General features: G+C 69.3%; 56 protein-coding genes, 1 tRNA gene and 1 riboswitch (2 of these 58 running past the window's edge). Of the genes, 27 read left to right on the top strand and 30 right to left on the bottom strand.

Annotated features, from left to right (window positions below; all coding sequences use genetic code 11):
* Nucleotides 1-504, top strand: partial view of a ParA family partition ATPase gene (gene parA / locus Q5Y72_RS13080; RefSeq protein ID WP_305963863.1) — the 3' portion only. It extends 132 nt beyond the left edge of the window; 504 of the gene's 636 nt are visible here — the last part of the coding sequence; the start codon falls outside the window, past its left edge; its stop codon occupies nucleotides 502-504.
* A gap of 30 nt (nucleotides 505-534) precedes the next feature.
* Here parA and Q5Y72_RS13075 read toward each other — a convergent pair whose 3' ends face one another.
* The 8 genes from Q5Y72_RS13075 to Q5Y72_RS13040 form a co-directional block, all read right to left on the bottom strand.
* Nucleotides 535-1,275, bottom strand: a complete 741-nt coding sequence (locus Q5Y72_RS13075; protein ID WP_305963862.1) for an ABC transporter ATP-binding protein — start codon at nucleotides 1,273-1,275, stop codon at nucleotides 535-537.
* Complete coding sequence (locus Q5Y72_RS13070) at nucleotides 1,272-2,258, bottom strand: FecCD family ABC transporter permease (RefSeq protein ID WP_305963861.1); 987 nt, start codon at nucleotides 2,256-2,258, stop codon at nucleotides 1,272-1,274. The genes Q5Y72_RS13075 and Q5Y72_RS13070 overlap by 4 nt, the downstream gene beginning before the upstream one ends.
* Entirely contained in the window at nucleotides 2,255-3,031 is a 777-nt protein-coding gene (locus Q5Y72_RS13065; RefSeq protein WP_371930827.1) for an ABC transporter substrate-binding protein, read from the bottom strand. The genes Q5Y72_RS13070 and Q5Y72_RS13065 overlap by 4 nt, the downstream gene beginning before the upstream one ends.
* A gap of 43 nt (nucleotides 3,032-3,074) precedes the next feature.
* Entirely contained in the window at nucleotides 3,075-4,895 is a 1,821-nt protein-coding gene (locus Q5Y72_RS13060) for a TonB-dependent receptor plug domain-containing protein (RefSeq protein WP_305963859.1), read from the bottom strand.
* A gap of 126 nt (nucleotides 4,896-5,021) precedes the next feature.
* A riboswitch (cobalamin riboswitch) is annotated at nucleotides 5,022-5,215 on the bottom strand.
* 34 nt (nucleotides 5,216-5,249) lie between these two features.
* Nucleotides 5,250-6,356 (bottom strand): endonuclease/exonuclease/phosphatase family protein, encoded by a 1,107-nt coding sequence (locus tag Q5Y72_RS13055; RefSeq protein ID WP_305963858.1) that lies wholly within the window; start codon nucleotides 6,354-6,356, stop codon nucleotides 5,250-5,252.
* Nucleotides 6,357-6,448: 92 nt separating this feature from the next.
* A complete protein-coding gene (locus Q5Y72_RS13050; protein ID WP_305963857.1) occupies nucleotides 6,449-7,132 on the bottom strand; it encodes an NAD-dependent deacylase in 684 nt (227 codons plus the stop codon).
* A 5-nt stretch (nucleotides 7,133-7,137) separates the two neighbouring features.
* A complete protein-coding gene (locus tag Q5Y72_RS13045) occupies nucleotides 7,138-7,440 on the bottom strand; it encodes a hypothetical protein (RefSeq protein ID WP_305963856.1) in 303 nt (100 codons plus the stop codon).
* Between the two features lie 147 nt (nucleotides 7,441-7,587).
* A complete protein-coding gene (locus tag Q5Y72_RS13040; protein ID WP_305963855.1) occupies nucleotides 7,588-7,773 on the bottom strand; it encodes a heavy-metal-associated domain-containing protein in 186 nt (61 codons plus the stop codon).
* An 88-nt stretch (nucleotides 7,774-7,861) separates the two neighbouring features.
* Here Q5Y72_RS13040 and Q5Y72_RS13035 point away from each other — a divergent pair, with 88 nt between their 5' ends.
* Entirely contained in the window at nucleotides 7,862-8,836 is a 975-nt protein-coding gene (locus Q5Y72_RS13035) for a DMT family transporter (RefSeq protein WP_305963854.1), read from the top strand.
* A 166-nt stretch (nucleotides 8,837-9,002) separates the two neighbouring features.
* Here Q5Y72_RS13035 and Q5Y72_RS13030 read toward each other — a convergent pair whose 3' ends face one another.
* Both Q5Y72_RS13030 and ssb read right to left on the bottom strand, forming a co-directional pair.
* A complete protein-coding gene (locus Q5Y72_RS13030; protein ID WP_305963853.1) occupies nucleotides 9,003-10,049 on the bottom strand; it encodes a Leu/Phe/Val dehydrogenase in 1,047 nt (348 codons plus the stop codon).
* Between the two features lie 263 nt (nucleotides 10,050-10,312).
* Nucleotides 10,313-10,798 carry a single-stranded DNA-binding protein gene (gene ssb / locus Q5Y72_RS13025; protein ID WP_305963852.1) on the bottom strand — a complete coding sequence of 162 codons (486 nt, stop codon included), beginning with the start codon at nucleotides 10,796-10,798 and terminating at the stop codon, nucleotides 10,313-10,315.
* A 318-nt stretch (nucleotides 10,799-11,116) separates the two neighbouring features.
* Between ssb and Q5Y72_RS13020 the strand changes: the two genes are divergently transcribed.
* The 3 genes from Q5Y72_RS13020 to Q5Y72_RS13010 all read left to right on the top strand — a co-directional run bounded on the left by Q5Y72_RS13020 (nucleotide 11,117) and on the right by Q5Y72_RS13010 (nucleotide 14,111).
* Nucleotides 11,117-11,740, top strand: coding sequence for a lytic transglycosylase domain-containing protein (locus Q5Y72_RS13020; protein ID WP_371930825.1), 624 nt, complete (start codon nucleotides 11,117-11,119; stop codon nucleotides 11,738-11,740).
* A gap of 73 nt (nucleotides 11,741-11,813) precedes the next feature.
* Nucleotides 11,814-12,335 (top strand): hypothetical protein, encoded by a 522-nt coding sequence (locus Q5Y72_RS13015; protein WP_305963851.1) that lies wholly within the window; start codon nucleotides 11,814-11,816, stop codon nucleotides 12,333-12,335.
* 486 nt (nucleotides 12,336-12,821) lie between these two features.
* Complete coding sequence (locus tag Q5Y72_RS13010) at nucleotides 12,822-14,111, top strand: homoserine dehydrogenase (protein WP_305963850.1); 1,290 nt, start codon at nucleotides 12,822-12,824, stop codon at nucleotides 14,109-14,111.
* A gap of 129 nt (nucleotides 14,112-14,240) precedes the next feature.
* Here Q5Y72_RS13010 and scpA read toward each other — a convergent pair whose 3' ends face one another.
* Nucleotides 14,241-16,376, bottom strand: a complete 2,136-nt coding sequence (gene scpA, locus Q5Y72_RS13005; protein WP_305963849.1) for a methylmalonyl-CoA mutase — start codon at nucleotides 16,374-16,376, stop codon at nucleotides 14,241-14,243.
* 57 nt (nucleotides 16,377-16,433) lie between these two features.
* Here scpA and Q5Y72_RS13000 point away from each other — a divergent pair, with 57 nt between their 5' ends.
* A complete protein-coding gene (locus Q5Y72_RS13000) occupies nucleotides 16,434-16,958 on the top strand; it encodes a DUF4174 domain-containing protein (RefSeq protein WP_371930824.1) in 525 nt (174 codons plus the stop codon).
* 89 nt (nucleotides 16,959-17,047) lie between these two features.
* On the opposite strand, the gene Q5Y72_RS12995 is transcribed toward Q5Y72_RS13000, so the two are convergent.
* From Q5Y72_RS12995 to Q5Y72_RS12960, 8 genes are all read right to left on the bottom strand, one after another.
* Nucleotides 17,048-17,632, bottom strand: a complete 585-nt coding sequence (locus Q5Y72_RS12995; RefSeq protein WP_305963848.1) for a hypothetical protein — start codon at nucleotides 17,630-17,632, stop codon at nucleotides 17,048-17,050.
* Between the two features lie 70 nt (nucleotides 17,633-17,702).
* Entirely contained in the window at nucleotides 17,703-19,700 is a 1,998-nt protein-coding gene (locus Q5Y72_RS12990) for an acetyl-CoA carboxylase biotin carboxylase subunit (RefSeq protein WP_305963847.1), read from the bottom strand.
* A 105-nt stretch (nucleotides 19,701-19,805) separates the two neighbouring features.
* Nucleotides 19,806-20,027: a YMGG-like glycine zipper-containing protein gene (locus Q5Y72_RS12985; RefSeq protein WP_305963846.1), complete on the bottom strand. Its 222-nt coding sequence runs from the start codon at nucleotides 20,025-20,027 to the stop codon at nucleotides 19,806-19,808.
* Between the two features lie 102 nt (nucleotides 20,028-20,129).
* On the bottom strand, nucleotides 20,130-20,342 hold the full coding sequence (locus Q5Y72_RS12980) for a YMGG-like glycine zipper-containing protein (protein ID WP_305963845.1): 213 nt from the start codon (nucleotides 20,340-20,342) through the stop codon (nucleotides 20,130-20,132).
* A 78-nt stretch (nucleotides 20,343-20,420) separates the two neighbouring features.
* Entirely contained in the window at nucleotides 20,421-20,660 is a 240-nt protein-coding gene (locus Q5Y72_RS12975; RefSeq protein ID WP_305963844.1) for a YMGG-like glycine zipper-containing protein, read from the bottom strand.
* A 130-nt stretch (nucleotides 20,661-20,790) separates the two neighbouring features.
* On the bottom strand, nucleotides 20,791-21,210 hold the full coding sequence (locus tag Q5Y72_RS12970) for a hypothetical protein (RefSeq protein ID WP_305963843.1): 420 nt from the start codon (nucleotides 21,208-21,210) through the stop codon (nucleotides 20,791-20,793).
* 69 nt (nucleotides 21,211-21,279) lie between these two features.
* Complete coding sequence (locus tag Q5Y72_RS12965; RefSeq protein ID WP_305963842.1) at nucleotides 21,280-21,420, bottom strand: hypothetical protein; 141 nt, start codon at nucleotides 21,418-21,420, stop codon at nucleotides 21,280-21,282.
* A 204-nt stretch (nucleotides 21,421-21,624) separates the two neighbouring features.
* Nucleotides 21,625-23,157: an acyl-CoA carboxylase subunit beta gene (locus tag Q5Y72_RS12960; protein WP_305963841.1), complete on the bottom strand. Its 1,533-nt coding sequence runs from the start codon at nucleotides 23,155-23,157 to the stop codon at nucleotides 21,625-21,627.
* Nucleotides 23,158-23,344: 187 nt separating this feature from the next.
* On the opposite strand from Q5Y72_RS12960, the gene alr reads away from it, so the two are divergent.
* The 6 genes from alr (at nucleotide 23,345) to Q5Y72_RS12930 (ending at nucleotide 28,520) form a co-directional block, all read left to right on the top strand.
* Nucleotides 23,345-24,373 (top strand): alanine racemase, encoded by a 1,029-nt coding sequence (gene alr / locus Q5Y72_RS12955; protein WP_305963840.1) that lies wholly within the window; start codon nucleotides 23,345-23,347, stop codon nucleotides 24,371-24,373.
* 38 nt (nucleotides 24,374-24,411) lie between these two features.
* A complete protein-coding gene (locus Q5Y72_RS12950) occupies nucleotides 24,412-25,134 on the top strand; it encodes an MlaE family ABC transporter permease (RefSeq protein ID WP_371930826.1) in 723 nt (240 codons plus the stop codon).
* Nucleotides 25,131-25,841 carry an ABC transporter ATP-binding protein gene (locus tag Q5Y72_RS12945; protein WP_305963838.1) on the top strand — a complete coding sequence of 237 codons (711 nt, stop codon included), beginning with the start codon at nucleotides 25,131-25,133 and terminating at the stop codon, nucleotides 25,839-25,841. The genes Q5Y72_RS12950 and Q5Y72_RS12945 overlap by 4 nt, the downstream gene beginning before the upstream one ends.
* 156 nt (nucleotides 25,842-25,997) lie before the next feature.
* Nucleotides 25,998-27,074, top strand: a complete 1,077-nt coding sequence (locus tag Q5Y72_RS12940) for a PhoH family protein (protein ID WP_305963837.1) — start codon at nucleotides 25,998-26,000, stop codon at nucleotides 27,072-27,074.
* Complete coding sequence (gene ybeY / locus Q5Y72_RS12935; protein WP_305963836.1) at nucleotides 27,067-27,561, top strand: rRNA maturation RNase YbeY; 495 nt, start codon at nucleotides 27,067-27,069, stop codon at nucleotides 27,559-27,561. Before Q5Y72_RS12940 ends, ybeY begins: the two co-directional genes overlap by 8 nt.
* A complete protein-coding gene (locus tag Q5Y72_RS12930; RefSeq protein ID WP_305963835.1) occupies nucleotides 27,561-28,520 on the top strand; it encodes a hemolysin family protein in 960 nt (319 codons plus the stop codon). The genes ybeY and Q5Y72_RS12930 overlap by 1 nt, the downstream gene beginning before the upstream one ends.
* Before the next feature lie 22 nt (nucleotides 28,521-28,542).
* Here the strand turns inward: Q5Y72_RS12930 and Q5Y72_RS12925 are convergent, their stop codons facing one another.
* Together Q5Y72_RS12925 and Q5Y72_RS12920 are read right to left on the bottom strand one after the other, a co-directional pair.
* Nucleotides 28,543-29,484: an alpha/beta fold hydrolase gene (locus tag Q5Y72_RS12925; RefSeq protein WP_305963834.1), complete on the bottom strand. Its 942-nt coding sequence runs from the start codon at nucleotides 29,482-29,484 to the stop codon at nucleotides 28,543-28,545.
* Nucleotides 29,485-29,491: 7 nt separating this feature from the next.
* Nucleotides 29,492-29,776, bottom strand: coding sequence for an SCP2 sterol-binding domain-containing protein (locus Q5Y72_RS12920; protein WP_305963833.1), 285 nt, complete (start codon nucleotides 29,774-29,776; stop codon nucleotides 29,492-29,494).
* A 191-nt stretch (nucleotides 29,777-29,967) separates the two neighbouring features.
* On the opposite strand from Q5Y72_RS12920, the gene Q5Y72_RS12915 reads away from it, so the two are divergent.
* The 6 genes from Q5Y72_RS12915 (at nucleotide 29,968) to Q5Y72_RS12890 (ending at nucleotide 35,683) form a co-directional block, all read left to right on the top strand.
* Nucleotides 29,968-30,435, top strand: a complete 468-nt coding sequence (locus Q5Y72_RS12915) for a tetratricopeptide repeat protein (protein ID WP_305963832.1) — start codon at nucleotides 29,968-29,970, stop codon at nucleotides 30,433-30,435.
* Between the two features lie 10 nt (nucleotides 30,436-30,445).
* Nucleotides 30,446-33,379 (top strand): helicase-related protein, encoded by a 2,934-nt coding sequence (locus tag Q5Y72_RS12910; RefSeq protein ID WP_305963899.1) that lies wholly within the window; start codon nucleotides 30,446-30,448, stop codon nucleotides 33,377-33,379.
* Nucleotides 33,376-33,687: an RNA-binding S4 domain-containing protein gene (locus Q5Y72_RS12905; protein WP_305963831.1), complete on the top strand. Its 312-nt coding sequence runs from the start codon at nucleotides 33,376-33,378 to the stop codon at nucleotides 33,685-33,687. The genes Q5Y72_RS12910 and Q5Y72_RS12905 overlap by 4 nt, the downstream gene beginning before the upstream one ends.
* Nucleotides 33,688-33,840: 153 nt before the next feature.
* On the top strand, nucleotides 33,841-34,179 hold the full coding sequence (gene fdxA / locus Q5Y72_RS12900) for a ferredoxin FdxA (RefSeq protein ID WP_305963830.1): 339 nt from the start codon (nucleotides 33,841-33,843) through the stop codon (nucleotides 34,177-34,179).
* 328 nt (nucleotides 34,180-34,507) lie between these two features.
* Nucleotides 34,508-35,017 (top strand): CarD family transcriptional regulator, encoded by a 510-nt coding sequence (locus Q5Y72_RS12895; RefSeq protein WP_305963829.1) that lies wholly within the window; start codon nucleotides 34,508-34,510, stop codon nucleotides 35,015-35,017.
* Between the two features lie 207 nt (nucleotides 35,018-35,224).
* Nucleotides 35,225-35,683, top strand: coding sequence for a hypothetical protein (locus Q5Y72_RS12890; protein ID WP_305963828.1), 459 nt, complete (start codon nucleotides 35,225-35,227; stop codon nucleotides 35,681-35,683).
* 145 nt (nucleotides 35,684-35,828) lie between these two features.
* Here the strand turns inward: Q5Y72_RS12890 and Q5Y72_RS12885 are convergent, their stop codons facing one another.
* On the bottom strand, nucleotides 35,829-35,981 hold the full coding sequence (locus Q5Y72_RS12885; protein ID WP_305963827.1) for a hypothetical protein: 153 nt from the start codon (nucleotides 35,979-35,981) through the stop codon (nucleotides 35,829-35,831).
* 77 nt (nucleotides 35,982-36,058) lie between these two features.
* Here Q5Y72_RS12885 and Q5Y72_RS12880 point away from each other — a divergent pair, with 77 nt between their 5' ends.
* From Q5Y72_RS12880 to Q5Y72_RS12860, 5 genes are all read left to right on the top strand, one after another.
* Nucleotides 36,059-36,274, top strand: a complete 216-nt coding sequence (locus tag Q5Y72_RS12880; protein ID WP_305963826.1) for a peptidoglycan-binding domain-containing protein — start codon at nucleotides 36,059-36,061, stop codon at nucleotides 36,272-36,274.
* Between the two features lie 24 nt (nucleotides 36,275-36,298).
* Nucleotides 36,299-36,721 (top strand): hypothetical protein, encoded by a 423-nt coding sequence (locus Q5Y72_RS12875; RefSeq protein ID WP_305963825.1) that lies wholly within the window; start codon nucleotides 36,299-36,301, stop codon nucleotides 36,719-36,721.
* 238 nt (nucleotides 36,722-36,959) lie between these two features.
* Nucleotides 36,960-38,081: a hypothetical protein gene (locus Q5Y72_RS12870; RefSeq protein ID WP_305963824.1), complete on the top strand. Its 1,122-nt coding sequence runs from the start codon at nucleotides 36,960-36,962 to the stop codon at nucleotides 38,079-38,081.
* Nucleotides 38,082-38,255: 174 nt separating this feature from the next.
* Nucleotides 38,256-38,510 carry a hypothetical protein gene (locus tag Q5Y72_RS12865; RefSeq protein WP_305963823.1) on the top strand — a complete coding sequence of 85 codons (255 nt, stop codon included), beginning with the start codon at nucleotides 38,256-38,258 and terminating at the stop codon, nucleotides 38,508-38,510.
* Nucleotides 38,511-38,547: 37 nt separating this feature from the next.
* A complete protein-coding gene (locus tag Q5Y72_RS12860) occupies nucleotides 38,548-39,717 on the top strand; it encodes a hypothetical protein (protein ID WP_305963822.1) in 1,170 nt (389 codons plus the stop codon).
* Between the two features lie 1,048 nt (nucleotides 39,718-40,765).
* On the opposite strand, the gene Q5Y72_RS12855 is transcribed toward Q5Y72_RS12860, so the two are convergent.
* From Q5Y72_RS12855 to Q5Y72_RS12840, 4 genes are all read right to left on the bottom strand, one after another.
* Entirely contained in the window at nucleotides 40,766-40,993 is a 228-nt protein-coding gene (locus Q5Y72_RS12855; protein WP_305963821.1) for a hypothetical protein, read from the bottom strand.
* A gap of 373 nt (nucleotides 40,994-41,366) precedes the next feature.
* Nucleotides 41,367-41,807 carry a hypothetical protein gene (locus Q5Y72_RS12850; RefSeq protein ID WP_305963820.1) on the bottom strand — a complete coding sequence of 147 codons (441 nt, stop codon included), beginning with the start codon at nucleotides 41,805-41,807 and terminating at the stop codon, nucleotides 41,367-41,369.
* A 343-nt stretch (nucleotides 41,808-42,150) separates the two neighbouring features.
* Nucleotides 42,151-42,235, bottom strand: a tRNA-Leu gene (locus Q5Y72_RS12845).
* 48 nt (nucleotides 42,236-42,283) lie between these two features.
* Nucleotides 42,284-43,861 (bottom strand): NAD(P)H-hydrate dehydratase, encoded by a 1,578-nt coding sequence (locus Q5Y72_RS12840; RefSeq protein WP_305963819.1) that lies wholly within the window; start codon nucleotides 43,859-43,861, stop codon nucleotides 42,284-42,286.
* A gap of 167 nt (nucleotides 43,862-44,028) precedes the next feature.
* Between Q5Y72_RS12840 and Q5Y72_RS12835 the strand changes: the two genes are divergently transcribed.
* Together Q5Y72_RS12835 and glnA are read left to right on the top strand one after the other, a co-directional pair.
* Nucleotides 44,029-44,367 (top strand): P-II family nitrogen regulator, encoded by a 339-nt coding sequence (locus Q5Y72_RS12835; RefSeq protein ID WP_305963818.1) that lies wholly within the window; start codon nucleotides 44,029-44,031, stop codon nucleotides 44,365-44,367.
* Nucleotides 44,368-44,442: 75 nt separating this feature from the next.
* Complete coding sequence (glnA, locus tag Q5Y72_RS12830) at nucleotides 44,443-45,849, top strand: type I glutamate--ammonia ligase (RefSeq protein ID WP_305963817.1); 1,407 nt, start codon at nucleotides 44,443-44,445, stop codon at nucleotides 45,847-45,849.
* Nucleotides 45,850-45,924: 75 nt separating this feature from the next.
* Here glnA and Q5Y72_RS12825 read toward each other — a convergent pair whose 3' ends face one another.
* Nucleotides 45,925-46,992: an alkene reductase gene (locus Q5Y72_RS12825; protein ID WP_305963816.1), complete on the bottom strand. Its 1,068-nt coding sequence runs from the start codon at nucleotides 46,990-46,992 to the stop codon at nucleotides 45,925-45,927.
* Nucleotides 46,993-47,182: 190 nt separating this feature from the next.
* Between Q5Y72_RS12825 and Q5Y72_RS12820 the strand changes: the two genes are divergently transcribed.
* Together Q5Y72_RS12820 and Q5Y72_RS12815 are read left to right on the top strand one after the other, a co-directional pair.
* Nucleotides 47,183-49,702, top strand: a complete 2,520-nt coding sequence (locus Q5Y72_RS12820) for a cation:proton antiporter (RefSeq protein WP_305963815.1) — start codon at nucleotides 47,183-47,185, stop codon at nucleotides 49,700-49,702.
* 59 nt (nucleotides 49,703-49,761) lie between these two features.
* Nucleotides 49,762-52,077 (top strand): Tex family protein, encoded by a 2,316-nt coding sequence (locus Q5Y72_RS12815; RefSeq protein WP_305963814.1) that lies wholly within the window; start codon nucleotides 49,762-49,764, stop codon nucleotides 52,075-52,077.
* Between the two features lie 21 nt (nucleotides 52,078-52,098).
* On the opposite strand, the gene Q5Y72_RS12810 is transcribed toward Q5Y72_RS12815, so the two are convergent.
* The 3 genes in view from Q5Y72_RS12810 to glmU are tightly spaced (at most 24 nt apart) and all read right to left on the bottom strand, a layout consistent with a single transcriptional unit that may run on beyond the window.
* Entirely contained in the window at nucleotides 52,099-52,908 is an 810-nt protein-coding gene (locus Q5Y72_RS12810; RefSeq protein ID WP_305963813.1) for a GNAT family N-acetyltransferase, read from the bottom strand.
* Between the two features lie 24 nt (nucleotides 52,909-52,932).
* Nucleotides 52,933-54,750 (bottom strand): glutamine--fructose-6-phosphate transaminase (isomerizing), encoded by a 1,818-nt coding sequence (glmS, locus tag Q5Y72_RS12805; protein WP_305963812.1) that lies wholly within the window; start codon nucleotides 54,748-54,750, stop codon nucleotides 52,933-52,935.
* Nucleotides 54,750-54,890, bottom strand: the end of a protein-coding gene (gene glmU / locus Q5Y72_RS12800; protein WP_305963811.1) for a bifunctional UDP-N-acetylglucosamine diphosphorylase/glucosamine-1-phosphate N-acetyltransferase GlmU. Its footprint extends 1,203 nt past the window's final position; only the last 141 of its 1,344 coding nucleotides appear in the window; the start codon falls outside the window, past its right edge — the gene reads right to left on this strand; the stop codon is at nucleotides 54,750-54,752. The genes glmS and glmU overlap by 1 nt, the downstream gene beginning before the upstream one ends.

Below are 54,890 nucleotides of genomic sequence, written 5' to 3'. Positions count from 1 at the left end.
AGCATGGGGCGCTGGTTTCTCGAACGCCTCGGCGCACAGGGCGAGGACGAGGCGCTGGACTTCTCGACCTCGTCGGCCTGGGGCGCCAGCTACGAATCCGAAAAGCTGAAGCGGCGGTTCGATTTCGTCATCATCGACACGCCGCCCAAGATCGACAGCGACCTGCGGCCCTCGCTGCGGGCCGCCGATCTGGTGCTGGTGCCGGTGGCGGCAAGCCATGTCGACCTGTGGGCGACCGAGGGGGTGCTGGATCTGGCGCGGCGCGAGAAGGCGTCGGTGCTGGTGGTGCTGAACCGGGTGCGTCCGAACACCCGGCTGTCGGCCGAGGTGGGCGAGAAGGCGGCCGAACTGGGCGCCGCCGTGGCCGAGACGCAGGTCGCCAACCGCGTCGCCTATGCCGAAACCCTGGGCCAGGGGCTGGGCGCGGTCGAGCGCGTCCGCAGCGGCCCCGCCCGCGACGAGATTGCTGCGCTGACGGATGAGGTTCTTGCGGCAATGTCCTGACATTGAACGAAAAAGTATCGGAGCGATTTGTCAGACGGGGAGGATTGCCGGACCGTCCGGCGTGTCGATCCGCCGCGTGATGATGCCGAAGGCGCGGCGCATCAGCGCATCCTGCAAGACCTGATCGGGCGGGCCGTCCGCCAGCACCCGCCCCTCGGCCAGAAGCACCAGCCTTGTGCAGAAGCGCGCGGCAAGCCCCAGATCATGGATCGAGGCGAGGATGCCGTGGCCCTCGTCGGCGAGTGCGCGAAACAGCCGCAGGCAGGCCAGCTGCTGGGCCGGATCAAGGCCCGCCACCGGCTCGTCCGCGATCAGCAGGGGGGTCTGCTGCGCCAGCGCGCGGGCAATCAGCGCGCGGGCCTGTTCGCCCCCTGACAGGCGCAGCGCGGTGCGCCTGCGGAACCCCTCGAGCCCCATCCGGGCGATGGCCGCGTCGATGGCCGCGCGGTCGGCGGGGCTGCGCCCGCCGCCGGGCCAGGGAATGCGGCCAAGCGCCACCAGGTCCTCGACGCTGACGGGCCAGGCAATCTCGCGCGATTGCGGCAGATAGGCGGCCCTGCGGGCGCGGTGGCCGGGGTCCAGCGCCGCCAGGTCGGAGGTGCCCGTGAAGGGGATCAGGCCAAGCGCGGCCTCCATCAGCGAGGATTTGCCCGCGCCGTTGGGACCGATCAGCCCGACCAGCTCGCCCGCCCTGACGGCCAGGCCGATGCCGTGCAGGACGGGGCGGTTGCGGCGGGTGACCGACAGGCCGCGCAGGTCCAGAAGGGTCATACCCGGCCCCCGCTGCGGGTCTTCCAGATCAGGTGCAGGAACAGTGGCGCCCCCACGATGGCGGTCAGCACGCCCAGCTTCAGGTCGCGCTCGGGCAGGATCAGCCGCACCGCGATGTCGGCCGCCAGCAACAGCGCCGCCCCGCCCATCGCCGCCGCAGGCAGCAGCGCCGAGGGGCGCGCGCCGACCCGGGACCGCAGGAGGTGCGGCACGACCAGTCCGACAAAGCCGATGGCTCCGGCAACCGCCGTCGCCGGCCCGACGATCAGCGCCACGCCTGCCACCAGCCGCCAGCGCAGCCCGGCGGGCGAGACGCCCATCGCGGCCGCCGCACCCTCGCCAAGCGTCAGCGCGTCCAGCCCGCGCCCGGCGCTGACGATCAGCGCCGCGCCCGACAGCATCGGCGGCAGCGCCAGCCACAGATGCTGCATCGACCGATCGGCCAGCGATCCCATCAGCCAGAAGACGATCTCGTTGGCGGCATAGGGGTTTGGCGACAGGTTCAGCACCAGCGCCGTGCCGGCCCCCGCCAGCGCCGAGATCGCGACGCCGGCAAGGATCAGCGTCACCGACCCGCCGCGCGGGCCGGCCAGCGCGACCAGCAGCCCCACCCCCAGCGCCGCGCCGGTCAGGGCCGCGACCGGCAGGGCCAGCGGCGCGCTCAGCGCCAGGCCGGTCTGTATCGCGATGACCGCGCCAAGCGCCGCCATGCCCGAGACGCCGATCAGCCCCGGTTCGGCCAGCGGGTTGCGCAGATATCCCTGCATCGCCGCGCCGGACAGCCCCAGCCCGGCCCCGACCGCCAGACCCAGCAGCGCGCGGGGCAGGCGGATCTCGGTCATCACGATGGGCACCGGACCCTCGCCGCCACGGACCAGCGCGGCGATCGCCTCGGCCGGCGCGATCCCGGCCGGGCCGGTCAGCAGCGAGGCCAGCCACAGCGCCGCCACCAGCAGCCCCAGCCCGGCGAACAGGGCCCTCATCGCAGCGCCTCGATGGCGCGCAGGATGAAGGGGGTGCCGCAGACCCAGTCGCGGTCCGTGACCTCGGCGAGGCGCGGTGCCGCGCGGGCCAGCGCCGGATGCTCCAGCAGCGCCTCGCCGCGCGACTGGCCGGGCCATCTGGCGCCGGTGATCAGCCGGTCGGGCTGCGCCATCACCAGCAGTTCCATCGGCAGATGCGTGGTCGTGGCGATGCCGTAGTCGGCCGCGATGTTGCGATAGCCGGCCTGCGCCAGGATCTCGCCGGCCAGGGTGTCGCGGCCCGAGGTGAAGCCGTTGGCGTAGTACAGCGCCGCCCGGCCGCGATCCTCGCGCCGCGCGCTGCGCGCCACGCCCCGGTCGAACCGCGCCAGCAGGTCGGCCGCCGCCTCGTGGCGGCCCAGCAAGGCGCCCACATGGACAATCTCGGCCCGGATCGCCGCGATGCTTTCGGCGGGTTCCAGCACCTCGACGCGCAGGCCGAGGCGCCGCAGCAGCGCCACGGTCGGCCCCGATGCAAAGGCGCCCGCAATGACCAGGTCGGGGCGCAGCAGGTAGATTTCCTCGGCCCGACCGTGATTGGCGGCAAAACCCCGCGCCTCGTCGGCCATCGCGGACATGCGCGGGTTGCGGGCCAGGTCGCTGACCGAGACAAGCTGGCCGGGCGCGGCCAGCAGCATTGCGATCTGGTCGGTGCAGAGGTTCATCGACACCACGCGGCGCGGTGTCGCGGCGCCCTGCGGTGGTGCCTCTGCAAGCGCCGGGCCGGCCAGCATGGCCGCGCCAAGCAGCACCGCCGCCAGCCTGCGTCGAAGGCGCTCAGAACTCCGCACGGACCCCCGCAAAGACCGCGCGTCCCGAGGTGCCATAGCCGCGCAGCACCTGGTAATCCTCGTCCAGCAGGTTCTCGATGCGCAGATAGCCGGTGGCGCGGTCGGTCAGGGCGTATTCGGCCGAAGCATCGACCAGCGTGTAGTCGGGCAGCGGCGCGTCGCGGTCGGTCGTGCCTGCCACATGGGTCAGGCCAAGACCCAGGCGGGCCTTTGCGCCAACCGGCGCGTCAAGGCGCAGGTTCAGCACATGTTCGGGCACCCTCTCCAGCGGCAGCCCGTCCGGGCGTTCGCTGTCGGTCCAGGTGTAGTTGCCCGACAGCTCCAGCCCCGCGCCCAGCGGCGTCCGGCCGGACAACTCGATCCCGCGGCTGCGCGTGTCGCCGGGGATCTGGGCATAGGTGAAGCTGTCGAAGGAATAGTCGATCAGGTCGGTGACCACGGTGTGAAAGACGGTGGCGCGGATCAAGCTGTCCGCGCCGAGGGCATATTCGACGCCGATCTCGCCGCCCCGCGCGGTTTCCGGCTGCAGCGTGGGCACGCCGACCCATGCGCCATAAAGCTCGTAGGGCGAGGGCGCGCGGTAGCCGGTTCCCCATTGCGCCCGCAGCGTCCAGCGGTCGTCGGGCTGCCAGGCCAGCGCGACCCGGGCGGTGTTCTTGCCGCCGAATTGCGAATTGTTGTCGTGACGCAGCGACAAGGCCAGGTCCAGCGCGGGGCTGGCCGCATAGCGCGCCTCGGCAAAGACCGAATTGGTGATGAAGCCGGCAGTGGTGCCGTCACCGTCGAACTCCTCGCGGCTGTGGGTGCCGCCCCAGGCCAGCACCGTTCGCGTGCCCAGGTCGGTCGAGCCCATGTACTCCGCCTCGGTCCGGATGCCGTCATAGGGATAGGTCACGCCATCATAGATCTCGCGCCGGGCGATGCTGCTGCGCTGGATCGACAGGAGGCTGCGCAGCCCGCCCGCGTCATGTTCGGCAAACAGCCGCAGCCCGCGGGTGATCGCGTTGCTGGCGTCGGCGCCGTCCTCCAGCACCGGGAAGTCGCCATCGGTCTCGGCCTCGGTCTGTTGCCAGAAGCCCGCGGCGCCAAGGCTGAGGCTGTCGGTCAGGTCGACCCGGCCCGACAGGGTGGCCCGCCGGGCGCGGGCGGCGTCGGCCTCGGTGTTGCCATCTGCCTCGTCGGCCACCGAGAAGCCGTCGGTGTCCAGCTGTTGCAGGGTCAGCGCCAGCCCGTGGCGCTGGCCGGCGGTGGTGACGCTGTAGGCCGCGCGGCTGGTCGCGTGGCTGCCATATTCCAGCGCCGCGCGCTGCCGGGTGCCCGGCTCGTCGGCCTGCAGCGTGGTGATCGAGATCACGCCGCCGATCGCCTCTGATCCGTACAGCGCCGATTGCGGCCCCTTCAGCACCTCGATGCGGGCGATGTCCCCGGTCATCAGCGCGCCGGGATCAAGCCGGATCTGCGTCGAGGAGGGATCCGACACGTCGATGCCGTCGACCAGCACCTTGACATACTGCCCGGCCAACCCGCGCAGCCTCAGCGTGGCCTGGGTTCCGAAACCGCCATTGGCGGTGGCCGAGATGCCGGGCAGGGTGGTCAGGTAGTCCACCAGCCGGGCGCTGCCCTCGGCCTCCAGATCCTCGCGGGTGACGACCTCGACGGTGGCGCCGGTGCGGCCCAGTTCGGCCTCGGTCTGATAGGCGCTGAGCGTGATCTCGGGCAGGACATAGGGTTGCAGGGCCCGGGCGGGCAGGGCCAGCGCGAGGCTGGCGGGCAGGGCGGCGGCAATCAGCAGGGCGGGGCGGTTCATCGGTCGGGATCCTTCCGGCCGCGGGCGGGCGGCATGGGACGCGGTTGATCCGGGCAGCAGGGCTGCGCCGGACAGGGGACACCACCACGACGGAAGATCCGCTTCGCGCATGCCCCTCGCATGCCCTCAGGGTGACGGCCTTCGGCAGGTCTCCTGACTTCGCGGGTCAAGGCTTGGCCGGACCTTCCCATCCGCGCAGGGTGCGGACAGTGGCATTCTCCGGCCTCGCTCGCCGCTGACAGTTGCGGGGGCAGTCGCGGAATCGCACCGCGTTCCCTTTTCACCGGGCATGGCCCGGAACCGAGGCAGGGCGGGCCTAGCCCGTCTGCCGGATTCGCGCAAGCCCAAAGGCCCTCAGGCCGTGGCCGGCGGCAGGTCGATCAGCGCGGTGACCGGGAAATGGTCACTGATCTTCCAGTATTCGGTGCCGCCCGCGGTCTCGCGCGGGATCCGCGCCTCGCGGACCCAGCCCTGCGGCGCGTTGCGGCTGTAGAGGATGTGGTCGATCCAGACCCGGTGATGCACGTCGTTGAAGATCGGGTCGGGAAATCGCGTCGTGCCCAGGTCCTCGAAGTTCAGCGCCTCCTGATCGGCGGGCGACAGCCCGTCGAACAGCGCATTGCCGAGGCTCAGTCGGGGGCGCCAGACGGTGCCCATCACCGTCTCGACCCCCGAGGCCAGCAGCCGCATTTCCGAGGTGTCGAAGCCCGGCCCGTCATTGATGTCGCCGCAGACCACCAGCGGGATCCCGGCCGTCCCGGCCTCGGTCAGGTAGCGGTCGAGGAAATGCGTGCGCAGGTGCCGGCACTGGGCCAGCAGGCGGCGGCGGTTGGCATCGGCCAGCTGCCACCATTTCGACCATTCATAGGCCGCGAAGATGCCCTTGGACTTCAGGTGCAGCCCGAGGATGCGGAACGGGCGGCCCGCGGCGGGGCGGATCTCGGCATAGAGCGGCCGGCGCTCGTAGCGGAACCATTCGAAGATGCCGTTTTCCTCGACATCCAGGAAGAACGGCTCGGAGGCGTCGAAGACCGCGCCGGAGGCGGGCTCCTCGCTGTCCCAGACGATCGCCGGCGGAACGGCGAAGGCGCCACGGTCGATGCGCAGCGCAAGCCCGACGCATTGCGACGATCCCAGCCTGCGGCCGCCCGCGCCCGGCCGCGACAGATAGCGCGACCGCTGGACGTGGCACAGCCAGTCGCCCGGCGCCAGCGCGTCGAAGATCGCCTGCAATTCGCCGCCCATGTTCGGCCCCTCGACCACCACCACCAGATCGGCGTCCAGGTCGGCCAGCCCCTCCGCGATCAGCGCCGAGCGCTGTGCGACGGTCGGGTTTTCGGATTGCCAGGGAGGCTTGGGGCCGCGCACGCGGACGTCGCCCGGCTTCAGCACCGGTTGCCCGTCGGCATCGGTGGTCACCATGTCGTTCAGCCATTCCATGTTCCAGACGGCAAGTTTCATCGTCGGCCTCGTGCAATCGCGATCTGGCGGGATGATCCGATGCTAGCATGAAACCGGCGTGAAAGCCCGCGGCGCGGCGCCGGGCGCACGCCTCAGCGCGCGGTCAGGGCGGCGACCCAGTCGGGCACGGTGCGCGAGGCTGGGCCGAGGATGCGGCGGTCGAAATCATCGGCGTTGCGGCTGGCCTCGAGGTTCAGCTCGACGCATTCGGCGCCGTGCCGCGCGGCATGCCGGGCAAATCCGGCGGCGGGATGGACATTGCCCGAGGTGCCGATCGCCGCGAAGAGGTCGCAGGCCTCGAGCGCGGCCCAGATGCGGTCCAGCCGATAGGGCATCTCGCCGAACCAGACGATATCGGGGCGGGTGGCGGGCGCGGCGCAATGCGGGCAGGGATCCTGCGGCTGCATCCGGGCGGGTGCCGGCCAGCGATGGCCGCAGGCCGCGCAGAGCGCCCCGGCCAGCCGGCCATGCATGTGGATCACCCCGGGGCTGCCGGCGCGTTCATGCAGGTCGTCGACATTCTGGGTGACAAGCGTCAGGTCGTGGCTCTCGGCAAGCCGCGCCAGCGCCAGATGCGCGGCGTTGGGCCGTGCCGCCGCCGCCTTGTCGCGCCGGGCGTTGTAGAACCGATGCACCAGGGCCGGATCGCGGGCGAAGGCCTCGGGCGTGGCGACGTCCTCGATGCGATGCCGTTCCCACAGCCCCTCGCTGGCGCGGAAGGTGGCAAGCCCGCTTTCGGCTGAAATGCCCGCCCCGGTCAGCGCCACGATCCGCATCGGCGTCAGCGGCAGTAAGCCTCGGCTGCCGAGGCAAAGTTCTTGTAGCGCGCCCAGAAGGCGTTGTCGGCGTCACTCTTGGACATCCGCACCTCTTGGGCGTGATGCGGGTCCTTGAAGAAGGCGGCGGCGCGGCGCTGGTCGGATCGCGACAGGGTCTGGTCGGCGACGCGCTGGATGCAGCCGCACAGCGGCGAATTGCCGCGCGCGCGATCGGATCGCACGCAGGCGCTGTCGATGGGGCCGGCCATGGCCAGCGGTGCGGTCATCGCGATGGCCGCCGCCGCGACGATGATGCGGTTCAGCATGGGGACTGTCTCCTCGGGTTTCTTGTCCTATCCTCATCGAGGGCACGCCGGTTCGACCGGTCTCGAAGACCCTTCATGCAAACAGCATATAGCAAAAGGGTCAGTCCCGCTCAATCACAGCCGCGTGTTCGGGGCGATGCGACTGCGTCAGGCGGGGCCGGGCGCGTAGCCGGCAGCGCGGATGGCGGCCTCGGCCGCCGGGCGGTCGAGGCCGGTGACGCTGACGGTGCGCGCGGCCAGATCGACCTCGGCGCGGCCACCGGCGCGGCCCAACGCGGCCTCGATCGCGGCCTTGCAATGGGCACAGCTCATGTCGGGAACGGACAGGATCATGTCAGCCTCTGATTTGACAACCGGCGCGCATTCTGGTCTCGGTTCGGCGCTGCGGCAAGCCGCGACCACAGGCCGCAGGAGGACGGAGATGGCGAAGGCGATCGGGCGAGCGGGTCCGCAGGGGCCCCTGCAGGCGGGCCCCGGCGCGGACGGCGGCGGCCAGAATGCCCGCGCCGCGCTGCTGATGACACTGGGGATGGCCGGCTTTGCCTTCGAGGACACGCTGCTGAAGCTGCTGTCGCGCGCGATGCCGACCGGACAGGTGCTGATGATCGTCGGGCTGGCCGGCATGGTGGTGTTTGGCAGTTGGGTGGCGCTGCGCGGCGGCGGGCTGCGGCCGCGCGACCTGCTGCATCGCGGGGTGCTGGCGCGCAATCTGTGCGAGGCGATCTGCGCGATCTGCTTCGTCACCGCGCTGGCCACGGGCGATCTCAGCATCGCATCGGCCATCCTGCAGGCGCTGCCGCTGCTGATGACGCTGGGTGCGGCGCTGTTCCTGTCCGAGCCGGTCGGCTGGCGGCGCTGGCTGTCGATCCTGGCAGGCTTCGCGGGGGTCCTGCTGATCGTGCGGCCGGGGACCGACGCCTATCAGCCGGCCTCGCTGCTGGCGCTGATCGCGGTGCTGGCGCTGGCGGCGCGCGACCTCATCACCCGCCGCTTGCCGCCCGGAATCGGGTCGGGGATGCTGACGGCATCGGCCTTTGGCGCGATGGCGTTTGCGGGCGCGGTGCTTGCGCTGCTGGGCGGCCAGCGCATGATGATGCCCGATGCGAGGCAGGCGGCGATGCTGCTTGCCTGCGTCGGTTTCGGGCTGGGGGGCTATCTGGCGATGGTCATCGCGACGCGGATCGGCGAGATCGGGGCGATCGCGCCGTTCCGCTACTCCCGGCTGATCTTCGCGATCCTGCTGGCGATGGCAGTGTTCGGCGAGCGGCCCGACGGCTGGACGCTGGCCGGCGCGGGGATCATCGCGGCGGCGGGCGGCTATGCGATGTGGCGCGAGGCGCGGCTGCGCGGGCGCCCGCGCACCGCCTCGCCGGGCGGGCCCATCCCGCCGGGCTGACAGCGCGCCGGGCGCGTTGTCCCGGCGGCCGGTTCGGGGTGGGCCGGTCCGGGGCGGCAGCAGGCAAGCCGCTTGGACCCCGTCGAGGGGTCCGCGCGGCTGGGGGCTGCGCCCCCGCGCCCCGCCGCCGGCGCTGCGTTCCGGCGGCCGCGTCCGGTCGCGCGGATCAGGCGGCCGAGCGGCCCTGCAGCATCCGCCCCACCATCTCGTCGGCGATGTCGGTGGTGCAACGGCCCTCGGCGCCGGCGCGGACCAGCATCTCGGCCACGCGCCCGGCGATCCCGTCCAGCCGGGCGCGGCGCCAGGCGTCGTCCTTGCCGTGGATCTCGCTGGCGACGCTGATGATGCCGCCGGCATTGACCACGTAGTCGGGCAGGTAGGTGATGCCGCGCGCCCGGAGGCTGCGGGCCAGCGCCGGCGTCGCAAGCTGGTTGTTGGCCGCCCCGCAGATCAGCCGCGCCCGAAGCCGCGCCGCGCTGTCATCGGTGATCACCCCGCCCAGCGCGCAGGGCGCGTAGACATCCATCTGCTGCTCGAAGACCGCGCCCGGCTCGCAGACCGCAGCACCCAGATCCGCCGTGGCGATCCGCAGGGCCTCGGCGTGGATGTCGGTCACCACCAGGTCGGCGCCGGCCGCCGCCAGCTTGCGCGCCAGATCCATGCCGACATGGCCGAGCCCCTGCACCAGCACCCGCCGGCCCCGCAGGTCGTCGCTGCCGAAGACATGCGCGGCGCCGGTCAGCAGACAGCGGAACACCCCCTCGGCCGTCCAGGGCGAGGGATCGCCCGAGGCGCCCGACAGCCCGACCGCAAAGCGTGTCTCGCGTGCGGCATGGGCCATGTCCTCGGGCGAGATGCCGACATCCTCGGCGGTGTAGTAGCGGCCCCCCAACGCCTCGACCGCGCGGCCGAAGGCGCGCATCATCGCCGGCGTCTTGTCGCGGCGCGCATCGCCGATGATCACCGACTTGCCGCCGCCAAGGCCAAGCCCCGCCATCGCGTTCTTGTAGGTCATGCCGCGGGCCAGCCTGGTGACATCCTCGATTGCCTCGGCCTCGCCGCCATAGGCCCACATCCGGCAGCCGCCCGCCGCCGGACCCAGGACCGTCGAGTGAATGCAGATCAGCGCCCGAAGCCCGGCCTCGGCGTCCTCGGCGCGGACCAGACGCTCGAACCCCTCGGGCGCCTTCAGATCGGTGACGGTCAGTGTCATGTGGTCTTTCCTCCCCCTCGCAAGGCCCCGTGCGGGCCTGCCGCGATCCGCCGCGGATCGCCCTGAAACCCGGCCAGAAGACCCGCCGCGCGGAGCAATGCAAGCAGCGGATCATTCGGCAAGCGGCCGGGCCGCACCGCGCAACGAGCAGGCGGCATCGGCCCGGCCCCGCGCAATCTTTTTCATGGCACCCGCAAAGGCGAACGGGCGGCCCCAGGGGACCGCCCGCGCATCAGGCCGGATCGATTCGCGGCGAGGGTCCGCTAGAACGGGATCTCGTCGTCGTATTCGCTGCGTCCGCCGCCCGAGGGGGCGCCGCCGCCCGCGCCGCCGCCGCGGGAATCGTCGTAGCCGCCGCCATAGCCGCCCGAATCGCGTCCGCCGCCGCCGCCGTCGCCGCGGCCGTCAAGCATCTGCAGCGTGCCGTTGAAGCCGCGCAGGACGACCTCGGTCGTATAGCGGTCCTGGCCAGACTGGTCCTGCCATTTGCGGGTTTCCAGCTGGCCCTCGACATAGACCTTGCTGCCCTTCTTCAGGAACCGCTCGACCACGTTGACCAGCCCCTCGGACATGACCGCGACCGAATGCCATTCGGTCTTCTCGCGCCGCTCGCCGCTGGTGCGGTCCTTCCACTGCTCGGATGTCGCGATCCGCAGATTGGCGACCTTTCCGCCGTTCTGGAAGGTGCGGATTTCCGGGTCTCGGCCCAGATTGCCGATCAGAATGACCTTGTTGACGCTGCCTGCCATGCCGGGTTCCCTGCTTCTGTCTGTCGCAGGCCGGTCTAGCGCAGGCGAGGCCCGGCCTGCAAGCCATTCGCCGCCCGGTTGCCGGCCGCGACCGCCCGCCAAGCCGCGCGCCGCGCGGCTGCGCCGTCAGGGCCGGATCGGCGGAACCTTGCCGATCGTCGCGCCGCCCCGAGGCCCCAAAACCGGGTGGCTGGCGGGATGCGGCGATTGCTGTATAGTTTCCCGTGAACGCGAGAGGGCACAACATCGCGGCAGGTGAGTCACTCGGTCGGTCCGGCGCGCCGGCGACCGCAGGACGGCAAGAACGAGGGCGAGGACATGCGGATCATTCCCCGGGCCAGGACGGCGCTGTGCGTCGCCACGATCATCGCGCTGGCCATGCCGGCCGCCGCCGAGGGGCTGCGCCTGTCGGGCAGTTCATCGAAATCGCGGGCCGACCAGTTCGCCCGGCAGACCCGGCTGATGGACTCGCGGCTGGCGTCGCAATACCAGCAGTCGGCGCGGCTTCAGCCGGGCGGCGGCAATCGCAGCATCGTCGACATCCAGCTGTCGACCAACATCCCGGCCTATCGCGGCAAGCGCAGCGACTTCATCCCCCATGCCCGGGCGGCGGCGCGCAAGCATGGCGTGCCCGAGGATCTGTTCCTGCGCCTCGTGCAGCAGGAATCGGGCTGGAACCCGCGCGCGCGGTCGCACAAGGGCGCGACCGGACTGGCGCAGCTGATGCCGGGCACGGCGGCCAAGCTGGGGGTCAATCCCAACGACCCGGTGCAGAACCTGAACGGCGGCGCCCGCTATCTGCGCATGATGTACAACCAGTTCGGCAACTGGCGCCTCGCGCTTGCGGCCTACAATGCGGGTCCCGGCGCGGTTGCCAAGCATGGCGGCATCCCGCCCTATCGCGAGACGCGCAACTACGTGCGCATCATCGCGGGCAGCTGACCGTTCCGTCCCCCCGGCGAGCCGATGGCGCGACGGGGCAGACAGGCCCCGCCCGCCGGGCTATGACATCGCAATGACCCTGCCGCGCGCACCAGACCGCCTGTCCGACGAGATGGCATCGGCCATCGGCCATGCGGTCTCGGGTTTCGGGTTCCTCGAAGAGGCGCTGAAGCGGGCGATCTTCTCGCTGACCCGGCAGGACCTGGGGCAGGAGGCCGACGATACCGAACTGCGACGCTGGCTGCGGCGCATGGAGGACATCGCCGACGACACCCTCGGCACGCTGATCGACAGTTTCGCGGCGTCGATGCGCCAGGCCGGGATCGAGGATTGCCAAAGCCTCGCCGAGGACCTCGACCGCATCCGGCTGCACCGCAACCTTCTCTGCCATGCCTCGTGGCGGCCCGGCCAGCAGGCGGGATACTGGCACCCGACCTTCATCAACACCCGCGGCGAACGCTTTCCCGACGACATGAATGCGGGCGATGTCCGTGACATCCATGCCCTGACGCTGCGGGCGGCGCGTCGGGTGGTGTCGATCATGCGATCCACCGGCATCGACGGCCAATGGGCGGGCCTCGGGGACGGGGACTAGGCGATGCGGCCGCCCATCGACGGTGCGCCGGTCCGCCTGGCGGGTCTGGCCCGGCCAGGCGCTGACCGGTGCGGGCCGCGCGCTGCCCTGGACCGCGGAACGTCGGCTGTGGCCCTGCGGCACCACCCCTGACCCGCAAGGTCCGCCGCGCGGGCTGCGTCATGGCTGCGTCGTCGCGCGGCCGCGCAATCCGATCTGTCTGGCTGCTGCGGGATTGCCCCTTGGGCTCTGCCCTGCCTTCCGCGCGCCGCGGGCGTCCCTTCGGCCGATTCCGGGCCTGATGGCGATCATGGCGGGTCGCTTCGTCCGCGCAGGCAGAAACGCCCGGACCGGACCTTCCCCCGCCGATCTCGTCGCCTGTCGCCGCCAGACCCGATGGCCGCTCTGACGCCGGCTCCGATCGGCAGGACCGGCCGCAGCCTTCCTCGTTGCAACAGAAGGCCGGGCGCGCTAACACCCCGCGCAATCGTGAACCATGAGGCTTCCATGTCGTCCCCCCTGCGCCTCGGTATTGCCGGGCTGGGCACCGTCGGGATCGGTGTCGTCAAGATCGTCCAGAAACATGCCGAGCTGCTGGCCCGCCGGTCGGGCCGTGACGTGACGATCACCGCGATCAGCGCCCGCGACCGGCTCAAGAACCGCGATGCCGACCTGTCCGCCTATCGCTGGGAAAATGATCCGGTGGCGGTTGCCCGGGCCGACGATGTCGATGTCTTCGTCGAACTGATCGGCGGCGACAACGGCATCGCCAGGGACAGCATCGAGGCCGCGCTGCGCGCCGGCAAGGACGTCGTCACGGCCAACAAGGCGCTGCTGGCCATGCATGGGCAGGACCTGGCGGAACTGGCCGAAAGCCTCGGCCGCGCGATCCGCTTCGAGGCGGCGGTGGCGGGCGGCATCCCGGTCATCAAGGCGATGACGGAATCGCTGGCCGGAAACGACATCAGCCGTGTCATGGGGGTGATGAACGGCACCTGCAACTATATCCTGACCCGGATGGAAAGCGCGGGCCTGCCCTACGAGGCGGTCTTCGAAGAGGCGCGCCAACTGGGCTATCTCGAGGCCGACCCGACGCTGGACGTGGGCGGCATCGACGCCGGCCACAAGCTGGCGATCCTGTCGGCCATCGCCTTCGGCACCCAGGTCGATTTCGGCGCCGTCGAGATCGAGGGGATCGAGCGCGTCAGCATCGACGACATCCGCCGCGCCGCGGACCTGGGCTACCGCATCAAGCTGCTGGGCGTCGCGCAGATGACGGCGCGCGGGCTCGAACAGCGCATGTCGCCCTGCCTCGTGCCCGCCGACAGCCCGCTGGGACAGCTGCATGGCGGCACCAACATGGTGGTGGTCGAGGGCGACAGCGTCGGGCAGATCGTCCTGCGCGGCGCCGGCGCCGGCGAAGGCCCGACCGCCAGCGCGGTCCTGTCTGACATCGTCGAGATAGCGCGCGGCGTCCGCCTGCCGGTCTTCGGCCAGCCGGCCGCGTCGCTGACGGCGGCGCAGCCGGCGCGCACGGCTGTGCCGGCCGCCTATTATCTGCGCCTCGAATTGCAGGACAAGCCCGGCGCCCTGGCCAAGATCGCCACGGTTCTGGGCGATGCGGGCATCTCGATCGACCGGATGCGCCAATACGGCCAGCACAGCGACAGCAGCGTACCGGTGCTGGTCGTTACCCACAAGACCACCCCCGATGCCATCGACTTCGCCATCGAGGCGCTGCCGCGCACCGGCGTGCTGGTCAGCGATCCGGTCGAGCTGCGCATCGAAGAGGTCTGACCGGCCGACCCTGGACCCCGCGGCCTCGGCACGCAGACCCGATCCGCCTTTGCCCTGGCGGAAATATCCTCGGGGGGTCCGGGGGGCAGACAGCCCCCCGGCCACCGCGGGACGCAAGCCCGTGCGGGCTCAGGCCGCGCGGGCCTCGCGGATCAGGCGCAGGATGTCGGCCGCGGCCATGGGAATGTTGGTCCCCGGCCCGAAGATCGCCTTCACGCCCGCCTTCTTCAGGAAATCGTAGTCCTGCTGAGGGATCACCCCGCCGCAGATCACCAGGATGTCGCCCGCGCCCTGCGCCCTCAGCGCCTCGATCAGCTTTGGCGCCAGCGTCTTGTGCCCCGCCGCCTGCGAACTGATGCCGACCACATGCACATCGTTGTCGATCGCATCCTGCGCCGCCTCGTCCGGGGTCTGGAACAGCGGCCCCACATCCACGTCGAAGCCGATATCGGCGAAGGCGGTGGCGATCACCTTGGCGCCGCGGTCATGGCCGTCCTGGCCCATCTTGACCACCAGCATGCGCGGCCGCCGGCCTTCCTCGGCCGCAAAGGCCTCGACATCGGCCTGGATGGCCGCGAAGCCCTCGTCGCCCTCATAGGCGGCGCCATAGACCCCGGCCAGCGTCCTGACCTCGGCACGGTGGCGTCCGAATTCCTTTTCCATCGCCATGCTGATCTCTCCGACGGTTGCGCGGGCGCGGGCGGCCTCGACAGCGGCCTCCAGAAGGTTGCCGCCTTCGCGGGCGCGGCGGCTCAGCTCGGCCAGCGCGGCGGTGCAGGCGGCGGCGTCGCGGCTGGCGCGGATGCGTTCCAGACGCGCGATCTGGCTGTCGCGCACCTTGACGTTGTCGATGTCGAGAATGTCGATGGGGTCCTCGCGCTCCTTGCGATAGCGGTTGACGCCGACGATCACCTCCTCGCCGCGGTCGATCATCGCCTGCCGGCGGGCGGCGGTTTCCTCGATCCGCAGCTTGGGCATGCCGGAGGCGACAGCCTTGGTCATGCCGCCCATCTCCTCGACCTCCTCGATCAGCGCCCAGGCCTTCTCGGCCAGTTCCGCCGTCAGGCTTTCGACGTAATAGCTGCCCGCCAGCGGATCGACGACATGGGTGATGCCGGTTTCCTCCTGCAGGATCAGCTGCGTATTGCGCGCGATCCGGGCGCTGAAATCGGTGGGCAGGGCGATGGCCTCGTCCAGCGCGTTGGTATGCAGCGACTGCGTGCCGCCAAGCGCCGCCGACATCGCCTCGTATGCCGTGCGGATGACGTTGTTGTAGGGGTCCTGCTCCTGCAGGCTGACGCCCGAGGTCTGGCAATGCGTGCGCAGCATCAGGCTGCCCGGCTTCTGCGCGCCGAACTCGGTCATGATCCGGTGCCACAGCAGCCGCGCCGCGCGCAGCTTGGCGATTTCCATGAAGAAGTTCATGCCGATCGCGAAGAAGAAGGACAGCCGCCCCGCGAAGGCGTCCACATCCATGCCGGCCGCCATCGCCGCGCGCACATATTCGCGCCCGTCAGCAAGGGTGTAGGCCAGTTCCTGCACCAGGTTCGCGCCGGCTTCCTGCATGTGATAGCCGGAAATCGAGATCGAGTTGAACCGTGGCATCTCGGCGGCGGTGTATTCGATGATGTCGGCGATGATCCGCATCGAGGGTTCGGGCGGGTAGATATAGGTGTTGCGAACCATGAACTCCTTGAGGATGTCGTTCTGGATCGTGCCCGACAGCACCGCGCGGGAATGGCCCTGCTCCTCGCCCGCGACGATGAAATTCGCGAGGATCGGGATGACCGCGCCGTTCATCGTCATGCTGACCGACACCCGGTCCAGGGGGATGCCGTCGAACAGGATCTTCATGTCCTCGACGCTGTCGATGGCCACGCCCGCCTTGCCGACATCGCCCTCGACCCGCGGATGGTCGCTGTCATAGCCGCGATGGGTGGCGAGGTCGAAGGCCACCGACACGCCCTGCTGGCCCGCGGCAAGGTTGCGCCGATAGAAGGCGTTGGATTCCTCGGCGGTGGAAAAGCCGGCATATTGGCGGATCGTCCAGGGCCTGCCCGCATACATGGTGGCGCGCGGCCCGCGGGTATAGGGCGCCATGCCCGGCAGGCTGCCCAGATGCGCCAGCCCCTCGGTGTCGGCCTCGGTATAGAGCGGCTTGACGGCGATCCCCTCCAGCGTATCCCAGGTCAGGCTGTCGGGGTCCGCGCCCTTCAACTCCTTCGAGGCCAGGCTGCGCCATTGTTCCAGCGTCGGATTTGTCATCATGCGTCCTTTCCCGCGGCCCGTCCGTGCCTATATTCAGGCAAGGATGAGGTGCCGATGAAGTTGAAATTCCTGATTTTCGCGATGGCACTGGCGGCGATGGGCCCGGCCCGCGAGGCGCCGCCGCCCGAGGCGCCCGGCACACCGCCGGCGCCGGCCCGGCCGATGAGTCCCGAGGAGATGCCCGGCGCCGCGATGCCGGCAACCGCCGCGGCGGTGCTGCGCGAATTCGATGCGGCGGCGGTGGCGCCCGGCGATTTCCTGTGGACCGCACGCCCGGTGGTGGTCTTTGCCGACACCCCCGACGATCCGGCCTTCCGCGAACAGATGCAGGCGCTGCGGTCGCGCCCCGGGATGCTGGCCGAGCGTGACGTGGTGGTGATCACCGACGCCGACCCCGCCGCGGCCTCGCCCTGGCGGCGGCAACTGCATCCGCGCGGCTTCTCGCTGGTGGTGATCGACAAGGACGGGCAGGTCAAGCAGCGCAAGCCCGCGCCCTGGGACGTGCGCGAGATCAGCCGCGCCATCGACAAGTTCCCGCTGCGCCGGCAAGAGATCGGCCGCGCCGGGCTTGCGCCATGACGATTGAACCGGCGCGTCCAAGGCCCTATATTGACCCGAGAGAGACGGGAGTTCCGCGATGAGCACGACATCCTACAACCCTCCGCCGATCACCGGCCGGACCGGCCCGAAGCCGGGTTATTGAGCGCGCCGGCCGCGCCGCGGCCGTCGATATTGGCGCGGATCGCCTCCAGCGCCGTTCCGCCCAGTTCCAGCGCCTCGACCTTCATCGAGATATAGTCGCGATACATGCTGGCCGCGCGGTCGGCCCCGATCCTCGCGACATCCAGTTCCCGCAGATCCGCGATCATCGCCGAAATGGCGTTCAACTGGCTGTAATAGAGCACGATCGGATCGACCGTGTCGCGGGGCAGCACATGGATCTCGGCCGTGATGGCGCGGAAGATCGCGTCGTTGCGTTCGGTCGGGATCACCGGGAAATAGCCGGGCTCGGTCAGGATGCGATCCATGATCTGCGCGCCATAGGCCCCCACATCGTCGCGCTGAAGCGCCGCGAGATAGGCGCGGATCTCGGCGAACAGGGCGCGCTGCACGTCGCGCACCCGCTCGGCCCGCAGATTGGCGTCGCGGCGGCGGTTCTGGTATGCCACGACCCACCACCCCGCCGCCAGGAACACGCCGGCGATGACCGCCTGCTGCGCCTGGGGCGACAGATATGCGTCGAAGGGCGGCATCAGCGACGCCGCCCCGGCCCATGCGCGCCGGGGGCAGGATGGCAGGGATCAGGATCGCGAAGCCTGCGCCTCATTCGAACTCCATGATGACGTCGTCCACCTTCAGGCTCTGGCCGGCCTCGGTGTTCACCGATTTCACCACGCCCTTCTTCTCGGCGCGCAGGATGTTTTCCATCTTCATCGCCTCGACGGTGGCCAGCGCCTGACCCTCCTGCACCTCGTCGCCGGCGGCGACGTTGATCCGCACGATCAGCCCCGGCATCGGGCAGAGCAGGAATTTCGAGGTGTCGGGCGCGACCTTCTCGGGCATCAGGCGGACCTGTTCGGCGGCGCGGGGTCGGCGCACCTGAACCTTCAGGTCGGCGCCTCGGCTGCGCAGCCGGAAGCCGGCGGGGATCTTGTCCACCTTCATCACCAGCGGCACCCCGTCGATCATCATCCGCGCCAGCGACTGTCCCGGCTTCCAGTCGCCCTCGACCCGCAGGGTGCCGCCCTCGATCAGGACATTCGCCCCGTCGCGGTCGGCGCGGATGCGCACGGGAAATTCCTGCCCTGCGACGAAGACCACCCAGTTCTCGCCGACATGGCGTTCGTGGTTGTCCAGCCGGCCGCTGATCCGGGTGCGCCGGATCTCGGCCACGCGATGCATCGCCGCCGCCGCCGCCGCGATGCGCGCCACCTCGGTCTCGGGCGGGGTGACGCCCTGGAAGCCCTCGGGATACTCCTCGGCGATGAAGGCGGTGGTGATGTCGCCCGAGACGAATTTCGGGTGGTCCATCACCGCCGACAGGAAGGGCAGGTTGTGGCCGATGCCCTCGACCTCGAATTCGTCCAGCGCCACCCGCATCGCCTCGATGGCGCGGGCGCGGTCGGGCGCCCAGGTGCACAGCTTGGCGATCATCGGGTCATAGAACATGCTGATCTCGCCGCCCTCGTAGACGCCGGTGTCGTTCCGGACGACATGGGCGCGGTCGGCCACCTCGGAGGGCGGGCGATAGCGGGTCAGCCGGCCGATCGAGGGCAGGAAGCCGCGATAGGGGTCCTCGGCGTAAAGCCGGCTTTCCATCGCCCAGCCATTGATCTTCAGGTCCTGCTGCGCGAAGGGCAGGGGCTCGCCCGCGGCCACCCGGATCATCTGTTCGACCAGATCGATGCCGGTGATCAGTTCGGTGACCGGATGTTCCACCTGCAGGCGGGTGTTCATCTCGAGGAAATAGAAGTTGCGGTCGCCATCGACGATGAACTCGACCGTGCCTGCGCTGGTATAGCCCACCGCGCGGGCCAGCGCGACCGCCTGCTGACCCATCGCCGCCCGCGTCGCCTCGTCGAGGAAGGGTGAGGGTGCCTCTTCGATGACCTTCTGGTTGCGGCGCTGGATGGAACATTCGCGCTCGTGCAGATAGACCGCGTTGCCATGCTTGTCGGCCAGGACCTGGATCTCGATATGGCGGGGCTGGGTGACGAATTTCTCGATGAAGATGCGGTCGTCGCCAAAGCTGCTGGCGGCCTCGTTCTTCGAGGACTGGAATCCCTCGCGCGCCTCGTCATCGCTCCAGGCGATGCGCATGCCCTTGCCGCCGCCGCCGGCGGATGCCTTGATCATCACCGGATAGCCGATCTGGTTCGAGATCGTCACCGCCTCGTCGGCATCCGCGATCAGGCCCATATAGCCCGGCACGGTGCTGACGCCGGCTTCCTGCGCCAGCTTCTTCGAGGTGATCTTGTCGCCCATCGCCTCGATCGCCGGGCTGGGCGGACCGATGAAGACGACGCCCTCGGCCTCGAGCGCCTCGGCGAATTTCATGTTCTCGGACAGGAAGCCATAGCCGGGATGGACGGCCTCGGCGCCGGTCTGGCGGATCGCGTCCATGATCCTGTCGATGACGATATAGGACTGGCTGGCCGGCGGCGGGCCGATATGAACCGCCTCGTCGGCCATCTTCACATGCAGCGCATTGCGGTCGGCATCGGAATAGACCGCGACCGTGGCGATCCCCATCCTGCGGGCGGTCTTGATGACGCGGCAGGCGATCTCGCCCCGGTTGGCGATCAGGATTTTCTTGAACATGGGCCCCCCCGGCCGGCAGACATGAAAAGACCGCGCGCGGCGGTCAGGCCACGCGCGGTTGCTGAGGATCGGGGCCGCGCCGTCGGCGCGCCGCCCGCAATGGCGTTATTGGCAGAGCCGCACGTCGTTGCACAGCGCCCCGCCGGCCGCGCCGATGGCTGCGGCCTTGTAGATGTCGCTTTCCTTGCGGTTGCCGACAGCGGCGATGGTGGCGCCAGCCGCAGCGCCGATCGCGGCGCGGTCGACATCGGTCGGGTTGATGTTCTGGGTGCAGCCGGCCAGCGCAGTTGCGCCAAGCACGGCGGCAAGGGCAAATGCCTTGGCCATGAGGGTCGTCCTTCTGTTGTCGTGACGGGTCCGGGGTGCGGCCCGCGCGGGAATGTCAGTGCCGCGCCGCCGCGGTTGCCCGCAGACGGCGCAACCTCGGGATCACTCGCAGAGGCGAGCGTCGTTGCAGAGCGCCCCGGCTCCGGCGCCGATGGCGGCCCCGGCCAGCGGGCTTTCACCCGCCAGATCGGCGATAAGCGCACCGGCGCCCGCACCGATAAGCGCGCGGTCGGTGTCGGTCGGGTTGATGTTCTGCGTGCAGCCCGCGACCGAAACCGCGCCGAGCAGTGCCACGAGGGCAAGGGATTTGTGCATGGGCTCTGACCTGTCAGGAGAGGGGCGCGCCCACCCGACCCGGTGCGACCGGGACCGGCGGGCCGCGCCGTTGTGCGATCAGTAGCGACGCTGGCAGACGCCGAATTCGTCGCACAGCGCACCGCCGGCCGCGCCGATGGCCGCGCCGGTCGCGATGTCCTCGTCAAGCGCCTTGGCGATGACAGCACCGGCCACGGCCCCGCCAGCGGCGCGCTGTGCGTCGGGCGACAGGCCGGTCTGGTAGCCGGGGGCGCAGGCCGAAAGGCCGGCCGCGACGAGGCTGACGCCGGCGAGGCGGATGAAAAGCGAAGTCTGCATGTGGTTCTGCCTGTATCTGTGGCCCGTTTCGGGGCACGGTGTTGAAAACACGCGCTGACTATCGCACAGCGCCGGGCGTAGTCAAACTGACATGGGTGTGACAGCCAGGAGCCAAGCAGCAAATCGCCCATCAGCGCCCATCCCCGTCATCGCCCTCGTCCCGGTCGGCATCGGCATCGTCCCGGTCAGGTCCGGACGGTCCGTCGGCCGCGAACAGCTGCGGAAACGAGGCTTCGGCCACCTGCATGTCGACGCGCAGAAGCTGGTCGTAATCGGCCGGGTCGAAATCGCCAACCGGCTTGACCTCGCGGCCCAGAAGCCAGGACAGCCGTCCGGCATCCAGATTGCCGCGCACGAAGGGCTCATCGCCGAAATTCTCGATCAGGGCGGCCAGGAATCCCGCATCGGCGCGCTGGTCGGCGGGCTTGCGATGGCGGAACCGCTCGCGCTGCGTCAGCGGCGTGGGACCGGCCTTGCGGTTCTCGCGGCGTATGGTGAACTGGAAGTCGGTGCCCGGCAGACGGCCCGGAAAGCCGCGATGCTTCAGCATGGCCGCGCCCCCGCAGGACGCGACGTCCGGACCGGGCGGCGCTGCCGCCCGGTCCGCGAGGTGCCGGCATCAGTTGCCGTATTTGCCCGAATAGACCGGCTCGGTGGTGACCGGCGCGGTGGGCGTGTAGACATCGACTTCCGGCTGCTGACGCTGGCAGGCTGCGAAGGCCGACACCAGCACGAGGCCGAGGATGATTTTCTTCGACATGAGGTTCTGCTCCTGTAAGGCGGGCGGCGAGGCGCCCGGCTGCTCGGGGTGGGGACGGCCTCTTGACGAGCCGCCGCGACGCCGATCATAGCCGCGCGCCCCCACGGCCGACAGCCGGGGTCGGGGTCGGGCGGCGCAAACCCGCCGTCCTGTGGCCCGGCCGCATCATTCACGCTTTTGTGCATCACGATCGAATTCCGTCACTTACAGGGGAATGTTGTCGTGCTTTTTCCACGGGTTCGACAACTGCTTGCCGCGCAGCGAGGCGAAGGCACGGGCGACCCTGCGGCGGGTCGAGCGCGGCTGGATCACCTCGTCGATGAAACCCTTTTCGGCGGCGACGAACGGGTTGGCAAAGCGATCCTCGTAGTCCTTCGTGCGCGCGGCGATCTTGTCGGCCTCGCCCAGTTCGCTGCGGTAAAGGATCTCGACCGCACCCTTGGCGCCCATCACCGCGATCTCGGCCGAGGGCCAGGCATAGTTGAAATCGCCGCGAAGATGCTTCGAGGCCATCACGTCATAGGCCCCGCCATAGGCCTTGCGGGTGATGACCGTGACCTTCGGCACCGTCGCCTCGCCATAGGCGAACAGCAGTTTCGCGCCATGCTTGATGACCCCGCCATACTCCTGCCCGGTCCCCGGCAGGAAGCCGGGCACATCGACGAAGGTCAGGATCGGGATTTCGAAGGCGTCGCAGAAGCGCACGAAGCGCGCGGCCTTGCGGCTGCTGTCGATGTCGAGGCAGCCGGCCAAGACCATCGGCTGATTGGCCACGACTCCGACCGTGCGGCCCTCGATGCGGACAAACCCGGTCAGGATGTTGCCCGCGAAATCCTTCTGGATCTCGTAGAAATCGCCCTCGTCAGCGACCTTGGCGATCAGTTCGCGCATGTCGTAGGGCTGGTTGGGGTTGTCGGGGATCAGCGTGTCGAGGCTTTCCTCGATCCGCGCGGGATCGTCGAAGAACGGCCGGACGGGGGCCTTGTCGCGATTGTTCAGCGGCAGGAAGTCGAACAGGCGGCGGATCTCGGACAGGGCCTCGACATCATCCTCGAAGGCGCCATCGGCAACGCTGCTCTTGCGGGTGTGGGTGCTGGCACCGCCCAGCTGTTCGGCGGTCACCACCTCGTTGGTGACGGTCTTGACCACATCCGGGCCGGTCACGAACATGTAGCTGGTGTCCTTCACCATGAAGATGAAGTCGGTCATCGCCGGCGAATAGACCGCGCCGCCCGCGCAGGGCCCCATGATGACGCTGATCTGCGGGATCACCCCCGAGGCCATGATGTTGCGCTGGAAGACGTCGGCATAGCCCGCGAGGCTGGCCACGCCCTCCTGGATGCGGGCGCCGCCCGAATCGTTCAGCCCGATCACCGGCGCACCGTTCTGCATCGCCATATCCATGATCTTGCAGATCTTCTGGGCGTGGGTTTCGGACAGCGAGCCGCCGAACACCGTGAAGTCCTGGCTGAACACATAGACCATTCGGCCGTTGATGGTGCCCCAGCCGGTCACCACGCCGTCGCCATAGGGCCGGTCGTCCTGCATCCCGAAATCGGTGCTGCGATGGGCCACGAACATGTCGAATTCCTCGAAGCTGCCCTCGTCCAGCAGCAGGTCGATGCGCTCGCGGGCGGTCAGCTTGCCGCGCGCGTGCTGCGCGTCGATACGCCGCTGCCCGCCGCCAAGGCGGGCCTCGTTGCGACGGCGCTCTAGCTCTTGCAGGATGTCTTTCATGGCTGGCCCCCCGGATCAGATCGGCGCAGGGTAGCTTGGGATGCAGTTGCAGAAAAGCTGAATTGGGAAAATTTGCAAACTACATCGCCGCATCCCCGCGCAAAGTGCAAATTTGCTAATTCGGCGGGCGGTGGTGGCGCGCGGGCGGCACTTGACGCGGGCCGTGCAGGGGGGCAAGCCAAGGCGCATGGGACTGACGATCGACACCGGGGCCATCGTGGCCAATTGGCGGGCGCTGGCCGGCCGCGCGCCGGCGGCCCGCGCCGCCGCCGTGGTCAAGGCCGATGCCTACGGGCTGGGCGCGCCGCGCGTGGTCGCGGCGCTTTATGCGGCCGGCGCGCGCGACTTCTTTGTCGCGCTGGCCAAGGAGGGACGCGCGATCCGGCCGCACCTGCCCGATGACGCGCGCATCAACGTCCTGTCGGGGCATATGGAGGGCGAGGATCTGGCCGGGCTGGTGCCGGTCCTGAACAGCCCCGCGCAGTTCTTCCGCGACCGGGTGATGCGTCCCGGCCAGCCCTTCGCGATCCAGCTGGACAGCGGCATGAACCGGATGGGAATGGAGGCTGGCGAATGGGCTGCCATCCGGGCCGAGGCTCTGGCGGCGAATGGCGGCCGGGGGCCCGATTTCATCATGTCGCATCTGGCCTGCGCCGATGAGCCGGACCACCCGGCCAATGCCGCGCAGCTGGCCGCCTTTCGCGCCATGACCGAGGGCTGCGCCGTGCCACGCTCGCTGGCGGCGACGGGCGGCATCCTGTTGGGGCCGGATTACCACTTCGACCTGGTGCGGCCGGGCGTCGGCCTTTACGGCGGGCTGCCCTTCGCCGAGGCGCGGCAGGTCGTGCGGCTGTCGCTGCCGGTGATCCAGACCCGGCAGGTCGAGGCCGGCGAGTATGTGGGCTATGGCGCCACCTGGACGGCCGGGGCGCGGCGCCGCATCGCCACGGTCGCGGCGGGCTATGCCGATGGCATCCTGAGGGCGCTGTCCTCCAGCGGCGCCAGCCTTTACGCCGGTGGCGCGGCCTGTCCGATCGTCGGGCGGGTCTCGATGGACCTGATCACCGCCGATGTCACCGACCTCTCCTCCGTGCCCGATGCGCTGGAGCTGATCTGCCCCGAACAGCCCATCGACCGGCTGGCGGATTTCGCCGGAACCATCGGCTACGAGGTGCTGACCTCGCTGCGGCAGCGTTACGAACGGACCTACCTTTGAACCCCATCAGGCTGACCGGCCGGGCCGCGCTGCGGCTGATGCGCGGCATCGGCGCGGTGGCGCTGTTCGCCGGGCGCGGGCTGGTGCGGCTGCGGCCCTTCTATCCGCGCGCCTTCGCCACGCAGCTGGTGCAGATCGGCTGGCTGTCGCTGCCGGTCGTCGGGCTGACGGCGCTGTTCACCGGCGCCGCGCTGGCCCTGCAGATCCATTCCGGTGGCGCCCGGTTCCAGGCCAGCGACGTGGTGCCGGCGATCGTGGCCATCGGCATGGTGCGCGAACTGGGCCCGGTGCTGGGCGGGCTGATGGTCGCGGCCCGGGTGGCCAGTTCGATCGCGGCCGAGATCGGCACGATGCGGGTCACCGAACAGATCGACGCGCTGGTGACGCTGTCCACCGACCCGGTGCGCTGGCTGGTCACGCCGCGCCTCTGGGCCGCGACGCTGACCGTGCCGCTGCTGGTGGCGGTGGGCGACAGCATCGGCATCATGGGCGGCTGGCTGGTCGGCACGCAGTCGCTCGGCTTCAACTCGACCGCCTATCTGGCCAACAGCTGGGCCTATCTGGAGGGCTGGGACGTGCTGTCGGGCCTGGTGAAGGGCGCGGCGTTCGGGCTGATCGTAGCGACCAGCGGCTGCTGGTTCGGGATGCGCTCGGGCCGCGGGGCCGAGGGCGTCGGACAGGCCACCAAGGCCGCCGTCGTCGCCGCCGCCGTCGGCATCCTGGCCGCGAACTTCATCCTGACCGGGCTGTTCTTCGAATGATCGAGGCGCGTGACCTGCACAAGACCTTCGGCCCCAAGACGGTGCTGGCCGGCATCGACCTGTCGGTGGCGCAGGGCGAAAGCCTGTGCGTGATCGGCCAGTCCGGCACCGGCAAGTCGGTGCTGCTGAAATGCATCCTCGGCCTCGTGCCGCCCGACCGGGGCGAGGTGCTGTGGCAGGGCCGCCCGCTGGACCGCGCCACGCGCCCCGATTTCCTGCGCCGGTTCGGGATGCTGTTCCAGGGTGGTGCGCTGTTCGACAGCCTCACCGTCTGGCAGAACGTGGCCTTCCGGCTGCGCCAGCGCATGGCCGACGCCAACGCCCGCGCCATCGCGATCGACAAGCTGCGCCGCGTGGGCCTTGCGCCCGAAACCGCCGACCTGATGCCGGCCGAGCTGTCGGGCGGCATGGCCAAGCGTGTCGGCCTGGCCCGCGCCATCGCCGATGACCCGCAGATCATCTTCTTCGACGAGCCGACGACCGGCCTCGATCCGATCCGCGCGCGCCGCATCAACCAGCTGATTCGCGGCATCGTGCGCGAAACCGGCGCGACCGCCATCACCATCACCCACGACATGGCCTCGGTGCGCGCCATAGGCGACCGGGTCGCGATGCTGCAGGATGGTCGCATCGCCTGGCAGGGTGCCGCAAGCGCGATGGACGCCGCGCCCGAACTGGCCGAGTTTCTGGGGAAAACGCCCGCATGATCCGCCCGGACTGCCCGCGCGGGCGGCACACGGCCGCGCCGGACGCGGCGGCTGCCGCCTTCGCTGGCAGGAATGCCGCACAATCGCTCAACATCATCTTGTGCGAATCCCCCCGGAGCGCCACCATAGGTTTAACAGACCAAGCTGGAGAGAATTTTGGGCCTGACCCCAACGCCCCCCGTCGCGACCCATCACGCCGAAACCCTGCTGGAATTTCCCGATAACCGGCTGCTGATCGACCTGTGCGGTGCCAGTGACCGGCATCTGGCCCGCATCGAGGAAGCCCTTGGCATCCACATCCTGCGACGCGGCAACCAGCTTGCCGTGGTCGGCGGCCCCGAGGCGCAGGCCGAGGCGGCACAGCTGCTGCGCGGTCTTTACGCCCGGCTGGAACAGGGACGGCAGGTCGGCCTTGCCGAGGTCGAGGCGGCGCTGCGGATGGGCATCGACCCCGGCGCCGAGATGACGCCGGCAGACCAGCTGGAAATGTTCGCCTCGGGCAATTACGAACTGCGCACCCGCAAGAAATCGGTCGAGCCGCGCACCGACGCGCAAAAGGCCTATGTCCGGGCCCTTTTCGAGAACGAACTGGCCTTCGGCATCGGCCCGGCAGGCACCGGCAAGACCTATCTGGCCGTGGCGGTCGGCGTGACCATGCTGATCGGCGGTCAGGTCGACAAGATCATCCTGTCGCGCCCCGCCGTCGAGGCGGGCGAGCGGCTGGGCTTTCTGCCCGGCGACATGAAGGAGAAGGTCGATCCCTACATGCAGCCGCTCTATGACGCGCTGAACGATTTCTTGCCCGGCAAGCAGATGCAGAAGCTGATGGAGGAAAAGCGCATCGAGATTGCGCCGCTGGCCTTCATGCGCGGCCGCACCCTCTCGAGCGCCTTCGTCGTGCTGGACGAGGCGCAGAACGCCACGCAGATGCAGATGAAGATGTTCCTGACCCGGCTGGGCGAAGGAAGCCGCATGGTCATCACGGGCGACCGCACGCAGGTCGACCTGCCGCGCGGCATGCAGTCGGGGCTGGCCGATGCCGAGCGCATCCTCGACGGGGTCAAGGGCATCAGCTTCAGCTATTTCACCGCGAAGGACGTGGTGCGCCACCCGCTTGTCGCCCGCATCATCGAGGCGTATGACGCCGAGGATGCCGCCGCGATCGCGCGGGGCGAAACGCCGGAGGTGCGCGGCGACCGGGTTCCGCGCCGCGCCATGCGAAACGATGCCTGACGAGATCACCGCCGATTGCATCATCGAGGACGACCGATGGGACGCGGCCGGGCTTGACGCCCTGGCCGCGCGCGCCGTCGAGGCCACGCTGCGCTGGCACGACATCGGCGGCGAGGTCGCGGTGCTGGGCTGCGACGACGCCCGCATCGCCGCGCTGAACGCCGATTTCCGCGGCAAGCCGCAACCGACCAATGTGCTGTCATGGCCCTCGGCCGAGCCCGCGCCGCGCGATCCGGGCACCCGCCCCGAGCCGCCCGACGAGGACGAGCTTGGCGACATCGCCATCGCCTACGACACCTGCCTGGCCGAGGCATCGGCCCAGCACAAGCCGCTGGCCCACCATGTCACGCATCTGCTGGTCCACGCGACCCTGCACCTGCTGGGCTACGACCATCTCGACGACGCCGATGCGCAGATGATGGAGGCGACCGAGCGCAGCATCCTGCGCGGCCTCGACATTCCCGACCCCTATCAAGAGACAATGTGATGAGTTCCGAGTCCCGATCCCCCGACATGCCGTTGGGCGAAGACGCGGCAGGCCCGGCCGACGGCGTTGGCGGCGACGGCCGCGACCTGCCCAGTTCGCGCGGCTTCTTCGGCCGCTTCTTCGGCGCGCTGACCGGTGGCGACGATGCGGCTGAGGGGGACGGGGGGAACGACCGCCCCGACGCACAGCCCGCGCCCGGCATGGTCAATCTGCGGCGGCTGCGCGTCGATGACGTGGCCATCCCCAAGGTCGAGATCATCGCCGCTCCGGTGACCGTCACTCTGGAGGATCTGGTCGAGATGTTCCGCGAGCACGGCTTCTCGCGGGTGCCGGTGTTTCGCGGCACGCTGGACAGCCCGCTGGGAATGATCCACCTGAAGGACCTGGCGCTGAAGCATGGCTTCGGCAAGGGCGGCAAGTTCACCCTGCGGCCGATGCTGCGCCCGCTTCTCTATGTGCCGCCCTCGATGCCGATCGGCGTGCTGTTGCAGCAGATGCAGCAGAAGCGGATCCACATGGCGCTGGTGATCGACGAATATGGCGGGGTGGACGGGCTGGTGACGATCGAGGACCTGATCGAGCAGGTGATCGGCGAGATCGAGGACGAGCATGACGAGGTCGAGGGCGGGCTGTGGCTGGCCGAGAAGCCCGGCCAGTGGCTGATCCAGGCCCGCGCGCCGCTGGCCGAGGTCGAGGCCGAGACCGGGCTGCGCCTGTCCAGCGACAACGAGGATGACGAGGTCGATACGCTCGGCGGGCTGATCTTCATGCTGACCGGCCGGGTGCCGCTGCGCGGCGAGGTGATCGGCCATGACTCGGGGGCCGAGTTCGAGGTGGTCGATGCCGATCCCCGCCGCATCAAGCGGGTCCGGCTGCGGCTGCCGGGTCATGCGGCCGCCACGCGCCCAGGACCGGCGGGCGCGGCGCCGGCGGGCAGGGACGACCGCCCGGGCGGGTGATGGCGTGGCGCGGGGGCGGGGTTCAGCCGTCGCGGAACCGTTCCAGTGCCGCCGACAGGAACATGTCGCGCAGGGGCGCGGCCTCCATCATCACCTCGTGGCGCGCGCCCTCGATCTCCAGCAGGCGGGCGTTCGGCCAGCGCGCCGTGCGGCTGCGGATCGCCGCCGCCGAGACGACCTTTTCCTCGCTGCCCAGCGACACGGTCATCGGCAGGTCGGGCGAGCCGAGCCTGTCGAGGCGCGAACATTCGTTCAGCGCCCGCGAGACCCAGTGATAGCTGGCGCCGCCGATGGTCAGGTCGGGCCAGGCGGCCGCCTCGCGCAGCAGCCTGCACCATTCCTCGGCGTCGCCGGTCAGCAGGTTGGCGCTGAACGCCTCGTCCAGCATGTAGGCGCCGACCGCGCCGCTGCCCGGCGCGCTGCGCCCGCCGTGGCCCAGCCTGCCGGCCAGATATGCGATCCCCAGGGCGACGCCATGCGGCATCTGGCGCAGGTTGACGCCCCACATCGGCGCCGAGAATACCGCCGTCGCCACCGGCAGGTCGGCATGCAGCGCCGCCAGCCCGATGCAGCCGCCCATCGAATGCGCCAGCAGGTGCCAGGGCCGGGGCAGGTCCAGCTCGGTGGCGGCGACGACCATTTCCACCACGTCGCGCTGGTAATCCGCGAAGTCGTTGACATGGCCGGGGCGGGGGTCGTCCTGCAGCCGGTCCGACAGCCCCTGTCCGCGCCAGTCGATGGCCAGAACGTCATAGCCCTCGGCGTTCAGAAGCTGGGCGATGGGGGCATATTTCTCGATATATTCGGTGCGGCCCGGAAACAGCAGAATGCTGCCCGCGGTCCCGTCGCCGCCGTCCCAGCAGGCCATGCGCAGCCGCACGCCGTCCTCGGCCCGCGCCCAGAAGGCGCGTGCCGGCCTCCGGGCATCGCCCGGCAACTGGTGAAAGGGGGCGGCCTCGGTCACCGATCCGTCAGGACAGCGCCTGACCCAGCTGCATCGCCACGCCCATCGAGCCGTCGATCTTCAGCTTGCCCATCATGAAGGCGGTCGCCGGGTTCACGGTGCCGTTCAGGATGCCCTCGAAGGTGTCGCGGCTCGCCTTCAGGGTCACCTCTGCCTCTTCGTCGCCGGCGCGGACGCCGTTCTCGTCGATCATGATCGAGCCCTCGTCCTCGATCACGAATTTGGCGGTCGACCCGAAGCTGCCGATCTTCTCGTTCAGCTTCTCGACTGCGGCGTTCACAACATCGCTCATACTGGTCCTCTCATCGCGCTTTGGCTGGCGCCCGACATGCGGGCCGGGTTACACCTTCGGATATGCGCCCGCTTGCCGATCAATTCCACTCTGTCGTCACGGCACTCCGCCGCCGAGTTCTGACGATTTTCGGCATATTGGCAATAAGTTTCGGCGCGGCACATCTTGCCGCGGCGCAGGACGCCGCCGGCATGGACGGGCTGTTCGACCAGCTGGCCCGGCCCGAGGGCGAAGCCTGGCGGATCGCCGAATCCGACATTCTGCGGGAATGGTCGAAATCCGGCTCGGCGGCGATGGACCTGCTTCTGAAGCGCGGCGAGGAGGCGCTGGACCAGGGCGATCTCGAGGCAGCACTGGGCCATCTGGGCGCGCTGACCGACCATGCGCCGGGCTTTGCTGCGGGCTGGCAGGCGCGGGCTGCGGCGCTTGCGGCGGCGGGGCAGACGGGCCCCGCGATCGCCGACCTGTCGCAGGTGCTGATCCTCGAGCCGCGCCACTTCGCCGCGCTGACGCAGCTGGGCGCGCTGTTCGAGGAGATCGGCGACGACGACCGCGCGCTGGCGGCCTATCGCCAGAGCCTTGCCATCCATCCCAATCAGCAAGAGGCCATCGACGGCGTGGCGCGTCTGGAACGCCGGCAGGTCGGCACCGATATCTGAAGGCATGACGATGCAGGACAGGGGCCGGGTCACGGCCATTCTCGGGCCGACCAACACCGGCAAGACCCACTACGCGATCGAGCGGATGCTGGCGCATCGCAGCGGCGTGATCGGCCTGCCGCTGCGGCTGCTGGCGCGCGAGGTCTATGACCGGATCGTGGCGGCCCGCGGCCCCTCGGTCGTCGCGCTGGTCACCGGCGAGGAACGCATCGTGCCCGACCGGGTGCAGTACTGGGTCGCCACCACCGAGGCGATGCCCGAGATCGGCGCCGATTTCGTCGCGATCGACGAGATCCAGCTGTGCGCCGACCCCGACAGGGGCCATGTCTTCACCGATCGCCTGCTGCACATGCGCGGCCTGCACGAGACGCTGTTTCTGGGCAGCGATACGATGCGCCCGGCGATCGCCGCGCTGGTGCCCGGCGTGCAGTTCCAGCGACGCGAACGGTTCTCGACGCTGAGCTGGGCCGGGTCCAGGAAACTGTCGCGGATGCCGGCGCGGTCGGCCATCGTCGGCTTTTCGGTCGATGACGTCTATGCCATGGCCGAGCTGATCCGCCGCCAGAAGGGGGGCTGCGCGGTGGTGATGGGCGCGCTGTCGCCGCGGACCCGCAACGCGCAGGTCGAGATGTATCAGGCCGGCGAGGTGGATTACCTCGTCGCCACCGACGCCATCGGAATGGGGCTGAACCTCGACATCCGCCATGTCGCCTTTTCCGCCACCCACAAGTTCGACGGCCGCCGGGTGCGGCCGCTGTTCCCGCACGAGCTGGGCCAGATCGCGGGCCGGGCAGGGCGCCACACCGAGCCGGGCACCTTCGGCGTCACCGGCGAGGCGCGGGTGCTGGAGGAGGGGCTGGTCGAGGCGATCGAGAATCACCGCTTCCAGCCGATCAGCAGGCTGATGTGGCGCAACGCCGCGCTGGAATTCGGGAGCATGGACCGGCTTGTGCAGAGCCTCGAGGCCGCGCCCGCGCATGAGCTGCTGTCGCGCGGGCGCGAGGCCGACGACCTGCACGCGCTGAAGACCCTGCGCGAGATCCCCGAGATCCGCGACCGGGTGCAGGGCGGCAAGGATGTCAGGCTGCTGTGGGATGTCTGCCGGGTGCCCGATTTCCGCGGCATCTCGCCCATGGAGCACGCCGGCCTGCTGGCCCGGATCTTCGGCTTCCTGCAGGACGGCGCGATCCCGTCGGACTGGCTGGCGCGGGCGGTGGCACGGATCGACCGGACGCATGGCGACATCGACGCGCTGTCCAAGCGGCTGGCCTATATCCGGACCTGGACCTATGTGGCGCAGCGCAATGGCTGGGTCGAGGACGAAAAGCATTGGCGCGGCGAGACGCGCGGGGTAGAAGACCGCCTGTCGGACGCGCTGCATGCCGCGCTGACCCAGAGATTTGTGGACCGGCGCACCTCGGTGCTGCTGCGCCGGCTCAAGCAGAAGGAGAGCCTTGTGGCCGAAGTGAACGACAAGGGCGAAGTGACGGTCGAGGGCGAATTCGCCGGCCGCCTCGAAGGCTTCCGCTTTCGCGCCGACCAGACCGGGTCGGCCGACGAGGCGCGGATGCTGAACCGCGCCAGCTATGACGCGCTGCGCCCGGAGTTCCATCTGCGCGCCGATCGCTTCTACAACGCGCCCGATACCGAACTGGACTTCACCGAGCAGGGCGGCCTGATGTGGGGCAGCTCGGCCATCGGCAAGCTGGTCAGGGGCGCCGACGCGCTGCATCCCGGCGTCGAGGTCTTCGTCGACGAGGAAGCCGGCCCCGAGATCGCCGAAAAGGTCCGCCGCCGCCTGCAGCATTTCATCGACCGCAAGGTGGCCGCGCTGTTCGAGCCGCTGACCGCGATGCAGCGCGACGAGGGCCTGACCGGGCTGGCGCGGGGCTTTGCCTTCCGCCTGGTCGAGGCGCTTGGCGTGCTGCCGCGCGAAGGCATCGCCAACGAGGTCAAGGAGCTGGACCAGGAGGCCCGCGGCCTGCTGCGCAAGCATGGCGTGCGCTTCGGGCAGTTCACGATCTTCCTGCCGGCGCTGCTGAAGCCCGCGCCCACGCGGCTGCGGCTGGTGCTGTGGTCGCTGGCCGAGGGCCTCGACGAGTTCCCCGAAAGCCCGCCGCCCGGGCTGGTGACCATCCCGCATCTGCCCGAGGTGCCGGACGGCTATTACACGCTGTCGGGCTATCGCCCCGCGGGCGAGCGCGCGATCCGCATCGACATGCTGGAACGCCTGGCCGACCTGCTGCGCGGGCAGGACACGCGCGGCGGCTTCGAGGCGACGGCCGACATGCTGTCGATCACCGGCATGACGCTGGAGCAGTTCGCCGGGCTGATGCAGGGCCTCGGCTATGGCGCCGAACGCGGCGAGCGGCCGAAGCTCAAGGCCGTCGAGGCCCAGCCGGCGCCGATGCCCGAGGCGGACGCCGCCCCCGAGGCGTCGGACGCCCCGATGACCGAGGAAGAAAGCGTGCTCGCCGCCGAGACCCGCGCCCGCTGGGAGGCCGAGCAGGCCGAGAAGCGCCGCCTGGCCGCCGAGGCCGAGACCGAGGCATCGGCCGCCGCCAGTCCCGATCAGGAGGCCGCCGAGCTCGCCGAGCCCGAGGCCCCGCCGCAGGAAACCGAGGTCTTCTATACCTTCCGCTGGATGCCGCGCGCGCGTGCCCAGCATCGTCCGCAGGCCGAGGGCGGGCAGGGCCGGCGTGGCGCCGGCGGCCCGCGGAGCAAGCCGCGCGCCGAGGCCGGCAAGCCCGCACAGGAGCCGCGCGAGGGCCGCGGGGCCGATGGCGGCAAGCCGCGCGGCAAGGGCGGGCCGAAGAAGGGCAACTTCAAGAAGGGCGACCGGCCGCAAGGCAGCACCCCCCGGACCTTCTCGTCGCGCCCCGAGAAGAAGGCCGACCCCGACAGCCCCTTCGCGATCCTGGCCGCGCTCAAAGACAAGACGTGAGCGGGGCCGGCGACGGGCTGCGCCTCGACAAGTGGCTGTTTCACGCGCGGCTGTTCAGGTCGCGCGGCCTGGCCGCCGCACGCATCGAGGCGGGCGGCGTGCGGCTGAACGGCCAGCCCTGCCGCAAGCCCGGCCGCGCGATCCGGCCCGGCGACCTGCTGGTGCTGTCGGCGCAGGGCAGCATCCGCAGGCTTCGGGTCGCCGCCCTGGGCGCCCGGCGCGGCCCCTTCAGCGAGGCGCGGACCCTCTATCACGACCTGGACGCGGCGGCGGAAAGCGTGGCCGATCCCGCGGCCGACCGGTCCTGAAGCAGACCGGAATTCCCCCGGCGGCACGGCTTTCCGAACGCCTGTCCTGCCCCGTGCGAGACGGCGCGGATGGCGGTTTTTTCGCCACCCGCGGCCTTGAATGATCGCGGCGCCGGGCGTAACTGTCGCGGCGGACCGGAACGGGAGCATGCCATGACCTATGTCGTCACCGATAATTGCATCATGTGCAAATATACCGACTGCGTCGAGGTCTGCCCGGTCGACTGCTTCTACGAGGGTGAGAACACCCTGGTCATCCATCCCGACGAATGCATCGACTGCGGCGTGTGCGAACCGGAATGCCCCGCCGACGCGATCCGCCCGGACACCGAACCCGACATGGAGAAATGGGTCGAGTTCAACCGGAAATATTCGGAACTCTGGCCGGTCATCACCCAGAAAAAGGATCCGCTGCCGACTGCCGAAGAAATGGACGGCGTGGCGGGCAAGCTGGACAAGTACTTCTCGGAAGCGCCCGGCGAGGGCGACTGATCCGGGCGGCCGATTCGCGCACAAGCTGTCGTGAGGGCCGCCCGCACCGGCGGGACAAGTCTTTGACCGAAAAGCCGGAAAAGACCGCCGGCAAGGCGGGACCTGCGACTTTCGCGGCGCTTTTTCTGGCGTCTTATTTATGCTATGTTCAATTCACATTCGCATCTGATGGGAGTCAGAGGCCCATAAGGTGCGCGCCCCAGTAACCGAACTTTCATGCCATCTGCACGGCAGGAAGCCACAAGAATGACAGAAATGGACCGAAGGCGGCCTGCACCGCTTGCGGTCTTTTGTGCCCTTCGCAGGGCACCACCTAGAGGAAGCCTGTATGTCCAAAGCCAAGAAAAATGAGTTTCGCCCCGATGACTTCGTCGTCTACCCGGCCCATGGCGTGGGGCGGATCGTGTCGATCGAAGAGCAGGAAGTCGCCGGGCTGCGGCTGGAAATGTTCGTCATTTCCTTCGAAAAGGACAAGATGACCCTGCGGGTGCCCACCTCGCGCGCCAGCGAGATCGGCATGCGCGGTCTGTCGACCCCCGACCTGATCGACCGGGCGCTGGAAACGCTGAAGGGCAAGGCCCGCGTCAAGCGCGCGATGTGGTCGCGTCGGGCGCAGGAATACGACCAGAAGATCAATTCGGGCGATCTGATGTCCATCGCCGAGGTGGTGCGCGACCTGCACCGCAACGACGAACAGCGCGAGCAATCCTATTCCGAACGTCAGCTGTATGAAGCCGCGCTGGACCGCCTGACCCGCGAAGTCGCGGCCGTCAGCGGCCTGGATGAAGGCGCCGCCCAGAAGCGAGTCGAGGACGTGCTGCTGTCGCGCGCCGCCTGACCCGGCACGGGAACCCCCCGATCCGGGGCCAATGATCGCCGAAACCGGGCGCCCTTCGGGGCAAGGCCCTGACGGGAAAATGTCGATACGCCCTTCGGTTGGCCGCGCTGCGGCCAACTTTTTCTTTGCTTCACTGCGCTTGACCGGGACTCCAATGGAGGTGTCGGGTGCGTCAGGTCTCGCGAATATCTTCGACCGCCCGCAAGGGTGCTCGGCAACGACACTTCCCTGTCGAAGATCGGCAAGATTGTGGAGATCTCCTATCGCGATCTCCCAGGGAAGATCGACTGTTTCCGCGATCTCGTTCGCGCATTCCCTGCCGAGCGTCAGGATTTCTCCAGCCTTGATTTCGCCGAGTCCGGATCGCGCTTCGCAACCGATAGCCAGACCCTGATCATGAACTGGCCCACAAGGAGGGACCGGACCTCTGTCGCCGTCCAGCATCTGTTCATCGCGCAGGCCCCGCTTGGGCTTCATCATGGAAGAAACCCTCCAGTTCGATTCCTGGAAGACCATGGACGAGGCCGCGGCAAGGGCCGTGGCGGCCAACGAGGATCATCTCTGGGTCGCTTTCCGCACGCATGGCCGCCCGCCGCAGCGCCGATCCGTTGGCCATCGTGCGGACGATCATCACATGATCAGCGTCTTGCCAACCCGAACTGCTGACATGGCCAGACAGATATCATCGACAAAGTGCAAACATCGGCGCCGAAGGATTGACTGAACCGCTGAGCGGGCAACCCGTTGGAGGTTGACGAGTGAGAGGTTCACGATGCGCCGCACTTTCTCATTGGCTATCTCCGGCCTTTTGCTATCCTCCGCCCTTTGGCAGCCCGCTGTCGCGGACGATCTGAGAAAGCTGTTCGGGATCATCGCCGGCGAAGTCATCAAGAAACAGTTGCGTCAACCTCAGCAGCAACAGCAGCAACAGCGCGCGCGATCTCAGCAGCAGCGACGTCAGCAATGGGCTCCGCAGCCTCAACGGCAGACAATCGCCCGGCAAGCCGAGCCCCGGCAGCCCCGGATGAGTCTGAACATCCCATGGCCGTTCAGCGCGCCTTGGCCGCGGCTGGTCATTACGAAGGAGAGATCGACGGCATCCCGGGATCAGGCGACTGTCGGGCGATCGCCGACTGGCAAGCCTCGATGGATGCTCCGGCCACCGGCTATCTGGTGCCGGGGCAGGTCCGAACCCTGGTCAGTATCGCTCCTCCGCCTGTCGCCGCGCCGGCCCCTTCTGCTCCGGCCTTCGCCTGAACGTCCCCTGCACCGTTGGCAACCATGGCGTTGACGGCCGACCTGCTGTCCCCGGGCGCTGCCGACCCGTTGCCCCCGTCGGATGCGATGGTCGGCGACGACGCGCTCAATGACGCTCTGATGATCTGGGCCGCGGCGACCCGGCCTGAACCTCTGGATGATCCCACCCTGCCGTTCACCTTGGCGCGGAACGTCCTGGCCGTCGAGGACAAGAGGTCGGGACGGGTTGATCGGGACCAGCGGGTCGCAGCCGTTCGGGCGGCCTTGCCCGGCCCCGACGCGCCCGCGCCGACACGCGCGATCATCGAGCGTCAGGTCAATGTCCGGCCAGCTGGGGCTGGCGACCCCCCCAGCCCTGGAATGCCTTTTGCCAAGGTCGACGGCATCACGACGATTGCCGGGATCGACCTTGAAATGAAGCGCCACCACGCGCGATCGAAGCGCTAAGTGATGAAAGCCGTGGCACCCTTCTTTCTTCCCGATCCCCCGGGGTTTGAGGCCTGGGCGGGCCCGAAAGCCGGCAAGACCACGCTTGCGCTGCAGCTGGATCTTTCGCTGTCCGATCACGCGCCGATTGTCGGGGCCTTCGCAGACAGCCGCTATCGCGGCGGCACCGCGACAGCGACGGTGAACCGGGCCACGCTGATCCGCCGCCCGCCGGGGGGAACCGACGCACGCCGGCGAGGTGCTGCATGTCTGGGATGGGGATGCGCCCGCATCCGAGAGGTCTCAGCGCCCGGCGGATGCCGATGCGATCGCCGCGTTGTTCGGCGGCGGGGTCAGCGACGGCCGCTATGTCGTTCAGACGCACAAGATTCCGGCGCTGTTTCCGGATCCGGACCAACCCTTGCTGACAGGCCACTCGCCTGACGAAGCGTTGCTGAAAGTTCTGGCGCTGCGCAGCCTGTCAGAGGCCGCTCCCGACCGGATGCCGGATGTCGCATTGACCGAATTCCTGGCGCAAAGCTTCCTGACAGGGCGCGAACGGCTGGCGCTGCCGCCGGTCGATCTTGCACAGGGTGATCGACAGAAAACGGTCAGTGAACTGACGCGCCACGCCGCGATGACCAAGGCAGCCGCGGCGGTCCGCGATGCGGTCGTCAACCGAGCCCCGGACCTTCCGTTGCGGCTTCGGCAGGTGTCACCCACCTATCCGGGCGAATACGACTTTACCTCGGGCGGCTTTCCGGTCGATGTGGGGTCGCCCTGCATGAACCTTTCGATGGCCAGGCCCGGACCGGACATGAGGCCCGATGCGACGGTCACGCTGCCTCCGGATCAGGCTCAGGAATTACTGGACAGGATCGTCCGGCTGAACCCGAGCGGTGGCCAGGGCCGCCAGGTGTTCGTCGTGATCGACTACAGCCTCGAGGCGATGACACCGCGCGCAGCGGGCGGCGGCCTGATCGCCGAAGCAGAATTGCAGACCGTGCAGCCGCGCGCACGGATCGAAGCTGCGGCGCTGTTCATCGACCCTGCACTGACCCAGACACTGCGCGATCTGAACCTGCCCGAAAGCGCCCCCGCCTCGGCACCGGCAAGTGATGGTCCGGGCGAGGACCTGTTCGCGACAACCGGGCTGAGCCTGTGGGGGGGGGGCGTTCGTTCGCGCCGATCCGACGGGCGAGATCACCAAGGTCATGCTGACCTGGGATCATCGGTTCTGGCCGCGCGGCGGACGGCCCAGCCCTGCGCATACGGCGGCGCTGGCCGAGCGGATGCGCGCCGCGGCGCTGGACGAATACTGGATAGGGCTTCGGTTAACGCCGGGCGAGTACGATCCCGGCACCCGGCGTCTGCAGATTGAGAACGTCGAATTCCGGGCCGTGCCCTACGACAACGACCTCTCGGGCCAGGAACCTCCGCCGCTGGTCGCGGCCGATCCGGCCGCCTATGCCGCGCTGATAGTCGGCCCGGACGAGGCGCGGCAGATCCAGGCCATGGCCAGCCTGCGTGGCGGCGTCGCCGCCCATGCCAGGGTGTGGCCGTCGCAGCCGCCGAGGACGCCGATGTCGGCTATGGCTATGCGTTGGCGATCGGTGCCCCCGATGAGCTGATGATCGGGCCGGATGGCGGGGCCGGGATGCCCCAGATGGTGGCGCTGCGCATTGCCGCGCCCGGATCGGCGCCGGAGGCAACCGTGACGGTCGCCGATCCGACAGCGCCCAAAACGCTGTTCCTGGGCCCGGAAGGCGCCGACCTGCTGGCGCAGGCTGACCGATCCGCAGGTTTATGACGACGCGGCCTGGACGCGCATGATAATAGAACGGCTGATGCGGGAACGGTGGTATGCGCTGGAAGATGACCCGGTCCGCGCCGCCTTGCCCTCGGGGTCATTTTTCGCCGATCCGTCGCTGACGCCCGACGCGGGCGGGGTTGCGGCGCAGCTTCCCGCCTTCAAGGCCTGGACCCAGAAGCGCGTGGCGGCGCTGCCCGACCTCATCGCCGTCCCCTGGGGAGAGGCTCCGCAGGTCGCGCCGAACTGCAAGGGCATGCGCGACGTTCTGGCGACCGAAATTCCGGATTCGCATATCCCGCTGGTCGCGCAAGTGCCAACGCTGCTGTCAGGTGATGCCACGCCTGCCGCGGGGCACATGAACCATTCCGACCGTCCGCGCCCTGGCGAGGATCGGCTTTTCCTGCACGAATCCGCGCCAGCCCACAAGTTCTGCCGCTATCCGCGTCCGGTCGGCGCCGGCGGGGTCGAGGCCTTGATCCCGCCCGGCGCGGGCCATGTCTCGGCTCTGATCGCGGCCGGGGCCGTATCCAGTCCGGGGCAGGGCGAGTCTGAGCGGGTGGGCACGACCGTGATCCTGCGACTCGACGCCCTGCGGCTGGCGCCGGTAGACGCGATGGCCGACGCGCCCGAAGGTCTGCGCGGCGTGGTCGTTGCCGAAGGTCCGGTCGAGGCGGTCGCCACATGGCATCGCGAGGGTCGCGGCTATCGTCAGACTGCGTCCCTGATACCGCCGGACTGGGCGCTGCCGACCGCGCCAGCGCTTGCCGCGAACGACCTTGTCGGGCTGACCTTGGGCATGCCACTGTCGGAATGCGAGGCCGCGACCCGCGCCCATCCGGGCGAGGCGATGCTGTTCGAACAGGAAGGTCCCGGTCAGGGGCTGTTCGGACAGCCGCAAGGCTTTATCAGCCTTGGAACGGGCGAAACCCTGGCCGCGGTCTATGCGCCAGGGGCCGAGGGTCAGCCGGAAGGCAGCTATCTGAACCGACCCGACTACTGGTTCGAGGGTGGCTGGCCCGAGGTCATCACCGACCGCCCGGGCCAGGCGGACGTCTCGCGCTGTGCCCCGGTGGTCGGCGCGATGGTCGCAGACGGCGGGCCTGGCGTTCCGATGCTGCAGGTCTGGCTGATGGACCGCAAGCTGGCTCAGGACTTGCATGTCCCGATCGAACCCATGGTCAAGGCGGTGGACATCAAGCTGTGACCCGGACGCCGTGGCGTCGGACCTGAGCAGCCGCGGGTGACGTCGATGCAGCCGATCCGTATGGCGTTTGCGGCCTCGTCCTGCCTGCCATCAGTCGCGTGCGGTCCATGCCTTCGCCGCCGCCCCGCCAGCCGCCAAGACTGCGCCGGCAGATCGCTGACCCGCTGGCCATGCTCCGGGCAATGATTGGCAGCGTCAGCATCCCACCAACACGATCCGCTGACCATCCCCCCGCAGCCGTCACGGCGCGGGGACGCCGAATGTTACCGCAAGAGGCTGGCCCCGCTGCATCCCCCGTTCCATGCCCCGGCTCCGCCCCCAGCCCCTTAGGGTCAATGTTGATGTCCCTGCGGGCTGTTGCCTGCAGGGACAACCCAGCGAGTGATCACAGGAAATCCCGCTCCTAGACGCGCCCGCGTGCCAACCCCAGGCGCATCGCGGGCGTTTTCTTGTCGGCGCCCGGCTCGCACCAGTCACGGTGAAAGCGGCAATCTCCGCGGTCTTCGTGATCGGTTCTGGCTTGCAGAGGTGGTGCCTGTCCCAGGTAGGTCCGACCCAGCATGACGATATCGAGGGCCGGGAGGCGAAGCGCACATTGCGCCGTAAGAGGTGAAAGCAGGAGTCGACGCTGCTCAGCCTCGCCAGGCGGAGCAACCGCGCGACCGAGACCACGTCTTTACCAGCCGGGCGGGCCAGAACCTTGACCACCTTGTTGGGCCCCGATTTTCGCGGGAACGGGTAGGGGACGCCCTGCGCAACGAGAAGTCCCCGGACATGGAGCGACAGCGTTGAATCAACCAGCGCTGCGTCGTCCTCGTCCGAGAGGGTGCGGATCAGGCTAAGGCTTGCCCCGGACAGCCCTGCGAGCCTGACCTGGCCCTCAACGACGACCTGTTTCCGCTTGTCGTGGCCATCCCCCTGTCGACGCTGACCACCGCGATGTCGCACCCCGCTGCGCGAATCTCTGTTGCGAACGCAGCCGCGAAGGCGTTTTGAAGGCCGCGATCATCCTCTATCATCAGGAAGATCGGGGAATCGGCCGCCGAGATCATCTCGCGGTCCCGCAGGGCGTGCGCCTCTTGAAGGACGTGACAGCGAACAGGTACGCCTGGTGGGGCAACGGATAGAGGTCTGCTTCCTTGACCCGCCCCTGCTTCTGAAGGCTTGCGAGATAGGCCTCGAACCCGGTCTTCGTCCGGACGCGCGCATCCGTGCGGAACGCGACCGAGAGTCGATCCTCGCTGGCGGCCACAGCCCGCGCCGAGGCATCGTCCATGTTCATCGAGGGATCGAACCGGAGGGCAGCTTTCATGATAGAGCCCGAGCGGGCCTGTGCTGTGCAGAGATGCTGGACGGCCACGGACCCCTGCGCCCACTGTATGGGCCAACTGATGATCCGGGTTGGGCTGGCGGTCGCCAAGCGCGATCGCGCCCCGCGGAGACCGACCTCGAGATATCCTGCCGCTCGGCCATGAAGGCGCGAGCACGGTCCTGGAAGTCGTCGATCTTCCCGGAGAGATCCCGACAGGAGATGTCCGCGATCTTGCCGGTCCTTGACAGCGCGGTCTCATTGCAGATGATCCGGACGATCAGCCGGATCCTGTCGGGCCGTTTGTGGCGGCGGGCTTTCCGATGGAAAAAATCGTCGCTCACCTCGGGCATTGCCAGCGAGGATCGCCCTTCGCCGTCTTGCCGAAGCTGCGATAAAATTCGGGATATTTTTCCGGCTCCATCCCATGCGCAAAGCTCTTCTGATCCGGGCACGACGGGGCTGCCGGAATGAGCTCGTGAAGACGCTCGCGCCGTCGGTCCTCTTCGGCGATCGCCTTGTTGTTCCTGACCCGGGATGTCCTGCCGCAACTCGGGCACCGGAAGAAGTCTTCGTGCTTCTTCCCGGCCACTACTCCGCGGATGGCTTCGTCCGGCGCGGGCGGACCGCCCCGTCGGCGCTGGAAGGGGTCGGGCGGGATGCCGAAAGTCGCGCAAAGCGGATTGCGGCAGAATTTCAGGTCCACCCCCTCGAAGGAGAGGGGCAACCGGCGCACGAGCGGCTTGCCGGCCGTCGAGGATATTGTCGAGACCTGATTCACCTGACATCTCCATTCGGATCTCGGTCACGCGCCGTCAGGCAAAGAAAAGCTTGGCCGCAGACCGGCCAACCGAAGAGGCGTATCAACATCTGCAGTAGGGGGCTGGCGCTCCGGGGCGCCCCCTCTGCACCGGAGCGACCGCCGGTTTTCGCGTCAGGCTGCCAGGTCCCTCATGCCTGCAGGCCGCGCCCCATCGCTGGCCGGTCCGGTCGCCGGGACGCATCGGGCAATCGGCGCGCCGCAAGGACGCGGCGCCCGAGACAGCGATTGCGCGTCGTGCCCGGGGGGGTGAGGACCGTCCGCCGCGACGCGGACCAGGGATCATCCTGCCGGGATCGTCGGCTGGTGCGGGTGGAGGGACTTGAACCCCCACGCCTTGCGGCGCCAGAACCTAAATCTGGTGCGTCTGCCAATTTCGCCACACCCGCAACGCGCCGCGTCTTAGCAAAGCCCGCCATGGCGCGCGAGGGGAAAATTCACGCGCCGATGCCGCGCAGGATCGCGGGCAGCCGGTCCGGGATGTCGTCCGCGATCAGCCCGGCCCCGATCGACCGCGCGGCCATCGCATGCAGGATGACGGCCAGCCCCGCCGCATCGCAGGGCGCAACGCCGCGCGCCATCGCGCCCGCGATCAGCCCCGCCAGACTGTCGCCAGACCCGGCCGTGGCCAGCCAGGGCACATCGACGGCTGAATGGATCATGGCACGGCCGTCCGGGACGGCGATCACGCTGTCGGGACCCTTCAGCAGCACCACGGCGCCGCAGCGCGCGGCGGCCTCGCGCGCCACATCCAGCCGCGAGACGGCGGGGCCGCGCGCGGGCACGGCGTCCAGCCGCGCGGCAAGGTCGGGGAACAGGCGCGCGAATTCGCCCGCATGCGGTGTCAGCACGCAGGCCGCGTGCAGGCCGGCGGCAAGGTCCGCATCGGCCGCCAGCGCCGTCAGGGCGTCGGCGTCCAGCACGCAGGGGCGGCCCGAGCCAAGCGCCGCGGGCAGCAGCGCGGCGGCGCGACGGGTGCCGCAGCCCGGGCCGATGCAGATCGCGCGGAGGCGGGCATCGCCCAGCATCGCCGACAGGTCCGGCGCGGCATCCACCGCCCGGCGCATCAGCGCATCGGGGGGGCCGGCATGTTCCGCCAGCGCCTCGGCGGGCGGCCCGATCGTCACCAGCCCCGCGCCGATCCGCAGCGCCGCCCGTGCGGCCAGCCGCGCGGCGCCGCCGGCGCCGACGCCCCCGGCGAGGATCAGCGCGTGGCCGTGGCTGAACTTGTGGGCGGGGCTGTGCTTGGCCAGCAGGGCGCGCAGCCCCGACCGCGCTGCGCCGTCGCGTGGCGCGGTGGCGGGTTGCGCGATGGCAACCAGACCCGGCCTGCCGTCCGGGCGATCCTCGGGGCCGCCGCGCGCCGCGGTCTGGCGCCACGGGCCAAGGCCGATATCCGCGATGACCAGCCTGCCGCAGACGGCGGGCCCGAGGCCCAGCAGGTGGCCGGGCTTGGGACTGTCAAAGGCGACCGTCAGCCGGGCGCGCGGCATCCCCGCATCGCCGGCACGGGGCCTTCCCAGCAGGACGCCGCTGTCGAGGCACAGCCCGCTGGGGCAATCGACCGCCACGACGTCCTCGCCGGGCAGCAGGGCCAGAACCTGGGCGATCTCTCGGGCCGGCGGACGGGTCAGGCCGGTGCCGAAGACCGCATCCACGCAGATGTCGCCCGGCGGCGCGGCCAGGAACGCCTGGGGCGTCAGGGGCAGGACCGGACCGGCCTGCCGCCAGCGGCGCCGCATCTCGGCAGCATCCGGGCCAGGATCGCCGTCGCAGCCCAGCACGCGGACCCGCCACCCTGCACGCCGCAGCAGCAGCGCGATCACATAGCCGTCGCCGCCATTGTTGCCCGGCCCGCACAGCACCGTCGCGCGGCCGGCCTTGGGCCAGGCAAGCCGAATCTGCCCCGCGACCGCGGCGCCCGCGCGTTCCATCAGCTGTGGCCCGGTGATCGCGCCGCTGGTCATGGCTTCGGATTCGATGGCGCGCATTTGAGCGGTGGAGAGGATTTCCATGCCGCTCAGCATGGCTTCTGCCCCGAAAACAGGCGTGATGATGAAATTGTAGGCATGTTTTCCCGGTAGAACCGCTTGGCTTCGGATTAGATGCCGTGCTTCATTTACCCTTGCCATGAAACCCGCCAATCAGACTTCAGGCAAGCCGCGAGGAAGGATCAATTGCGATGAAAAAGATCGAGGCGATCATCAAGCCGTTCAAGCTGGACGACGTGAAGGAAGCGCTGCAGGAAGTCGGTGTTCAGGGGCTGTCCGTCACGGAAGTCAAGGGCTTCGGTCGTCAGAAGGGCCATACGGAACTGTATCGCGGCGCCGAATATGTCGTGGATTTCCTGCCGAAGGTGAAGATCGAGATGGTCCTGCCCGATGACCAGGTCGACGCTGCGATCGACGCCATCGTGGGCGCGGCGCGCACCGAGAAGATCGGCGACGGCAAGATCTTCGTGTCGCCCGTCGAACAGTCGATCCGCATCCGCACCGGCGAGACCGGCGACGACGCGCTGTAGGCCCGCCGCCATATCCCAGAACTTCCACGCCCGGCCGCCAAGGCAGCCGGGCAACATCTACGAGAAAGGGAAGAGATGAAAGTCAAAGATGTCCTGAAGCTCATCGCCGATGAAGAGATCGCCTATGTCGATGTCCGCTTCACCGACCCCAAGGGCAAGCTGCAGCATGTGACGCTGGACAAGGATCTGGTCGACGAGGACTTCTTCGAGGAAGGCTTCATGTTCGACGGCAGCTCGATTGCCGGGTGGAAGTCGATCGACCAGTCCGACATGAAGCTGATCCTTGATCCCGCCTCGGTCTATGTCGATCCGTTCTACGCCGAAAAGACCCTGTGCGTGCATTGCAACGTGGTCGAGCCCGACACCGGCGAGCCCTACAGCCGCGACCCGCGCGGCACAGCCGTGAAGGCCGAGGCCTACCTGAAATCCTCGGGCATCGGCGACGCCGCCTATTTCGGCCCCGAAGCCGAGTTCTTCATCTTCGACGACGTGCGCTATTCGGTCACGCCGCAGAAGGTGTCGTTCCAGATCGACGCGGTCGATGCCGCCTGGAATACCGACACCGAATACGAGATGGGCAACCAGGCCCACCGCGCCGGCCACAAGGGCGGCTATTTCCCCGTCAACCCGGTCGATGCGGCGCAGGACATCCGCGGCGAGATGCTGACCACCATGAAGCGCATGGGCATGAAGGTGGACAAGCACCACCACGAGGTCGCCAGCGCGCAGCACGAGCTGGGGCTGATCTTCGGCACCCTGACCGAGCAGGCCGACAACATTCAGAAATACAAATACGTCATCCACAACGTCGCCGCCGCCTATGGCAAGTCGGTGACCTTCATGCCCAAGCCCATGAAGGGCGACAACGGCTCGGGGATGCATGTCAACATGTCGATCTGGAAGGACGGCAAGCCGCTGTTCGCAGGCGACAAATACGCCGACCTGTCGCAGGAGGCGCTGTATTTCATCGGCGGCATCCTGAAGCACGCCAAGGCGCTGAACGCGCTGACCAACCCCTCGACCAACAGCTACAAGCGGCTGATCCCGGGCTTCGAGGCGCCGGTGCTGCGGGCCTATTCGGCGCGCAACCGCTCGGGCTGCGTGCGGATTCCGTGGACCGAAAGCCCCAAGGCGAAACGTGTCGAGGCGCGCTTCCCCGATCCGGCCGCCAACCCCTATCTGGCCTTCGCGGCCCTGCTGATGGCCGGTCTGGACGGGATCAAGAACAAGATCGATCCCGGCCCCGCCTCGGACAAGGATCTCTACGATCTGCCGCCCGAGGAACTGGCCGAGATCCCGACCGTCTGCGGCAGCCTGCGCGAGGCGCTGGAAGAGCTGGAGAAGGACATGGACTTCCTGCTGGCGGGCGACGTGTTCACCCGCGACCAGCTGGAAGGCTATATCGCGCTGAAATGGGAAGAGGTCTATGCCTACGAGCATACCCCGCACCCGGTCGAATACGCGATGTATTACAGCTGCTGAACTGCGGCAGGGACAGGATCCGACAGGAAAGGGCGCCGCAAGGGCGCCCTTTCTTCGTGTTCGGGTCTCCGAGGACTATTCGGCCGCGATGGCCGCTGCCGTGGGATAGTCGGTATAGCCATGCGCGCCGCCGGCATAGAAGGTCGCGGGGTCCTGTTCGTTCAGCGCCAGACCGTCGCGGAACCGCTGCGGCAGGTCGGGGGTGGCGATGAAATCGCGCCCGAAGGCCGCCGCATCGGCGCGGCCGTCGCGAAGCAGCGCCTCGGCGCTCGCCTGCGTCAGACCCTCATTGGCGATCACCACGCCGCCGAAGGCGGCCTTGATGTCGTCCAGCAGGCTGTCCTCGGCCAGATGCTCGCGCAGCGCCAGGAAGGCCACGCCGCGCTGTCCCAGCAACCGGGCGACATGGGTGAACAGCCCCTTGCGGTCGCTGTCGCCCATGTCGTGGCTGTCGGCCCGCGGTGCGAGGTGGACGCCGACCCGGTCCGCGCCCCAGACGCCGATCACGGCATCGGTGATCTCGGCCAGGAAACGGCTGCGGTTTTCCAGCGAGCCGCCATAGCGATCCTCGCGCCGGTTGGTGCTGTCCTGCAGGAACTGGTCGATCAGATAGCCGTTCGCGGCATGGATCTCGACCCCGTCGAAGCCCGCGCGCCGCGCGTTCTCGGCGCCCTTGCGATAGGCCTCGACAATGCCGGGGATTTCCTCGGTCCCGAGGGCGCGGGGGGTGACGTAATCCTGCTTGGGCCGCACCAGGCTGACATGGCCTTCGGGGCGGATGGCACTGGGCGCGACCGGCGTCTCGCCGTCCAGGAACAGCGGCGCCGAGATCCGCCCGACATGCCACAATTGCAGGAAGATCAGCCCGCCGCGATCATGGACGGCCTGTGTGACCAGCTTCCAGCCCTCGACCTGCGCCTCGTTCCAGATGCCGGGGGTGTCGGCGTAGCCCACGCCCATCGGCGTGACGCTGGTGGCCTCGGACAGGATCAGACCGGCGCCGGCGCGCTGCGCATAGTATTCCGCCATCAGCGCGTTCGGGACGCGTGCCTCGCCGGCGCGGCTGCGGGTCAGCGGCGCCATCACGATCCTGTTCTTCAGGGTCAGCGGGCCAAGCGGCAGGGGGTCGTGAAGTGTCGGCATGGAGGGTCCTTCCGATGCGATGTGTCTGTCATCGCCAACTGTGTGCGGCGGTGGAAGGTTTCAATGGGCGGCTCCGCGCATGGCCGCATCCCGCCCTCCGCATGACGGCTGGCGCGTGGGCAGTCACGAAAGCGCGGGTCGGCCGCGCCGCGATATTCCCTGTGGCGGTTTTTCAAGCTATCGCAACGTCATGGACATCGCGCTTCTGATCTCGGTCACCGCACTTCTGTTTCTGGTCATCGCCGCGGCCGAGCCGCTGGCGGCGCGGCTGTCGCTGCCCTACAGCGTGATCCTTGCGGTTCTGGGCATCCTCATCGGGGCCGGTGCGGTGTTCTTCCTGCGGACCGAACTGACCGACGCGCTGAACCCCATCGCCGAGGCGATCCTGAACCTGCCGATCCGCTCGAACGTGTTTCTCTACCTGTTCCTGCCGACGCTGATCTTCCAGGCGACACTGGGCATGAACGTGCGCCGGATGCTGGACGACTGGGTGCCGATCCTGACGCTGGCGGTGGTAGCCGTGGTGGTGGCGACGCTGACCATCGGTTATGCGCTGGCCTGGGTCAGCGGGTTGCCGCTGGTGGTCTGCCTGCTGATCGGCTCGATCGTGTCGACCACCGACCCCTCGGCGGTGGTGGGCATCTTCCGGTCGCTGTCCGCGCCGCGCCGGCTGGCCCGGATGATCGAGGGCGAAAGCCTGCTGAACGACGCCGCCGCCATCGCGCTGTTCGGCCTGTTCATGGGCTTCGTGATGCTGGGCGTGCCCGATCCCAGCTTCGGCCAGGCGATCGCGCAATTCCCGATGCTGATGGCGGGCGGTGCGCTGGCGGGCTGGCTGGTGGCGCGGGCCGCGCTGCTGCTGATGCAGTGGTTCGCGCGTTACGAGCTGGCGCAGCTGTCGGTCTCGGTCGCGGTGCCCTATCTGGCCTATGTGGGCGCCGAGCACCTGTTCGGCGCCTCGGGCGTGATCGCCGTGGTGGCGGCGGGGCTGACCCTGAACCTGATGGGTCCGGGCCGTCTGGCGCCCGCCTTCTGGACCAACCTGCGCGAGGTCTGGGACCTGCTGGCGCACTGGGCCGGGGCGCTGATCTTCATTCTCGCGGCGCTGCTGATCCCGCGCCTTCTGGAGGGGATGCGACCGGGCGACTACGCGCTGGTGCTGGTGGTGATCCTGGCCGCCATCGTCGCCCGCGCGATCATCCTGTTCGGGCTGATGCCGCTGCTGTCGCTGGCGCGGCTGTCGCCGACCGTCGAACGGCCCTATCGCGCCGCGATGCTGTGGGGCGGGCTGCGCGGCGCGGTCACGCTGGCCCTGGCGCTGGCGGTGACCGAAAGCCTGCGCGTACCGGTCGAGACCAAGCGCCTCGTCGGCATCCTTGCCACTGGCTTCACGCTGTTCACGCTGATGGTGCAGGGCACGACGCTGCGTTGGGTCATCAGCCGGCTGGGGCTGGACCGGCTGTCGCCTCTGGACGAGGCGCTGTCGAACCAGGTGGTCGCGGTGGCGCTGCAAAGCGTGCGCGAAGAGGTCGCCAACGCGACCGAGAACTACGACCTCACCCGCGAGACCGTGCGGTCCGAGGCCAAGCGGTTCGCCGCGCGGCTGGACAAGGCGGTGGAACGCGCCGAGGCCGAGGACAATGCCGAGATCCTCGATCGCGACCGCATCACCCTGGGCCTCATCGCCCTGGCCGGCCATGAGCGCGAGGTCACGCTGGAGCGGTTCCGCGAACGCGCGGTCAGCGCGCGGCTGACCGAACGGGTGCTGCACGACGCCGACCGCCTGATCGAGGCCGCGCGCACCGGCGGGCGCTTCGAATACCAGCGCGCTGCCCGGCGCAGCCTGCGCTATGGCTTCAGCTTTCGCGCCGCCGCCGTGCTGCGCGACTGGCTGCGCTATCCCGCTCCGCTGGCCCGGATGACCGCCGACCGCTTCGAATCGCTGCTGGCCAAGCGGCTGATCCTGCGCGACCTGCACGGCTTCATCGACAGCCGGATCCGCCGCATCCACGGCCGGCGGGTCGGCGATGTGCTGCACGAGCTGCTCAAGCGCCGCGTCGAGGCGGTCGAAACCGCGCTGGAGGGGCTGCGTCTGCAATATCCCGGCTATGCCGAGGAACTGGAACGCCGCTTCATCCGCCGCACCGCGCTGCGCCTCGAGGAACGCGAATACAACGCCATGCGGGATGACGGGCTGATCGGGGCCGAGCTGCACACCGCGCTGATGGCCGATATCGGCCGCCGCCGTCGGCAAGCCGAGGGCCGCCCCGAACTGGACCTGGCCCTGCGCAAGAGCGAGATCGTGCGCCAGTTCCCGCTGTTCGCCGATCTCGACGCGACCGAGCTGCGCCGCCTCAGCCGGGCGCTGCGCACGCGCTATGTCAATGCGGGCCGGGTGATCGTCCACAAGGACAGCGCCGCGCGCAGCGTGTTCTTCGTGGCCTCGGGCGCGGTCGAACAGGAAATCGCCGGCCAGACCACGCGTCTGGGCCGGGGCGAGATGTTCGGCCAGATGGCCGTGCTGACCCGCAAGCCGCGCCGCGCCGAGGTGACCGCGATCACGCCGACCAGCCTGCTGGAACTGGACGAGACCGGGTTCCGCCGCGTGCTGAAACGGTCGAAGGCGCTGCGTCAGGCGGTGCGCGACAGCGTCAGCGCCAAGGCGATGGCCGACGAGGCGATGAAGCTGCCCGAACTGGCCCTGGACTGACCGCTTGGCGCGGCCCGGCCGCCGGGCTAGAACCGCAGACCCCAGATGACGAGGAACCGATGGACCCCGCCGACCGCATCGCCCGCCTGATCGCCACCGAAATCGACGCAAGCCCGGCGCAGGTCGCGTCTGCGGCCCAGCTTCTGGATGGCGGCGCGACGGTTCCCTTCGTCGCGCGCTATCGCAAGGAGGCGACCGGCGGGCTGGACGGCACCCAGCTTCGCAACCTGTCCGAGCGGCTGGCCTATCTGCGCGAGATGGAGGCACGGCGCGCCGCGATCCTCGGCTCGATCCGCGATCAGGGCAAGCTGACCGACGATTTGGCCCGCGCGCTGGCCGGGGCCGAGACCAAGGCCGCGCTGGAAGACCTTTATCTGCCGTTCAAGCCCAAGCGCCGCACCAAGGCGATGATCGCGCGCGAGAACGGGCTGGAACCGCTGCTGCGGGCGATCCAGGCCGACCGCGCCGCCGATCCGGCGGTGCTGGCGCGGGGCTTCGTGACCGAGGCGGTGGCCGATGTAAAGGCTGCGCTGGACGGCACCCGCGACATCCTGGTCGAGGAACTCGGCGAGAATGCCGCCCTGCTGGGCGCGCTGCGCGACTTCATGCGCGCCGAGGCGTTCATCGCGGCGCGGCTGGTCGCCGGCAAGGAGCAGGCGGGCGCCAAGTTCAGCGACTATTTCGACCACCGCGAGAAATGGGCCTCGATCCCCGCCCATCGTGCGCTGGCGATCCTGCGCGCCGCCAAGGAAGAGGTGGTGACGATCGAGATCGCGCCCGATGCCGACACCGGCGCCGCGCGCGCCGAGGGCATCGTGGCGCAGGCCATCGGCCCGCTGGGCAGTGGGCCGGGCGATCAGTGGCTGCGCCAGGTCGCCGGATGGGCATGGCGGGTGCGGTTGTCGAACACCATGTATATCGACCTGCTGACCGAGCTGCGCAAACGCGCCCATGACGAGGCGATCCGCGTCTTCGCCCGCAACCTGCGCGACCTGCTGCTGGCCGCGCCGGCCGGACCCAGGGTGACCATCGGCCTTGATCCGGGCATCCGCACCGGCGTCAAGGTCGCGGTCGTCGATGCCACCGGCAAGCTGCTGGACACGGCGACGATCTATCCGTTCCAGCCCAAGAACGACCTGCGTGGGGCCGAGGCCGCGCTGCTGGCGCTGATCGCGCGCCACGGCGCCGACCTGATCGCCATCGGCAACGGCACCGCCAGCCGCGAGACCGAACGGCTTGTGGCCGAGGTGCTGAAGCGGCTGCCCAGGGGCGCCAGGATCCCGGCCAAGGTGATCGTGTCCGAGGCCGGCGCCTCGGTTTATTCGGCCTCGGAACTCGCGGCGAAGGAATTTCCCGATCTCGACGTGTCGCTGCGCGGGGCGGTGTCGATTGCCCGCAGGCTTCAGGACCCGCTGGCCGAACTGGTCAAGGTGCCGCCCGAGGCAATCGGCGTGGGCCAGTATCAGCATGACGTGGACCAGCGGCAACTGGCCAGGGCGCTGGAAGCCGTGGTCGAGGATGCGGTGAACGCCGTCGGCGTCGATCTGAACATGGCCTCGGCACCGCTGCTGGCGCATGTCGCGGGGCTGGGGCCGTCGCTGGCGCAGAACATCGTGGCATGGCGCGACGAACACGGCGCCTTCCCCTCGCGCGCGGCGCTGAAGAAGGTCGCCGGCCTCGGCCCGCGCGCCTTCGAACAATGCGCGGGCTTCCTGCGCATCCGCGACGGCAAGGAACCGCTGGACGCATCCTCGGTCCATCCCGAAGCCTATGGCGTGGCGCGCCGGATCGTTGCCGCCTGCGGTCGCGACATCCGCGCGATCATGGGCGACGGCTCGGCGCTGAAATCGCTGCGGGCCGAGCAGTTCGTGGATGGCGAGTTCGGCCTGCCGACGATCCGCGACATCTTCGCCGAACTGGAAAAGCCCGCCCGAGACCCGCGCCCCGGCTTTGTCACCGCCGCCTTTGCCGATGGCGTCGAGGACATCGGGGACCTGCGCCCCGGCATGGCGCTGGAAGGCACCGTCACCAATGTCGCCGCCTTCGGCGCCTTCGTCGATATCGGCGTGCATCAGGACGGGCTGGTGCATATCAGCCAGTTGGCCGACCGCTTCGTGAAGGACCCCAACGAGGTGGTGAAGGTGGGCGATGTGGTCCGCGTCCGCGTGACCGAGGTCGATGTGGCGCGCAAGCGGATCGGGCTGACCATGCGCAAGGATGGCGGCGCCGAGGCCGGCGGTCCGCGCAAGGCCGCCGCACCGGCGGGCGGTGGCAAGCCGCAACCGCGGCAGGGCGGCGGCAAGCCCGCGCAGTCGGCCGAGGCGGGGCAGGGCGCATTCGGCGCGGCGCTTCTGGACGCGATGCGCAAACGCTAGGGGCCCGCGCCGGGCCGCCGGCTACAGCGCGTCGAAGGCGGGGGCGTGGTGGATCGCGGTGCCGGCGGGCAGATCGCCCAGGACCTGCAGATGCGGCCCGGCATGGGCCGAGCGCAGATCGGCCGGGCGGAACCCGAAGCGGCCGTAATAGGCCGGATCGCCCAGCACCACGATGGGCGTCGTCGCGGCGCGGTCGAACACCGCGCCGATCAGCGCGCCGCCGATGCCCAGCCCCTGCGCGCCCGGCGCGACCGCCAGCGGCGCCAGCGCCATCGCCGGCTGATCGCCCGTCAGCGGCGAAAGCGCCAGATGGCCCAGCACCGCCCCGCCCGCCACGGCGACCAGCGACAGGGACAGATCGCCCGCCGCGCGCAGATCGCGCACCAGCCGCGCCTCGGCCTGGGACCCGAAGGCGGCGCGGTGCAGCGCGTCGATGGCGTCGTGATCGGCGCGGGTTTCCGGCCGGATCACCGGCATCGCCTCGCGCCGCTGGATGTCGCGCTGCAGCCCGCCCGATTCGCGCGCCCAGTCGCTGTCGCCCGTGCGGCGCTGATGGGCGGCGAAGGCATCGCCGTCGCGGAACAGCTCGGCCAGGTGCCAGACCAGCGGATCGTCGTCCTGCCAGACATCAAAGCGCAGGCAGCCCGGCTCGGCCCGGCTTAGGTCCGCGTGGCGCGGAAGAAGGTCCAGGACCATCATCATCTGCGCGGCATCGGGGCAGGTCAGCCGCCCCTGGATTTCAACCATCGGCCGGGCCAGCGGCACCGGCAGGCCGTCGGCCGCCGCGTCATGCGGTCTGCCGGGGTGGTGGTGGCCACAGCTGCAACTCATCGCGCTCTCCCGTGTCGCGGCCGGCTACTCGACCGTCACCGACTTCGCCAGATTGCGCGGCTGGTCCACGTCGGTGCCCTTGGCGACCGCCGTGTGATAGGCCAGATACTGCATCGGCACGGCATAGAGGATCGGCTGGAACACCCCGCCACCCGAGGGCAGCCGCAGCGTCGCATGGGCGCCCTCGGCGCCCGCGTCGATGCCCTCGCGGTCCGAGATCAGCAGGATCTGGCCATGCCGCGCCATCACCTCCTGCATGTTCGAGATGGTCTTGTCGAACAGCGCGTCATGCGGCGCCAGCACCACGACCGGCACATTCCGGTCGATCAGTGCGATCGGCCCGTGCTTCAGTTCGCCCGATGCATAACCTTCCGCGTGGATATAGCTGAGTTCCTTGAGTTTCAGCGCCCCTTCAAGCGCCACCGGATAGAGCGCGCCACGGCCCAGATACAGCACGTCCTGCGCCTGGGCCAGCCAGTCCGACAGCGCCCGGCAGTCATCCGACAGGTTCAGCGCCTGCTGCATCAGCGCCGGGATCGCGCGCAGATCGGCCAGGTGCGCGGCCAGCGCGGCATCGTCGATCCGGCCACGGTCATGGGCGGCCTTCAGCGCCAGGATGCCCAGCACCGCAAGCTGGCAGGTGAAGGCCTTGGACGAGGCGACGCTGACCTCGATCCCGGCGCGCGTCGGCAGGGCGATGTCGCTGTCGCGGGCGATGGCCGAGGTGCCGACATTGACCAGCCCGACGGTGCGGCTGACATGGGCCCTGGCATAATGCAGCGCCGCCAGCGTGTCGGCGGTCTCGCCCGACTGGCTGACGGCGATGAACCAGCTGCTCGGCGACAGGGGCGGCTCGCGATAGCGGAATTCGGACGCCACGTCGATGTCGCAGGGCAGTCCGGCCAGCTGCTCGAACCAGTATTTCGCGACATGGCCGGCCAGATGCGCGGTGCCGCAGCCGACCAGGGACAGCCGGTCGACGCCGCGGAAATCCAGCCCCTCGGGCAGCACGATGCGGTCGCCCTTGATGTAGTGGTTCAGCACATCCCCGATTACCACCGGCTGCTCGGCGATCTCCTTTGCCATGAAATGCCGGTAGCCGGCCTTGTCGATGGCGGTCGAGCCGACATCGATGCGGCCCTGCGCCCGGCCGACCTGATGGCCCTCGGAATCATAGATCTGCACGCCCGCGCGGGTCAGCACCGCGTGGTCGCCGTCCTCCAGATAGGTGATCCGGTCGGTAAAGGGCGCCAGCGCCACCGCGTCCGAGCCCAGGAACATCTCGCCCTCGCCATGACCGATGGCCAGCGGGCTGCCCTTGCGGGCGGCAACCATCAGGTCGCCCTCGCCCTCGAACAGGAAGGCCAGCGCAAAGGCGCCGTGCAGCCGGGCCAGCGTGGCGCGGGAGGCCTCGACCGGCGACAGGCCCTGATCCATGTGATGCCCGGCCAGCAGCGCGACGGTCTCGGTGTCGGTCTGCGATTCGGGCTGGATGCCCATGGCGATCAGCTCGTCGCGCAGGGCGCGGAAATTCTCGATGATGCCGTTATGGACGACCGCGACCCGGCGCCAGCGATGCGGATGGGCGTTCACCTCGGTCGCGGCGCCATGGGTGGCCCACCTGGTGTGGCCGATGCCGGCATGGCCGCGCAGCGGGTCATGCACCAGCCGGTCGCTGAGATTGACCAGCTTGCCGACCGCCCGGCGCCGGTCCAGCCGGCCCTCGGCATCGACGGTGGCCACGCCGGCGCTGTCATAGCCGCGATATTCCAGCCGCCGCAGCGCATCGACCAGTTGCGGCGAGACCTCGTGCCGGCCCAGAATTCCGATGATGCCGCACATCAGCCCTTGTCCTTCTTCAGCCGCAGCGCCTGCATCAGCCTCAGGCCAAGCCGGGCCTTGTTTTCCTGCCGCGCCCGGCCGATGGCCAGGTCGCCATCCGGCACGTCACGGGTGATGACCGAGCCGGACCCGGTGACCGC

It is taken from the genome of Paracoccus spongiarum (assembly GCF_030732095.1).
GTDB lineage: Bacteria > Pseudomonadota > Alphaproteobacteria > Rhodobacterales > Rhodobacteraceae > Paracoccus > Paracoccus spongiarum.
This window is presented reverse-complemented; position numbering and strand designations above follow the sequence as displayed.

Coding starts and splice junctions, on each gene's coding strand:
- Q5Y72_RS13075 (WP_305963862.1), bottom strand. CDS start 1,275: ATGACCCTTCTGGACCTGCGCGGCCTGTCGGTCACCCGCCGCAACCGC.
- Q5Y72_RS13070 (WP_305963861.1), bottom strand. CDS start 2,258: ATGAGGGCCCTGTTCGCCGGGCTGGGGCTGCTGGTGGCGGCGCTGTGG.
- Q5Y72_RS13065 (WP_371930827.1), bottom strand. CDS start 3,031: ATGCTGGCCGGCCCGGCGCTTGCAGAGGCACCACCGCAGGGCGCCGCG.
- Q5Y72_RS13060 (WP_305963859.1), bottom strand. CDS start 4,895: ATGAACCGCCCCGCCCTGCTGATTGCCGCCGCCCTGCCCGCCAGCCTC.
- Q5Y72_RS13055 (WP_305963858.1), bottom strand. CDS start 6,356: ATGAAACTTGCCGTCTGGAACATGGAATGGCTGAACGACATGGTGACC.
- Q5Y72_RS13050 (WP_305963857.1), bottom strand. CDS start 7,132: ATGCGGATCGTGGCGCTGACCGGGGCGGGCATTTCAGCCGAAAGCGGG.
- Q5Y72_RS13045 (WP_305963856.1), bottom strand. CDS start 7,440: ATGCTGAACCGCATCATCGTCGCGGCGGCGGCCATCGCGATGACCGCA.
- Q5Y72_RS13040 (WP_305963855.1), bottom strand. CDS start 7,773: ATGATCCTGTCCGTTCCCGACATGAGCTGTGCCCATTGCAAGGCCGCG.
- Q5Y72_RS13035 (WP_305963854.1), top strand. CDS start 7,862: ATGGCGAAGGCGATCGGGCGAGCGGGTCCGCAGGGGCCCCTGCAGGCG.
- Q5Y72_RS13030 (WP_305963853.1), bottom strand. CDS start 10,049: ATGACACTGACCGTCACCGATCTGAAGGCGCCCGAGGGGTTCGAGCGT.
- ssb (WP_305963852.1), bottom strand. CDS start 10,798: ATGGCAGGCAGCGTCAACAAGGTCATTCTGATCGGCAATCTGGGCCGA.
- Q5Y72_RS13020 (WP_371930825.1), top strand. CDS start 11,117: ATGCGGATCATTCCCCGGGCCAGGACGGCGCTGTGCGTCGCCACGATC.
- Q5Y72_RS13015 (WP_305963851.1), top strand. CDS start 11,814: ATGACCCTGCCGCGCGCACCAGACCGCCTGTCCGACGAGATGGCATCG.
- Q5Y72_RS13010 (WP_305963850.1), top strand. CDS start 12,822: ATGTCGTCCCCCCTGCGCCTCGGTATTGCCGGGCTGGGCACCGTCGGG.
- scpA (WP_305963849.1), bottom strand. CDS start 16,376: ATGACAAATCCGACGCTGGAACAATGGCGCAGCCTGGCCTCGAAGGAG.
- Q5Y72_RS13000 (WP_371930824.1), top strand. CDS start 16,434: ATGAAGTTGAAATTCCTGATTTTCGCGATGGCACTGGCGGCGATGGGC.
- Q5Y72_RS12995 (WP_305963848.1), bottom strand. CDS start 17,632: ATGCCGCCCTTCGACGCATATCTGTCGCCCCAGGCGCAGCAGGCGGTC.
- Q5Y72_RS12990 (WP_305963847.1), bottom strand. CDS start 19,700: ATGTTCAAGAAAATCCTGATCGCCAACCGGGGCGAGATCGCCTGCCGC.
- Q5Y72_RS12985 (WP_305963846.1), bottom strand. CDS start 20,027: ATGGCCAAGGCATTTGCCCTTGCCGCCGTGCTTGGCGCAACTGCGCTG.
- Q5Y72_RS12980 (WP_305963845.1), bottom strand. CDS start 20,342: ATGCACAAATCCCTTGCCCTCGTGGCACTGCTCGGCGCGGTTTCGGTC.
- Q5Y72_RS12975 (WP_305963844.1), bottom strand. CDS start 20,660: ATGCAGACTTCGCTTTTCATCCGCCTCGCCGGCGTCAGCCTCGTCGCG.
- Q5Y72_RS12970 (WP_305963843.1), bottom strand. CDS start 21,210: ATGCTGAAGCATCGCGGCTTTCCGGGCCGTCTGCCGGGCACCGACTTC.
- Q5Y72_RS12965 (WP_305963842.1), bottom strand. CDS start 21,420: ATGTCGAAGAAAATCATCCTCGGCCTCGTGCTGGTGTCGGCCTTCGCA.
- Q5Y72_RS12960 (WP_305963841.1), bottom strand. CDS start 23,157: ATGAAAGACATCCTGCAAGAGCTAGAGCGCCGTCGCAACGAGGCCCGC.
- alr (WP_305963840.1), top strand. CDS start 23,345: ATGGGACTGACGATCGACACCGGGGCCATCGTGGCCAATTGGCGGGCG.
- Q5Y72_RS12950 (WP_371930826.1), top strand. CDS start 24,412: ATGCGCGGCATCGGCGCGGTGGCGCTGTTCGCCGGGCGCGGGCTGGTG.
- Q5Y72_RS12945 (WP_305963838.1), top strand. CDS start 25,131: ATGATCGAGGCGCGTGACCTGCACAAGACCTTCGGCCCCAAGACGGTG.
- ybeY (WP_305963836.1), top strand. CDS start 27,067: ATGCCTGACGAGATCACCGCCGATTGCATCATCGAGGACGACCGATGG.
- Q5Y72_RS12930 (WP_305963835.1), top strand. CDS start 27,561: ATGAGTTCCGAGTCCCGATCCCCCGACATGCCGTTGGGCGAAGACGCG.
- Q5Y72_RS12920 (WP_305963833.1), bottom strand. CDS start 29,776: ATGAGCGATGTTGTGAACGCCGCAGTCGAGAAGCTGAACGAGAAGATC.
- Q5Y72_RS12915 (WP_305963832.1), top strand. CDS start 29,968: ATGGACGGGCTGTTCGACCAGCTGGCCCGGCCCGAGGGCGAAGCCTGG.
- Q5Y72_RS12910 (WP_305963899.1), top strand. CDS start 30,446: ATGCAGGACAGGGGCCGGGTCACGGCCATTCTCGGGCCGACCAACACC.
- fdxA (WP_305963830.1), top strand. CDS start 33,841: ATGACCTATGTCGTCACCGATAATTGCATCATGTGCAAATATACCGAC.
- Q5Y72_RS12895 (WP_305963829.1), top strand. CDS start 34,508: ATGTCCAAAGCCAAGAAAAATGAGTTTCGCCCCGATGACTTCGTCGTC.
- Q5Y72_RS12880 (WP_305963826.1), top strand. CDS start 36,059: ATGGCCGTTCAGCGCGCCTTGGCCGCGGCTGGTCATTACGAAGGAGAG.
- Q5Y72_RS12875 (WP_305963825.1), top strand. CDS start 36,299: ATGGCGTTGACGGCCGACCTGCTGTCCCCGGGCGCTGCCGACCCGTTG.
- Q5Y72_RS12860 (WP_305963822.1), top strand. CDS start 38,548: ATGCGGGAACGGTGGTATGCGCTGGAAGATGACCCGGTCCGCGCCGCC.
- Q5Y72_RS12855 (WP_305963821.1), bottom strand. CDS start 40,993: ATGGACGATGCCTCGGCGCGGGCTGTGGCCGCCAGCGAGGATCGACTC.
- Q5Y72_RS12840 (WP_305963819.1), bottom strand. CDS start 43,861: ATGGAAATCCTCTCCACCGCTCAAATGCGCGCCATCGAATCCGAAGCC.
- Q5Y72_RS12835 (WP_305963818.1), top strand. CDS start 44,029: ATGAAAAAGATCGAGGCGATCATCAAGCCGTTCAAGCTGGACGACGTG.
- glnA (WP_305963817.1), top strand. CDS start 44,443: ATGAAAGTCAAAGATGTCCTGAAGCTCATCGCCGATGAAGAGATCGCC.
- Q5Y72_RS12825 (WP_305963816.1), bottom strand. CDS start 46,992: ATGCCGACACTTCACGACCCCCTGCCGCTTGGCCCGCTGACCCTGAAG.
- Q5Y72_RS12820 (WP_305963815.1), top strand. CDS start 47,183: ATGGACATCGCGCTTCTGATCTCGGTCACCGCACTTCTGTTTCTGGTC.
- Q5Y72_RS12815 (WP_305963814.1), top strand. CDS start 49,762: ATGGACCCCGCCGACCGCATCGCCCGCCTGATCGCCACCGAAATCGAC.
- Q5Y72_RS12810 (WP_305963813.1), bottom strand. CDS start 52,908: ATGAGTTGCAGCTGTGGCCACCACCACCCCGGCAGACCGCATGACGCG.
- glmS (WP_305963812.1), bottom strand. CDS start 54,750: ATGTGCGGCATCATCGGAATTCTGGGCCGGCACGAGGTCTCGCCGCAA.